This is a genomic window from Peptostreptococcus russellii (assembly GCF_003012055.1).
Lineage (GTDB): Bacteria > Bacillota > Clostridia > Peptostreptococcales > Peptostreptococcaceae > Peptostreptococcus > Peptostreptococcus russellii.
Map to the genome: position 1 here is coordinate 1 of NZ_JYGE01000004.1, position 57,671 is coordinate 57,671.

Consider the following 57,671-nt stretch of genomic DNA (forward strand, 5'->3'; position numbering starts at 1 on the left):
ACGAAAAAGAAAAACAACTTAAAAATCAACTATTAAAAAAAGATACAGATGTAGAACCTTCTATTAATTTAACTTCACATGAATCAAATAATAATTTTTATAATTTTAAAAAAGTTCTCAAATATGAAGAAAAAAAACCGAATTTTAATATTCACAAATGTCATAAAGTAAAAATTATAGTTGCAGGTACTTCATTTAGACAAAAAGAAATTAAACGTCTTTTAAGAAACTTTGACTACTATGAAAAATATGATGGTTTATCTACACGTGATATTAAAGAGAATTATTACGAGGGAGATAAAATTTATGAAATACCTTTATCAGCAATACACTACGGAAATTGTGAGCTTATACCTGAGCCAAGTAACAAATATGATAAAAATGCTATTAAAGTTATTATTGATAAAATACACGTTGGCTATATACCTTGTAAAGACTGCACCTTTATTAATGGCATATTAAATGATATTAAGGACATAGATATTGAAGTATATGGTGGTAAATATAAAGAAATTTATTTTGATGAAGAAGATTATAAAGAAAAAGTTAAAATAAATGAAAAAAACTTAGGAATATTACTTTATATTTCTTATTTAGATAGAGGTTAGGACATAAAAATATAACTACTACAGCTAAAGTTTATGCACATTTATATGAAGATCGATCTATTGAAGCCGTAGATGTATTAAATGAACTTACTGGACATGATAAGAATGATTAAATAAAAAAAGTGCTACCAACTAGGTTTTAAACCTAGTTGGACACTTTGAAAACACTATTACTTGGCACTTAATGCAGCCATTGTAATGTAGTTATATGGCTGGTTAAAGTGAGGAAGGAAGAATATATCCAACAGTGCCAATCTTTCTATTGTCACCTTTTCCTGTATAGCTAATGAGAACATATGTATACCCATTGACATATCATATTCTGATGCCATCTGAGCACCTAATACTTCTCTAGTCTTCTTGTCATATACTATTCTTATCTTAACGTCTGGGTTAGTAGTTTCTATAAATCCAGGCTTTTGAGTATCTTCAAAATCAGTGTATTCAACATCTAAACCTAACTTTTCAGCCTTAGCTACTGTAATACCTGTTGATACCATCTTTAGGTCATATATATTGATACCGTTAGATCCCTGTACACCTATAGATTCTAATTCAGTTCCACCAGCATTATGAGCTGCTACAATACCACTTCTTACAGCATTAGTTGCTAAAGCAATGTAGTTTGTATTGTCTATTGAGTTATCGTATACTGTTGCACAGTCACCAATAGCATATACATCCTTAACACTAGTTTCTTGCTTCTTGTTTACTAGATATGATCCATTTCTGAATAATTCTAACTTATCTTTACCTAAAGCATTGTTTGGTCTAAATCCTATAGAAAGGATAACCATATCTGCTTCTATTTCCTTCTTATCTGTTACTACTGAGCTTACCTTACCATTTGTACCCTTGATTTCCTTTACAGCCTGTCCAAACTCTAAGTTTATACCATGGTCTGCTAGATTATTCTTCATTAATTCAGTAAATGGCTTATCATAGTAAGCTGGTAGGCAAGTATCTGCTATATCTACCATAGTAACGTTTTTATGATGTCTTTCAAATGCTTCTGCAAGCTCAACACCTATATATCCAGCACCAACAACTACAACATTCTTGATTTCAGGATGCTGAAGCTTTTCTATTACTTCTTGAGCGTTTTGGAATAACTTAACCTGCTGAACATTTTCTAAATCCTTACCTGGTATATTTGGTACTATTGGAAGTGATCCTGTACCTAATATTAATTTATCATAAGTATCTTCTATTTCTGTTCCATCCTTTAATCTAACAAATACCTTCTTATTATCAAAGTCTATATCATGAACTTCAGCTTCCATATGAACCTTAGCTCCTTGCTTTTCAAATTCTTCCTTTGAAGCATAGAAAAGACCATCTGGCTTAGATATTTGATTACCTATCCATAGAGCCATCCCACATCCTAGGAATGATATATTACTATTCTTGTCATATACCACTACCTCATCATTTGGATAGTTTGCTAATAATGTTCTTGTTGCTGCTGTTCCACCATGATTTGCACCTATTACTATTATTTTACTCATTATTCTTCCTCCAGTTAAATATAAATTTATTAATTGTTTGTTAATTATTTTTTGTGTAATATTAAGAAAAGACCATTTTTTTATTACGTCTTATTTAATATTACCTTTTTTTATTACGTCTTATTTAATATTACCTTATAGTTTAATATTTACCCAAGAAATTGTTTTCTTAACATTTTTTTAATATTTTTTTAACATTTTTTTATTATTATTTTTATGCTCATTTAAGTCTAAGCTTAAATGATTGATATTCCAAGCATTTGAAAGCTTTATATCTTCTGAAATCTTTTTATTATTTTTCAAACTTTTTTTTGATTATTTCAATTAAAAAGCATTTATTAATATATTTTTTACTAGTTTTTAGATTAGATAATTATTTATCTTACTATTTTTTTGAAGTAAAAGTATAGAATTTAATCCTTATAAATTATTTGTTTTCAAATATAAAAACAAACCCCCCAACAGTTTAAACTGTTGGGGGGCTCATTGGTTGTTTTTCAATTTATTTAAAAGGCATTTCTAAAAGCATTTTTATTTTACAAAATCATTCTTTCTTAATACATCTATTGATTTATCAACATTTGCAACAGATACCATTACAACAGGACCAGTACATCCCATTCCACTCTCTGCATATATTGATTCTTTCCATAGTGACTTTACAGCATCTTCAAGATCTAGTATATCTACTCCTGTGATAGCTTCAGTAACAACTTCCTTTTCTGGAGCTTTTACTTCTTCAACAGCTTCCTTTGGTGCTTTCTTAGCCTTTAATTCTTCTATTTCTTTGTCTAGACCACACTTAATAGCCTTTTTGTATTCATCTCTAGCAACTACATTTACTTCACCCTTTACTATATCATATGCATACTTTAGGGCATTAGCAACTACTGGAGAACCACTTGCTCTTGATAAGATAAGAACTCTTCTATCATAGTCTTCACCTATTCCTGGTCCATATCCGTATCCTTGAGCTTCAAAATCTCCACCAGTATTAAATGAAGAGAATACCTTCATAAGTAAGTTACCAGTAAGAGTATCTGTTACCATTACATCTGGAACTCCTATTAATAGATCATTACCTCTCATAACAGCACCGCCATCAGCTCTCATAGATTCAGCAAAATCAAAGTCATATCCATTTTCCTTTAAATTTATAAGAATCTTTTCAACCTGTCTGGCACCGTCAAGATTTAATATACCTACTGTAGGTTTTTTCTTTCCACAAGCTTTTGCAGTCGCTATACCATAAATTGCATTTCTTGTCATAGCTTCTACTCTATCAGTTGCAGATGTACCAGTAGTTGTTGCCAAAAACATCTCGCGACCTCTTCCTGGAGCTACTACTCTACCTACTGTTGATACACCTATTGGGAAATTATAATGCATAGTAACACAAGCATCTATTTCTTTTGCATCTAATAATTCTTCCATTTTTTTATACATTTCATCTTCAGTTTCAACTTCATAAGACTTAAAGTCCTCGTCTCCCTTACCGATTAGAACTATTTCAAACATACCATTACTGGCAAGTCTAGCACCTTGAATTAAGTTTTCACTTCCATGCTCACTTCCAAGTGTAGTTAAACCTACCTTAATTTTCTTTCCAAAGTTGCCAGATTCTATAGCATCAGCAACTTCTAACAATGCATCAGATATTAATTTGTTAGACATATCTACACCCCCTATTCTTCTATCATATCTAGGGCAATATTTCTCATTGATTCTGCAATTATCTTTCTTATTTCATCCTTAGATATTGAAGATGTTTCTTCTTCTACGCCTGGGTTTCTTTCAACTACAAAAGATATACCGTCAAATAAGTTTGTCATTCTTCCTAAGAATAAACTACCCTTACCAACTATCATAGCTCTATTTCTATCACCTGTAGTTAAGTCGTCCATCATAAATCCTACATAAGGAACCCCTGAAGGTATATGTCCCTGAGTTGGAGCCCAACCTGGTAGACCATGTTCAGCTATAAAGCTCTTTAACTGTTTCTTTTCTATTTCGCCTCTAGTAGCTGCTAGAGCCCCTATCATTTTATAGTTTGCCTCTGGAACGTTACCTGCACCAGCTGGCTTTGTGATGTCTGGGTTTTGCATTTCTACTGAGTATACATCTATATCAGGAATCTTTAGACCCGCTTTATCTAATCCTTGAGTAATAAGAGATGTCATAACAGCCTGAGGAGCTGATCCAGTACCTACTGTATGCTTACCAACTAAGTCAGTTCTAATAATTGGATGAACACCATCGTTTTCTGAAACTAATACAGCAAATCCTCCTATAACATCTTCTAATACTGGAAGACCCTTCTTAAGATGATCTTTTGCATTCATTCCAAGCTTTGCAGATGCACCACCAGCAACTACCATAACATTCTTATGAACTCCTGATTTTACTAGAGCTGCTGCATTTATTAATGCATGAGCTGGAGCAGCACAAAATCCTCTTGTGTCTGATCCACTTGCATTAGTTAGACCAACCATTTCAGCTATAGCCTTGGCAAAGTTTCCTCCACCTCTTTGATTCATATCTCCACAAGCCTCTTCAGAGCATTCTATTACATAGTCTATTTCTTCTCTATGAACGCCTGAACTTCTAAGTAATTCTAAAGCAGATACAACACCAGATGCCTTAACAACCAAGTTTTCAAGCATAGTATGGGCACTTAAATTTACATCTACATCATGAGCTCTTTTTACATAACCTACTAACTTATGTTCAAAGTATAATCCTTCTGCTACGTGGTTATCCAAAAGTTCCTGTGCATCAGATATATCTTCACCCTTTAAATGGTTAAAGAAGCCTTCTAATTCTTTGTAGTTTTCTTCCATTACTGGTCTAATTCCATTTACAAATTCTTCTGATAATTTTACAAGCTCAAATGCATCACAAATCTGCATTAAAGCTAGAAATTCATCTTCTGGAACTATTTGGCCGAATTTACCATGTCTTTCACCTTCGTGCTCTATATTACACCAAGGAAGCTTCTTGTCAGATAAGAACTCTGGTCTTACATTTCCTATATACACTTGGTTTGGAAGATAGTTTACTACCTCTTCATAACTTCTTATCTTGCTATCAATTTCTTTTAAAAACTCAGAATCTGGGTTAATTTCCTGTTCAACAGTACAAGTAGTACCGTTTTTGATTATCATGTCAGGAGTATGTACTAAAACATATCCTGCTCCTCTGAATACTGGGAATGACATAATGTTACCTCCAAATTTAATAATATATTCATATATTAATATTGGTACACCTAGAAAAGCTAAGTGTACCAATACTATTAACAGCTATAATCTTTTATTAATCTTCAAAAACAGTCTGTCCATCAACTTCTGTAGTCAATGCTTCAAGTGCTTTTTCAACTAATTTTCTTCTTAGAGCCTTTTCTTCTTCATGTTCTAAAGCAGGATTTCCAAGAGGATGAGGTATAGCTATTGTTGGAACTATTCTATTAGCACCAACTGTTAGTGAAATAGGAACAACTGTACACATATGTACTACAGGTAGTCCAGCTCTTTCTATTTCCTTTACCATCGTTGCACCGCAACGAGTACAAGTACCTCACGTAGAAGTTAATATAACTGCATCCACACCATCAGCTATTAACTTCTGTGCATATTCTGCTGCAAATGCCTTAGAAGATGCAACTGCAGTACCATTACCAACAGTTGTGTAGAACTTGTTGTATAACTTTCCTATTACGCCTTCTTTTTCAAGGTCTCTTAATACGTCCACAGGAAGAACTCTATCAGAGTCTTCATTTGCATAAGATGGGTCATATCCACCATGTGCAGTTTCCCAACCTTCTTCAGTTAAGTCTTCTACACCTGTAATATCATATTCACCATACTTAGTAGCATTTGATGATTCTATTCTATCAGGGTTACCCTTTGGAACTATACCACCTGATGTGCAAAGTGCTATTGTACACTTAGAAAGATCTTTAACCGCTGGGTTTGGATCTACTCTATCGAAACTTGGCATTGGATATTCTGTTTTGAATTCTTCGCCATTTATTTTCTTTATTAGCATATCAACGGCTCTCTTAGATCCTCTATCTTCAGCAAAGTAGTTTACTCTTACACCCTTTTCGATGTATCCATCTTCTTCTGGAGAACCTATTTCTTCGCCCTTAGCAAGCTTTGCACCTAATTTTGCAATCTTTGGTAGAGCCTTTCTCATACCTGCTGCAGAATTTGAAGTTTCTACTATGTATATCTCTTTCTTATACATGTCTGCACCAGGATTTTCTATATACATACCTGTTAAGCAAGGTATGTTTAATTCATTCTTTACAACACTAGTGATAGTACCACAAGCAACTCCGTATCTACCTGCATTAAATGCTGGTCCAGCTATAAATAACTGTGGATCAAATCCCTTGATCATCTCTAATACTTCTTCACTTGCTTCATCTATATTTTCATTGAAGTAGCTATCTCCACAAACAACTGAAGCTACTATTTCAAAATCTTCGCCCAATTTTTTCTGTAATTGATTACTTACTGGAGGAAGTTCTTCCATAACCTTTGGTTCAACATCTGCCTTTTCTTCTCCACCTATTCCTGCAAAGAATTGGTTGATATAATGAACTACTCTAATCTTTGACATTATTTTACCTCCCATTTAGAATTCTATAAATACTTGCAGAATTCGTCTCTAATTTCTGACATTTCTTCAGCTATTTCATCGCAATCTAGAACCATTTCCATCATGCCTATTTGTTCTTCATAAACATCTTCATTGAATTGTTCCTTCATAGCGTCTTCTACAACGTGGAATACGCTTAATCCTAGCTCAACACCTGCTAGTGGTCCAGCAAAAGTTGGATCTCCTGCTGTTACTGTTTCAGCTGCAAGACCTGCAGCTTCGGCTTCAGCGGCACCTAGTAAAACCACAACATTTTCGTTACCGAATTTTTCGGCAGCGTCTTTTACTCTGTTCTGATTTTCTAAGTCCATAGCCCCAGCAGCTGTTCAGACGAAGCATTCTGTAGATGAAAATACTACTTCTGCGCCGTCAACAGTTTTAACACATTCTTCGATAGCAGGACCTGGTATACCGTCTCTGTCACCGATTATTATAACTTTTTTATTCTGTAAAGTTGTCATAACGATTACTCCTTTGTAATTTAATTTATTTTTTTATTTTTTATGGATAATATATCCATATCTTAATTTTTTGCTTTACTTAAATGGTATAAATTCTTCTTACTATATGTAAGAATGAATTATTGAGATTAATTAATATGTCATCTAAATTAGAATGTCTTTGCAGATAGATAACCAAATCCTGTTTCATTAGTTGCTCCAGTTATAGTCTGAATTTCACACTCAATAGAACCATCTTCTCTTAATGAATGTTCATTACCACCAGCAATGATGTTTACATATTCTACATGTCCTATTACTCTATCCATCTTAGGTAATACTACATATTCATTAGCATTTCCGCCTGTAACAACTGCATCTGCCTTAGCGTCTGCATCTGCTAGTGACTGAGAAGCACCATCTCTACCTGCGTATTCATCTGTTACTATAACAGTTTTTATTCCTTGGTTTTCTATCTTCTTGCAGTTCATTATTAAGTCAGTATCTGGATTACCAAATCCTTCCTGAGATACAATAGCTGCATCTAATCCTAAGAACTTACAAAGCTTTGAAGACCAGTTAGAAGATCTTTCTTTATCAGCCAAATAAACATTTTCATTAGTTATTATTACACCCATGAAGTTTATTGACTTACCATGTTGAGCATATAACTCTTCTATTACACCATTATTTAAATGTACATATGAAGGGTTCTTATCACAAGCAGAAACACAGTTTCCTGATACTATTGCACCGTCCATTATTTCTGTTGGGTATAAAATAGTAGGAACTATCTGCTTAGCGTCTACACCATATACATAAGTATCATGTAGAAGTCCCTGAGTCTGTAACATATAAACATATCCAACCTTTGGAAGTTCTGGATATTGAGCGATTTGCTCTAATAATGGCTTAGTTTCATAAGTATTTACTTCTTCAGCCTCTAAGTCTCTTGCTAATTCTCCAAGATATTGAGCAGCCTTAAATCCTAAGAATCTAACAGCCTTTTCATGTTCATGTTGCTTAACACCCTCAGCAGGTTCAGCTATTACCACTAGGTTTACTGTCTTAGAAAATGGAGTATACTTAGCTCCTAGTCCAGTCATATCTATAATACCTTCCTGGAAACCAACTATCTTACCAGTTGTTACAACTGCCATTCCCTTAAGTACGTGAGTTCTACCTTCACCAACAGTTTCTACCTTTGAAAGTATTCCTGGGAATATTCCACCCTTACCTTCAACCTTTACTCTTGGCTCGATTACATCCTTAACTGGTGTTATTCTTACACTTTCACCAGGTCTAGCGATATCTAGATCAACAGATGCAAGATGTTCATCATCCCATATTGCGTTGATCAATTCTTCCTTGTTTACAAATAAAACACCTTTTTCTATCTTCGTAACATCTGAAAACTGGATGTCTTTAATGAAGATTTTGCCTATTTCAAGACGCATAGGTTACCTCCTATAAAAAATAATTTAATATAATAAACTTGATTAATATAAAATAAACAATTTATCTACTATTATTCTTGACTCAGCTCAAGGATTGATATCCAATCCTTGTCTGATGTCAATTATTTAATAATCATTAAATAAGCAGATGCAATACCTATTTAACTAAGTGGATAAACTATTTAATTTTAGTAAAACTTCTTTATCATGGCTTCAATGTTTGCTATATTAGCATCATCTTTTGTTATTTCTTCAACCTTTTCGCCATCTTTATATATAGTCATTGTAGGTAGTCCAAGTACCTTCTGCTTGATTGCAAGTCTTCTAGCCTTTGTTATATCCATTGAACAGAATTTAATCTTATCACCATACTGTTCAGCTAATTTATGCACATCTGGCATTAATGCTTTGCAAGGTTCACAACCCTCGCTCCAGAAGTCAACGAATATATATCCTTCGCCCTGTAATACTTCTTCTTCAAAGTTTGCCTTTGTTAATTCGATCATTTCAACAACCTCCTATTTTTATTTTAATTTATGTAAAGTTCCTTCAAATTGATGGAATCTTTCACTCTGATTATTTTTCTTACAATAATTGACCTTTTCCAAATTCAATTAGTTGAATTTTTCTGCTATATATCTTTCTGCCATTACTGCTGCAACTGCTCCATCGCTAGTAGCTGTAACTACCTGTCTTACTGGCTTTTCTCTACAATCACCTGCAACAAATACACCTGGTATATTAGTTTCTGTGCTTTCCTTTGCCATAAAGTATCCGGCATCATCACATTCTATTACATCTCTATAAAGATGAGTTTCTGGAACATATCCTATAAATACGAAACATCCAAAAGTACCGTCTTCTTCATCAGCAAAATGCTCTGTTATTTCACCTGTGATCTTGTTCTTAAATACTATAGACTCAAGTATTCCATCACCCTTTACTTCTTCAACTACTGTATCTAGTAAAAAGTCTATCTTTGGATTTTCTTTTGCTCTGTCAAGTGCAGTAGGTGCACATCTAAATCCTTGTCTTCTATGTACTATAGTAACCTTTCTTGCAAACTTAGTTAGATACTGCGCTTCTTCTATTGCACTATCTCCACCACCTATAACGAATACTTCAAAGTCTTCAAAGAAGTCTGCGTCACAAGTTGCACAGTAAGAAACTCCCTTACCAATTAGTGAATCTTCACCTGGGCAATTCATCTTTCTTGGGTTAGCTCCAGTTGCAATAATTACTGATCTTGTCTTATATTCCTTGTCAGCTGTCTTTAAAATTTTTATATCACCATCAAAGTCAAAAGATGTAACATCTCCTCTTTCGATTTCACATCCAAAAGCCTTAGCTTGTTCTACCATTCTTGCTGTAAGTGATGGACCTGTTGCATTTTCAACTGATCCTGGATAGTTATCAACCTGATGAGTGATTACTATCTGACCACCATTTTTTTGTTTTTCTAGGATAAGAGTTTTAAGTTTTCCTCTAGCACCATATAAACCTGCTGATAGGCCTGCTGGACCCCCACCAATAATTATTAAATCATAAATATTTTCCATTTCTACCTCCACACATTTTAATGTTAATTGATTAACTTAAGTCATTCCAAAAAGATAAGTAATAATCGGCTAAATCTATTTTTCTTATCTTGAATATATTTTTCTAATTAAGTATTCTATAAATAGTTTTACTCATTAGATCATAGTCAATTACTCTAAAATCATCTTTTACACTTTCTGTCCATAAAGGAGTGATTTTATTTTTTTTAAACTTATTTGCAGTTTCAATTGCGTCTTCAATTAAACTTAACGAATTAAAATCCAGTTCCTTGCCTGCTTTTAGAATCAAAGTTCTATATATTGTTTCATTAGGTTTAACACTTCCATACAATGGATGAGTAAGCAATTCATAGCCTTCGTGTATTAAATTTCTCGAATATTCTAAAACACCTATATAATCTTTATTATCTAAAAATTTAAGCTCTATCTTGTTTGATGTTAGAAATTCTTCCGATTCAAGAAATTTTTCATTATTAGTAATTAAAAGCATCTAAATCACCTTTCATATATCAATTTTTGCGAGATAATAGTTCCTCTCCTTGGAATAAATGTTTTCCTGACCCATCACGTATAACTTTAAATAGATCAACTTGTAGAGGAAATTCTATATTATGCATTTATAAACTGTTAGACATCCAACTAAATTTGAATATAAAAAAGGGAAATAAAGTTGTCCTTTATTCCCCTGTCATATTATTCACCTTCAGAGATACGTCCAATTCTACTTCCTTTACCTGAGAAATTCATAACATTCTTGACGGAAATGTTACTTGTCCCTTCGGTGGCAATTGCTCTCTCATAGAATCTTCATCCGCATATTTAATTATTAGTTGTCTAACTTTTATACAATTAGCAAGTACATCTGTAAGATAATTGTACAACATCTTCTATCAAAAAATCAAGACTTATTTTTTAAAAGTTTTTTTAACTTTTATAGCATCAAATCCACTATTATTGAATTTGATATTTCACGTCCAGATTGTGTAAGTTTTATCGTATTGTCCTTACACTTTTCAATATATCCCTTTTTCTGATAATTTTCAATACTTTTTATTATACATTTTTCTAACTCTTGATTATTGATTTTATCTATAAGTGATAAATTTATTCCAGAATTCATTCTCAATCCCAACATTATTTTTTCATTGAAATGTTCTTTGAAGTCCAACACCTCCTTAGATTCTATTGGGAAAACGTTGCTATTGGTAGCTTTAGAGTAGTCATTTAGTGTCTTTACATTTGTATATCTTTCATTATTTATATATCCTGAAGCTCCAACTCCAACTCCAAAATACTCATCGCAATTCCAGTATTTTATGTTGTGTTTACACTCGTATCCAACATTACAAAAATTCGATATCTCATATTGATAAAATCCATACTTCTTTAATTTTTCAACAGTATACCTATACATATCTAAATATTTTTCTTCATCTATATCTTTTAACTCTCCTTTTTCATACATCTCAAAAAAATCTGTACCCTCTTCTATTATCAATGAGTATGCAGATATATGTTCTGGCTTTATTTCTGCTACATAATCTATGGTTTCCTTCCAATCTTCTAAGCTTTGAGTATCAAATGCAAATATTACATCTATATTTATATTATCAAAACCTACTTCTCTAGCATTATAGAAACTCTCTTCAAATTGCTTAAGGTTATGAATTCTTCCCATAAATAATAAATGCTTGTCTTGAACCGCCTGAAGACCTATACTAAGCCTATTTACACCAGCATCTTTCATTATCTTTAGCTTTTCAATTGATAATGTTCCAGGATTTGCTTCTATGCTGTATTCTTCAAGCTTTTTTAGATCAACATTATCTTCTATCATCTTAAATAATCTTTTTAACTGGGTCTTATTCAAAATAGTTGGAGTCCCACCTCCAATAAATATTGTACTTATTTCTTCCTGATTTAGCTTGTACATTTTTAATTCTTTTTCCAAAGAATCTAAATATTTATCTTTTTCATTCCCATCTGCTACGTATGAAGTAAAATCGCAGTATTTACACTTTTGTACACAGAAAGGTATATGTATATATAGACCTTTACTTTCCATAATTTACCTCCTAATTTTATATCTCTATACCTTTTTATACCGTATTTAAGTAAAAATCAAGCATTAATGAAATATTTTTTAAAAAATATATAGAGCTATTGACAGAAATAACTATCAATAGCTCTATTAGTATACTTGATTATTCACTTTTATTTATAAAAACTGTCTAAATAATTATAATATCTTTAGATATTATAAAATAAATATATCTTCAAAACAATAAATTATTCTTTATTATTCTGATTTCTTATTATATATTACAGTATCCTACTACCTTATAGTTAGATGGTATGCCATAGTCATTATCTAAGTTGTCAAATCCCCACTTAGAATCAAACATAGTTATGTCTAAAATAACACCAAAGTATAACATTATTATACCAGCATCTATTTTATTTAAATAACTACCACTATAGTTTTCATTGTCTATCGCTAATATTACACGACCTCCATCAACTATAAATCTCCATGGTTGCTTATTAAGAGCTGAAGGAGCCATTCTTGCATATGAGAATGCATCTAATAGAGCTCTTTCTTCTAGTATTTCAGATGTAGCAGAATTTCCCCACTTATCTATATATACCATTTCTTCTAAAGAGATTCTCTCAGAGTTTGATCCCATTTTTTTAACAGACATTTCTGCCTGAGAATAGTTATCTCCTGTTTTTGCTATTCCTTCAACCTTCTTAGTTGAACTAGCATATCCTAGAGCTATAAGAGCTACTACTTCCATATCAGTGTCAAGATTTAAAACTGTCTTTACCATATCTCTATCTGAATATGATATCCAACAGCTATCTAATCCTAAATCTCTAGCCTTTAATATTGCTCTTTCGCCTACATACCCTGCGTTTTCAAGATGTTGTGGCTTATCTTCAGAAAGTAGTACTAGGTAGTTAGGAGCTTCTATCATCACTCCCTGATAACCAGCTATTCCGTATAATCTCTTGTAAGTATCATCTCCAGCAAAGAATTTTGCTTCAATTGCTATAGATGGCACTAACTTCTTACAATCAGCTATAAAAGCTTGAAGCTCTGATATCTTAGCTGCATCAACTGCTGTTTCTTTAAAATGTCTTACTGATCTTCCATTCACAATTAATGACTTATAGTCCATAAATTTACCTCCAAATTTTCGTAATTCTATGCTTTTCTGGCCAAACTCAAAAGCTTGTCCTTCTCATTGTCACCCGGATTGTGTATCACATGCTCAAGTAGCCCACTAAGTATTTTTCCTACTTGGGCTCCACTTGCAATATCATTTTTTATAATATCTCTTCCGTTTAACTTCAATTGAGAAATAGAAAAACATTCTCCTGATTCTATTATATCATTAAATAGACTAAAACAGATAGAAGGATTTGCATTTTTTTCAATAAACTTTGAATATATTGCATACTTTACAAGATATATATTCTTTAAATCACGCAAAATGTACTTTAATAATAGTTTTTTATGACTATAATCCTTGCTATTCTCAGTTAATAATTCATATTTTTCGTCCTTTAGTATAGAATGTATTGCTATAGTATACTCTATTTCTTTTTTTGAATACCTTAAACTTCTCATTATTTTACTTAATTCTTCTTTAGATCTATCTTCAAATATAAGAGCTCTTTTTAAGGCTTGTTTATATTTTTTTTCTTCATTATCACTATCTAGATACTTACAAGTTTTTTCTTTATTGATAAAACTTTCTACATTATATGCATTTTCAATATTATTCATCTCTAAGGACTTTCCTCCAAATAAATAATCCGAAAGATTTATCATATTAAAATTTTCTAGCTTTAAAGGATTGTATTCTATAATTTCTTCTAATTCTCTATTAATTCTTTCAACAGAAATATTTTCTATATTTTTGGAGTTTTTCAAGATAGAATTAAAAGTTTTCTCTTCAATTTCAAATCCCAATTTTGCAGAAAATCTGATTGCCCTAACCATTCTTAGAGCATCTTCATTGAATCTTTGATCAGGGTCACCAACACAACGAATAAGCTTTTTTTCTATATCTTTAATACCATCGAAACTGTCTATTAGCCCTGATTTTTGATTATATGCCATAGCATTTATAGTAAAATCTCTTCTGGAGAGATCGTCTATTATATTCTTACTAAACTTCACTTCTTCTGGATGTCTCATATCCAGATACTGACCATCAATTCTATATGTAGTAGCTTCATATGCTACATTATTTTCAATTATAGTTACAGTACCATGCTCTACTCCAGTTGGAATGGTTTTTTTAAAGATTTTCATCATATCTTTTGGCCTTGCATTTGTAGTAATATCCCAATCGTTCGGTTTTCTTTTCATTATAGAATCTCTCACACAACCACCCACTATAAAAGCTTCAAATCCATGATTTTCTAGTGCTTCTATTATAAGGCTTGCTCCAGAATCAATTTCCAGAGCAAGTTCTTTTTTATCTATATAGTTCAATTAAACACCTTCTTTAGTCATCCAACTTAAGAACTGACATGAATGCTTTCTGTGGTACTTCAACATTACCAATCTGACGCATTCTCTTCTTACCTTCCTTCTGCTTTTCAAGAAGCTTTCTCTTTCTTGAAATATCTCCACCATAACATTTTGCAAGAACGTCTTTTCTATAAGCTGCAACAGTTTCTCTTGCAATTATCTTGTTTCCAACAGCAGCCTGAATAGGTACTGGGAACTGATGTCTAGGTATTTCTTCTTTCAATTTTTCACACATTGCCTTACCTCTTACATAAGCTCTGCTTTCATGTATTATAAAGCTAAGTGCATCGACCTGCTCTTTATTTATTAGTATATCCATTTTTACTAAATCAGATACTGTATAACCCTTTATTTCGTAGTCTATAGAGCCATAACCTCTTGTTCTAGACTTTAGAGCATCAAAGAAATCATATATTACTTCATTTAGAGGAAGCTCATAGTGTAGCATTACTCTAGTATCATCCATATATTCCATATTCTTCATATTTCCACGTCTTTCCTGACATAGCTCCATTACAACACCAACATAGTCCTTTGGAACAATAATATCACTGTTGACTATAGGCTCTTCTATTGTAAGTATCTCAGTTGGATCAGGTAGATTGGCTGGATTTTGTATCATTACTTTTTCACCATCTAATTTTGTTACCTTGTATATAACTGATGGTGCTGTTGTAATTATATTTAAATCAAACTCTCTTTCAAGTCTTTCCTGAATAATTTCCATATGAAGAAGACCTAAGAATCCACATCTAAAACCAAAACCTAGGGCAGCAGAAGATTCAGATTCAAACTCTAGAGCAGCATCATTTATCTGAAGCTTTTCTAGTGCATCTCTAACATTTTCATACTTTTCCCCTTCTCCTGGATATATACCACAATAAACCATTGGTGTGGCTTTTTTATAGCCTGGAAGAGCTGAATCTGTTCTATTCTCAGCATCTGTAATAGTATCTCCCACTCTACAACTTCTAATGTCTTTTATACTTGCTGCAATATATCCAACATCGCCTGCTGTAAGATCGTCAAGAACTGTTGGATTCGGCGCCATAACACCCACTTCAGTTACTTCAAACTGCTTCTTACTGTTCATCATTTCTATTATCATACCCTTTTTAACAGTACCTTCAAATACTCTAACATAAGCTACAACACCCTTATAGGCATCATAGTAAGAGTCAAATATCAAAGCCTTTAATGGTCCACTAGAATCCCCTGTTGGTGCTGGTACATTCTTTACAATATCTTCTAATACAGCTTCAATATTTATTCCATTTTTAGCTGAAATCATAGGCGCTTCAGCACTATCTATTCCTATAAGATCTTCTATTTCATTTTTTACAAAGTCTGGTCTTGCACTAGGCAAGTCGATTTTGTTTATTACTGGTAAAATTTCTAAATCTTGTTCAAGGGCTAGATATACATTTGCCAGTGTCTGTGCCTCTACTCCCTGAGCAGCATCTACAACTAGTAAAGCTCCCTCACAGGCAGCCAAACTTCTAGATACCTCATAGTTAAAGTCAACATGACCTGGTGTATCTATTAGATTTAAATTGTACACCTCACCATCTTTTGCCTTATAATGTAATCTTACATTTTGCAACTTTATCGTGATGCCTCTTTCTCTCTCCAGATCCATATTATCTAATAGCTGTGATTTCATATCTCTATCAGCTACTAATCCAGTATTCTGAATCAATCTATCAGCAAGAGTCGATTTACCATGATCTATATGAGCAATAATACTAAAATTCCTAGTTTTACTTTGTCTATTTCCCATTTTAACTACTCCTTTTCAAATTTACATAAGTATTCAATATATATTCTACTTTAAAACTCCGTCAACGTAAATAATAGAAATACAATTATTAATTTTTTTATTAAAAATTGTTTTTTTCCTTGATTTTTACTTTTAGTTCTGTTAAAATTATGTATGTTGATTATGAATTTAGATTTACGACAGGGAGGTGAATTACGTGGCAAATATTAAATCTGCAAAGAAAAGAATCGGTGTTATTGAAAAGAAGACTGCTTTAAATAGAGTTAGAAAATCTCAGATAAAGACTGCTATAAGAAGATTTGATGAGGCCGTAGCTTCTGGAAATAAGGATGAAGCTTTAGCTAACTTCAGAGCAGCTCAGAAGAGAATCTATCAGGTTGCATCTAAGGGAACTATGCATAAGAATGCTGCTGATAGAAAGGTATCTAAGCTTGCTAATAAGCTTAACTCTATGAACGCTTAATTATGCGGGACAATTTGATATCGACGGGTATCATTTATAATTGTGACTACGCAATATATAGATTATATCTTGTGTGTCAAACGTTTGAAAATACTAGATAAAAGATGAGCTTTCCAGTGGGAAGGCTTATCTTTTTTAGTTTTCAAAAGTATAAAACTCAATCTAAACATACTATCTAAAACCTAATTCTTTTATTTAATTTTCAATAATTTACTATTCTCTAATAACTTTCCCTGAAAATATAAAAGTATATACTTCAATATTTTTATATTTAAGCATCCAAATAAACCATCATTAGTTACAAGATCCTTCACCATTCTTATAAAAAATCTATAAACTTTTCACTTTTATTTATAAATATACACTTTTATATTAAATCTAAAACCATAATTTATTCTAAATTAATAAGAAATTACGGTAATTTACAAGACAGATATAAAATTTCATAAGCTGAACATAATAATTGTCTAATTAATTTATTTTTATCTACAAATAAAACTACCTAACTTAAACATAAATTATCTTTTATGAAAAATTGGGTAGTTTTTTGTAAAATATTCATTTTTTATCACTTATCTGCAATATTTTGCTATCAATATTTCCGCTGCCAAATGGTCTTCCATCAATCCTTGCTTTATTTTGTAATCAGAATCTGATATATAGTTCAAGATACTTACAATTCCGTTTTCATCATAATTTTTTGCCTGTCTCACAACCTTATTAAAGGTGTAAGGATGCATTTTTAAAGTATCTTTAATCACTGCCTGAGGCATTTTATCCTCTTGTAGATACTTTACCTGTATTATGTGGTTGAACTGCCTAGAGAGCATCGCAAATACGCCGAGAATTGACTCTCCGCTATCTATCATATCATTTAATATCTTAAAGGATCTTTTCGCATTTTTATTTCCTATCATATCAATAAGTTGGAATATATCATTTTCAACTCTAGAATTCATTAAGTTTCTAATAATATCTTTTGTTATCGCTTCATCATTATCAACATAAGAACATAGCTTTATAATTTCCTGTTCAACATCTCCAAGGGTCATTTCAGATGTTCTATCCCTATAGCCAGTTGCCTCTATAAAGTAGGTGATATCTGAGTTACTTATACTTACATTTCTATTTGAAAATTGAAGCTTGCACCAATTTAAAAGCGACATATCATCTAGCTTTTTCATTTCACAAACTACACCACGTTTATTGATTGACTTATATATGGCTTTTCTTTTATCTACTTCTCCATGTGTTATAAAAACAAGTACTGTTGTATCAGATATATTTTCCAAAATCTTCACCAATTCTTTTTCATCAGAATCATTAAAGTTTTTCTTTTTACCTTTTAAAAGTTCAAAATCCTTTACAATTATATATCTTTTTTCATCCATAAATGGAAGTGTTTCTACAGAAGATCTAAATTCTTCAAGATTTGTTTCCTTACCATCTAGGACACTAAGATTAAAATCCATCATAGCTTCATCTACTAATGTTTTAAATTTTTCCTGTATTTCCTCTATAAGGAAGCTTTCCTTCCCATATATCAAATAAATCTGCTCAATATTTCTATTTTCAAGATTTGACAGCAATTTTTTTCTTTCCATAATATTCCTCCATATTTAGAGTTTCCCTATTATTATATCATAGATTAACTGTCTTTTTATAAAAAATACAATGAAAAGCTTCTCATAGGTAAAAAGTTTAAAGATTAGGAATTAACTATCTTTTTTTTATATAATAATACATTTATATTACTTGATTTTTTATTTTTCTATAATTCTCTTTTTCCTTTATCTTAATTTTGCTTCTTAGAAGATTTTTATACTTTATAACTACTTTTACTTTTTTAAGATTTTTATCGTTTATATTGCTTTTCTTTTTAGAAGACTTTTATAGTTTACAATTACTTTGATCTTTGCAAGATTTTTATTGCTTTATTTTTGGAAACTATTTTTTAGTTTATAGTTACTTTAATTTTTAAAAACCTTTTTATCCTTTACAATTATTTTTATATTTTATTTTTCCTTATCATATAAATTTCTAAAAGAATCGAAAACAAAAATATAAATACATAATACAAGCATATCTGCTTCAATGTTATATTTTTAAATATAATATTATTTACGCCGAAGTTAGCAATTTTTTTCAATAGAAATAGAACTGCTTCTATTATTGATGAATTTAAAAAAGCAAGCATCAATCCCAATGGACTAAATATAAAGTAAAATAATACCGATAAAAAATCTAAAAATATTATTATTCCAATAAATGGTATTACTGCAATATTTCCAATTATAGATACTGTAGAAACTTCTTTGAACAAATAAGCTACTATGGGCAGAGTTAGTATATTTGAAGATATTGTTACTGAAAGAATATTTAAGTATACATATTTCTTTATATACTTATTAAATATAAAAATTGATAAAACTGCTAAAAAGCTTAATTCAAATGATGGGTTATATATAATATATGGATTTTCTATTATCATTAAGCTCGCAATAATACTTATTAGATTAATAACATCTACTCTTTCATCAATCAAAAATGCCATCATAGATAGTATGCTTAATTCTATTGCCCTATATATAGAAGCTCCTCCTCCTAGCAATAAACTATATAGAAAAAGTATCCCAGCTATTATTAAAATAGTTTTAATATTTCTTATGCTTCCAAATAAAAATATAAGCATAGAAAGTATAATTGATATATGAAGTCCTGAAATCGCCATTATATGGCTACTGCCTGAATCAGAAAATATATCTCTTATATCCTTACTTAAATTATCTTTTACACCTATTGTTATGGCATTTAAAAAGTCTGCATTTTCTTTATAGAGGTAATTATTTGTTTGTAAAAATCCTTCTTTAAATGCTCCCAAAACACTATATAGCCTATCTTTTCCTATAATCTCTATTTTTTCTACTTTTATGTTGTGACTTATCCCCTTGCTTTTTAAGTGAAGACCATAATTGAAGTCTCCTATATAAAAATTATCTAGATCATTTAATTTCCCAAATACCCTTACTTTGTCACCAATCATAATATTTCTATCTTTAGATGACATATCACTCGCCAAATAACTTCCCATATAGTACTGTTTGCATTTCTTTGATCTTGTTATGTTACTTACCCTCCCCTCAATTACACAAGGCTTAGAATTGATTTGAGGACTTTTTTCTGTATTGATCTTATATACACTCCATATCAAGGAAAATAATAAAACTACTATTCCTGCTCTTCTAAATTTCATCTTATTTCACCATACAATCTTAATAAATAATCCTTTCAACTGTTAGACATAATAAATTAATTCTTTACTATAATATAGTCAAAAAATAAAATAAGTGCAGATTATCTGCACTTATTTTTATATTTAAACATATTCATTTATATGGTTTATACAAAGATCATTTTTTATATTAGAGAAAATATCTCTAATAGCAATTATATTGTTTAGCTTTTCTTCCCTAATATGGTCTATTTCATCTATACTATGATAAGAAAAACATATACTAGTAAGTTCATTTATTGTAAAAACATCTAAATCATCTGTTTTATCCTTTAATTCAGAGATTTTTTCTGCCTTTAACTTCCTATCTTTCGCATATAATTTAAATACGCCATCATTTTCTTCTATTTGTCCATCTTTTATAGCTATCAGTATTTCCTCGCCATCTTCAAGTTCTGAATCAAGCATTGTAATGTCTAATTCATCTATTAATTTCGAAAAATTAATTATTCTAGCCATCATAAATGGTTTTATTTCAAATGATGACTCTCTAGGATTATCAAGCATAAATCTCAATGGATCATCCATTGCTGAGTTAATTATTACATTCTTACACTGTGTATTGTGATTAAATATAAACTTAAGCATAGATTTATAAGAAATTATATCCTTATAATAACACTCTCTCACTATAAAGTCTTCTCCTTCAATTGAATAAACTATATATCCAACAGGAACCTTCTCTCTATAATTTATATATATATATCCTGCCTCTGCAATCATTTCTTTTATATACTCTTCAAAGTACTTCTCATCTCTTATTGCATATCCATTATATCTAGACACCGCATAACTATAAACTTCTTTTAAATCGCTTGGACTTTCTGCCCTTTTAAATTCTCCATCTGTCTTAAATTTTTTTAGATCATATATGCTCAACTTTTGCAGCAACATATCATAACAATTTTCATAACCATATTTTGTATATAGTCTAAAATCAATTGGCATAAGTATTGATACTGATTGATTTAAGTTGTACATATGTCTAAGTGAGCTATTCATAAGCTCATTCATCTTACCAATTCCCCTAGCTTCTGGAAGAGTTGATACTCCCACTACATATGAAGCTTCATATTCTCTAAAATTTAAATTTATCTTGTGTTGATTGAGATGAAGAGAGGATATTACACTAGCTTCATCTTCCAGAACGATTGTATTTTGGGGATTAAACTTATACTTAAAGTAAAAATCTACATACTCATCACTATCATTAAAACAGTATTTCCAAATATCTTTTACTTGATTAGTTTCATTTTTATTACACAATCTAATATTCATAGTATCAACCTCTTTTTCTGATTTTATACTTCTCTTACTGTGTATTTTTCGACAAATCTCTCTGGATAGTAAGAAAGTTTGGCCTTTCTTAAACCTTCTACTCCCATATCTTCTTCTCTATTAACCCATTCTACATCTGGGAATTCATCTACTAAGAACATTTTATTTATATATGGATAAAGACCTCTTATATCAGCATTTGCCTTTTCTATATGTATAAGAGCCATATTATCATTTATTTTCTCACCCATACTAAAAGCTTCCAACTTGCCATCTATAAATACACCATAAATCTTTAATTTGTCGCTTATAACATCATAATTATCAAAAAGCTTTTTCATTCCAATAAATTCTTCGTCTATGCTCTCTTCATATTCATCATCACCACTCTTTGTTTTGTTCCAACTTCTTAGAAGTTCAAAACACTCGGGAAAATCTTTCTTTGTCAATAAACGTCTTTCTACTCTTCCTTCATATTCTTTGGCAAAATGATTAAGATGATTTCTCTTTCCACTTAATTTTCTACCTCTAACAGTTCTCATCTTCTCAGCATCATATACATAGTCAAATATATCTCTTTCTGCTGTATATTCAAATCTTCCAGGGTGTAACTCCTTTAACATTTCTACGACATCTTTATCTATACCTCTAAAATAGATCTTGTGCTTGTCTGTATCAAACCAGTTAAGTGCATAATCTATTGCTTCTGGTATTTTTTCCTTTGGTGCTAATGGAAGTATAGAGAATACTTCACCGTTATGTTCACCAACTAATACAGCAAAGCCATCACCTATATGATAACACGTTTTATACGAATGCTGCCACATAAAAAGTGTATTAAAACAATATTCACACGCTTCATAATCAACTATGTCAAAATACTTGTCTAATACCTCTTTTGCTTCTATATTTATTTCCTTAAATTCCATAAAAAACAACTCCTTATATCTACTCTAATACTATATTTATAATATCTATTCTAAATACTATATTTACATTTTATATCTTTAAATAATACTCTACACTCTTAAACTAATATTTTACATGAATCCATTAACCTTTCATAAATATATCAAATTATGTCTTCAAAAAACTAATAACTATCAATTCAAAATACCTGTGTGTAATTTTATAAAGTTTTTATAAATCACCTGAATCAAAAACTTTTAATTTTATATTTTTATCAATAGAAAAAAATTTCTATTGACTATCTTAGTTTATACCCTATAAGGTTAAGTGTAAACCCCAAAATTACTGATTGACTCTTTTTTTTGCGTTTTTTTCGATATAATTATTGAAATCGCGTATGAAATCGTTTCTTTTTTTAATAGTCCTATTTTCTTTTATCCATTTTTTCTTGAATTTCATTCTAAATATAGTAGTAAATCGACTATTACTTTTTTAAAAATACTATTTTAAATATTTATTTATATATAAATCCCAGCTCTACAAAGTAAAAAAGTTTTATAAATTATTATATTAGCCTATATATATATAGGCTAATATAATAATTTAAAGAAGGGATACTATCTAAATGAAAATAAACTCTATTAAAAGATTTCTAAAAAATATACTTTGTCTTCTATCTTGTTTTATTTTGATTTCATGTTCAAGTCCAAAAGAAGAGTTGGAGATAGATCTTATTGATGTAGGTCAGGGAGATTCTATTTTAGTAAAAACATCCGACAATAAAAGTCTTTTGATAGACTCAGGAGATGAAGATTTTGCTAGAAATGTAATAAGAGATTTGAAAATCAATAAAATCAAAAAGTTAGACTATATACTTCTCACTCATTCGGATAGTGACCATTCAGGTGGAGCATCAAAACTATTGGATGAAATAAATGCAGAAACAATATTACTTTCCAGAGAAGAAAAGTCAAATCCAATCATTGAAAATATCTTAAAAAAATCGATTGATTATAATATTAAAATAAAGTATTTGAAAGCTGATGATTCTTTTAATCTTGGTGAATTTACAAGTATCTATATACTCTCACCATCAAGTATATCTTCAGATCCAAATCAAAACTCTCTTGTATTTCTTATGAAATATGACAACTATTCATTTTTATTTACAGGAGATGCTGATTCTAGCATTGAGAAAAATATTTTGAGTAAATATAATCTAGAACACTGTAATTTTTTAAAGGTAGCCCACCACGGAAGCAAAACCTCATCATCTGAAGAATTTATATCTACTATTAGTCCTGATATCTCAGTCATATCTTGTGGATATAAAAATAAATATGGCCATCCAAATGAAGAGACTATTGCAAGCTTAGAAAAGTATAACTCTAAAATTTACAGAACTGATCTCGATGGTGATATAAAATTTTATTTTAATAAAGAAGGTATTTTTCTATCAAAATAGAGCAGCTTTATAACTGCTCTATTGAAAATCTATTTTTATAAGTGATATTTTTATTTTGCTTTTTAAATTTTCTGTATCTGCTTAGATATTATATCTCTTACAATATAAGAAGCTATAGTAAGCCCTGCCACAGGTGGAACAAAAGATGTACTACCATTGACTCTTTTCATCACACCGTCTTCTAATAGCTCTGCAGTCTCTTTTGGTTTCTCTTTTGAAAATACTACTTTTAGTTTTTTAATTCCTCTTTTCTTTAGCTCTCTACGCATAACTTTTGCAAGAGGACACATTTCTGTTTTATACAAATCCGTTATTTCTATCATTGTTGGATCTAGCTTATTCCCCATTCCCATAGAACTTATAATATTTAAATTCTTATTATATGAGCTTTCTATAAGATGTATCTTTGATTTAACCATGTCTATGGCATCTACAACATAATCATAATTTCCATTCAATAACTCCTCTGAGTTAGATTCATCAAATAAAGCTTGATGTTTTATAAGATTTATATCTGGATTAATATCTTTTATTCTTTTCTCCAATACATCCACCTTATATTGGCCTATAGTTGAGTAAAGTGCGGGTATTTGTCTGTTTATGTTAGTTTCGTCTACTGTATCAAAGTCAACTATTGTTAAATTTCCTATTCCAGCCCTTACAAGCCCCTCCACAACATAACTACCTACACCACCCAGTCCAAAGACTATAACATTTGCATCCCTTAATCTATCTATACCTTCTTGCCCTATAACTATCTTTGTTCTCTCTTTAAATTTTTCTGACATCTATTTACCACCTTATTTATATATTATATTTTTTATATTTTAATCGTATATAATATTATAATTGTGCTACAAGCTTATTGTCAATCTTATCAAACTTTTCTTAGTTTAGCATTAAATCAACTATTATTTAACAAGGCATACTCTTTACAAGATATACTCTCTTTGGCAAAACACACTCTTTCTTATCTTTTTAGATTTATCTTTATATTTTTGACGTAAAATCCTCTACACTATATTTACTATATGAAATCAACATAACAATACATCTTATACTTAATATCTGAAAGAAATTCAAGTTTACTTTTAAGCTTATTTTTTATGATTTTTCTACTTTTTTATGTTTTTTTATACAAATATGACAATAATTATTTTTAAATTCGAAAATAATATTATCTTTTTAAATTAATTTAATATTCAAAAATAAATATCTCATTTTAAATTGAAAATAAAGAATATATTATGTATAATTAAGTTATGATATTATCAAAAATATTTAAAAATTAAAGGAAAACTGGAGGGAATTAATTTGAGAAAAAAAGGTAATAACTTTAATCCTGATGAAAATTTTGATGATTATAATAATTCATCAGATGATTTTGAACAAACATATGACTCTAATGGCAATAAAAAGAAGATAATCATTACAGTTATTGCTGTCATCGCAGTAATCGCTATCATTTTTGTAGGCTTCTTTTTAAAGAACAAATACGAAATCTCTTCTATGGAAAAAAAGGCAGAGAACTTTATAGAAATAGAAGATTATGATGAAGCTCTAAAGTTATACTCTGAACTATATTCTAAAACAGGAAATATAGAGTATAAATCTCTAAAAAATCAGCTTGAAATAAAAAAAGAAATCTCTGATACAATAAAGGAAGCTGATGATCAGGAAAAAAGAGGAGAACTAATAAAAGCATTAACCTTGTACAAAATGATTCCTAGAGAAGATGAAAAATCTTATAAAATAGCCTCAACTGAGATTGAATCTATACAAAAAGATATAATTAGTAAAGCTAATTCTTTTATAGAATCTGGAAATAACTCTGAAGCTTCTTCTTTATTATCAGAGTATATATCAATTATGCCTGATGATAAGAAGGGTGTTGAACTCTATAAAAAATCTTCTGGTAAAACAGACTCCCAAGTAAAAGAAATCATTGTAAATAAAGAAGTTCCAGTAGCTGTAGAAAGTACAAATAACTCTAACTCTGGAAACAGTGTTGCGGATGCTATCAAGGGTACATACCAGTACATAACTTCTGGAGAAGCAAATGTAAGATCTTCACCAAGTAAGGGTTCATCAGTTACAGGCACAGTCTCAAGAGGTGATGAAGTCTATATATATGATACATACGTTGAATCAGCTAGCAGAATCTGGTGTAGAACTGATTTAGGCTGGATATCATACAATACTATGAACAATACGATAAGATAGTTATATAAAACTATATCTTACTTATTAACTTAAAAAGGCTATCTCTTAGAGATAGCCTTTTTAATATTTCAATATAAAACACTGCTTTTTATATTTTTTAATTCTCTTACTTCTTTTTTGACTTTAGGTATTTGTCCTCTGCAATTAAAGATACTCCTAAAGCACCTGCATACCTACCATATTCAGAGGTATGAACAGGAAGTTTAATTTTTTTAGACAAAGAATCTGCAAAAAATTCACTGTGACTAAGACCACCAGTTAAAACAACATATTCAGAGTTTGCAAACTTGCTAAATAATTGAGCTACTTTACCTGCAACAGAATCTACTACGCCTGCTGCGATATCTGATCTTTTTCTTCCTTCACCGATATAGTTTATTATTTCTGATTCAGCAAATACAGTACACAATGAGCTTATTGGAAGAATTTCTCCTTCTTGAGCAAGCTTAAATAAATCATTTATATCAACACCTAATCTATTAGCCATAACTTCAATAAACTTACCTGTACCAGCGGAGCACTTATCATTCATCAGAAAATCTGAAACGAAAGAATCTTCTATCTTGATGATTTTCGTATCCTGACCTCCGATATCTATGATAGTACAGTTTCCTCCCACCATTTCATGGCCGCCTCTTCCATGGCAAGTAATCTCTGTGACTACATAGTCTGCAAAGTCAACAGCAACCCTTCCATATCCAGTGGCTCCCACTACTACTTCATCGCTATTTACATCAATATCATTTTCTTTTAATTTATCAACTATTGCCGATGCAGTTTCTTTACTGCTCCAGCCAGTAGGTATAACAAACTCATACCTTTTATCTTCTTTTCTAGCCACGACTTTTGATGCAGTAGAGCCTATGTCTATTCCTACATAAATCATACTTCACATCCTCACTAACAATACACATCTCTATTAGGATTTATGTCCCTTTCAAGAGATTCTATTGCTATTATCTCTATATCATTTTCCTTAACCACTCTTTTTACATCTTCAAGTTCATCTTCCTCAACTATCAGTGATATACCGCAGCACTTACTAAGTGACCTTGGAGTTGGAGATATGGTTGACTTTAAAGAATTCTCCTTTAAAAGAGAGTTTAATTTCAAACCATTTTCGTGGTTATTAAATAATACATAAAAAATTTTTTCCATTAAAACACTCCTCAAACTATCTGTCTAACATTTCTATAAATGCACCAACTCTAGTTCTTAACTGCTGTACATCAGAATCAGTGTAGTCAGTTTCTATACCCAGTACTGGTATCCCAGCCTTCTTTAATTCTCTTTCTACTAGGAATCCTTCTGTGTCATATAGATTACAGAATTTAAGATTTACATCTATTACACCATCTACATCATATTCCTTACATAGTCTTATTATATCGTCTATTCTAGCATTGTTTGGAGTAAAGCAAGCACAGTTTATTCCCATATATCTCTCAGCTAGTGCATCAATTTGTCCTTCTAAAGTAGTTTGAGTCTCGTCTACTGGTCTTTCAAAGTATCTAGTACCTGTACACATTTCTTCACATACTACTGCACCACCAGAAGTTTCAACTATATTATGTATCTTCCAGTTTGGTATTGCAAGTGGAGTACCTGCAAGAAGTATTCTCTTTGTTCCAGATTCGAATACACTTACACCTTCTTCTACTCTCTTGTCTAGTTCATCACAAATCTTATTAGTCATCTCAGTGAATCTTGTTGGGTCATCATAAAATGCTATCTGAGATATTAATAAACTATCTTTTCCTGAAATAGGAATATTTTTATTCTTTCTAGCAGAGTAAAGTCTTTCAAGAGCACGTCTCTTGTCATTTATCATCTTTATAGAAGCTGCTAGATTTTCTTCAGTTACCTTGTTTCCTGTAAATTCTTCAACCTTTTCCTTGAACTCTACTATTTCTTCAGACCAAGCCTTATAGTCTTTTCTTCTCTTCATCTGAGGTAGGTCCATAATGTGCATAGGAACTTCTTCACCTAATATTTCCCAAGCTTTTTTCTTACCATCACAAGTAGTTTCTCCTACATACATATCTGCTATTTTAAAGAAAGGACATGTTCCATCAAGTCTTGCTCCTACAGATGCCTTTATAAGTGGACAGGTATTAGTTGGAAGAACCTTTTCTCCTCCTGGAACCCAAAACTGTGATCCACCACATAGACCTGTGGCAATACCACCTGCTGCAAATATTACTTCATCTGGAACGTAAACACAGAATGTACCAAACACCTTTGTTCCATTTTCTTTTTGAGCCTTAACTAATTCAGCTGGTCTAACTCCATGTATTTCAGACACAACAAAATCAAAATATCCCATATTTTCTGGTCTATTTTTTTGAGATAGATATACATCTGTAAATGCCATCGGTAGAACTTCACATAATTGATCATGAGTTTCTACATCCATCCCCAATTCTTTCCACATTTCTCTGTAATCAGCCATTAATATTTCCTCCCCTAATTATTATTTATTAAAATTTTTAATTAAAAATCTAACCTAAACTTAAAAAATAAATTCAATCAGACCTCAGTCTCAATATTATCACAATAAGAAGTAAACTTAAATATACTTGAACCTTCATTCATTTTTTTAATAGTTTAACATTCTGATATCGATTTCCTCTATAGCTTTTAAGTTGTTTTTAGTTCTTTAAATTCTTATATATTAGAAGTATCTATATTAGGCTTTTATACTATAAAATATTAATAATTCTCTTTTAAATATTACCTTAATAATTTTTCACAATAAAATATTTCATTTTTAAAAGCTGCTCTCTATATACTTTATTGCATCAATTATCTCAGCTACATCATATTCATTATTAAAGTAGCCAAGTGTGAATCTAATACTTCCATTTGGGAAACTTCCTTCTACCATATGCGTGCATGGAGAACACTGTATTCCTACTCTAGTCATTATTTTCCTGCTGGCATCTATGTTGAATGCTACCATAGCATCATCCTGATTTTTCATGGATAGTGAACAAAAAGAACCGTGTCCTGAAACAATTGTTCCATCAATATCTTTAAGACCCGCTCTTAATTTTTTCCCTAAACTATGTTTCTTACCTATTATATTCCTAAGCCCTACGCTTTCTATATAATCAATAGCTGCTCCCATAGCCATTATCATAGGAGTTGACATAGTTCCAGCCTCTAACTTATCTGGCAGACTTTCAGGCATATTGGGACTATTTGATTGACTTCCTGTTCCACCATAAATCAATGCATCTATATTCTTTGCCATATCTTCTTTTATTACTGATGCTGCTATTCCCTCAGGTCCCATAAGACCGATATGCCCACTCAAAATAAAAGCATCTGCCTTTAATTTCTCTATGTTTATTTCTCTTTCACATATACTTTGAACGCCATCTATTACATAATAAATATTCTTTTCTTCACAGATTCTTCCAATTTCTTCTGCCTCCTCTAGATAATGTCCCGTAATATTATCTGTTAAAGTAATAAATACTAACTTGGTTTTCTCTGTTATTAAATTTTTTAACTCACTAATATCATATTTTTTATTTTCTTCTTCTAAATTTTCACTTTCATAGAGCGGCTTATCATTCAAGCTAGAATGTTTTTCAATGTCTATACTTTCTTTTTTACTATCTGATCTCAGTCCAAAGCTTGAGCTTTTTTCTCCATTCTTTTCAGACCAAATTTTAACAGATACATCCTTATTTTTTAGATATTCAACCGTTCTCCAAGAAGAATTGTGCATACGCTCATCTACTATTATCTCATCTCCCTTGGATAAGTAGCCTCTTAAATTCATATTGATAGCTTCTGTTGCTGAAGGTGAAAATATGGTTACATAATCTTTTGGAGCGTGTAAAAATTTTGCAATCTTATCTCTTACATCTATTACCTTAGAAGATAGGTTATATGCCTTCATATATGTTCCCCTGTTAATGCTAAAGGACTCATTGTCTATAAACTCAGACACTCTTGTGCTTACACCTGGTGCCTTTGGATAGCAAGTAGATGCATTATCTACATATATCTCTGCTCCCAATACTTTTCTTATAGAATATGGGTCAACTACTGTATGGTATTCACCGTTTTCTCCACAAACATCTACACCTTCTATTTTTTTTATGCTCTCTATAAATTCTCTATCAAAATCTCTTCCTAGCATATCTTTTGCTAATTTATTTTCATCTAACTTCTTTATTTTTGCTTTCAAATCACTATTTAAAAAATCCTCTACTATTTCCGATCTATTTTTAAACATTAAAGGGTGTATACATTCAATACAAACATTATCACATCTTCTCTTATTCCAAGATAAATGTTGCAATATATCTATATCCCCAAATACACAGGCTCTGGCACCTAATTTTTTAGATTTTTCTAAAGCAGCTTCAAACTCCTTTTCATAATTATCTATATCCGTGTCCGTAAATATTACTTCGCATCTCAAAATATCTGCTACTTTTTTATAATATTCCTTGTCGAGACCGTGTGTCCATGAAGTCTTCATATCTTCTCTCGTTGAAACTATTATTGCAACTAAACGTCCCCCTCTTTCCAAAGTTTGTTTGATTGCCATAAGAGAATCTTTTCCACCACTAAAAGACGCTACAAATTCCACAATATACCCCCCTAATTATTATTTTTTACAATAAAAAACTACTATTTTAAGTATAACACAAAAAATAGTAGTAAATATACAATATTGGCGGGAGTGTGTGAGAATCGAACTCACCCAAGAAGCTACTAACCCCTCATACTAGTTTTGAAGACTAGAGAGCACACCAGCACTCATTCACCCCCGAATACCTTATAATAGTACCACAAAAAAACCTTCAATGCAATAGTTTTCATAAAAAGAATTATTTGATTTTATATATTCTCTATCTGCCAATCAATTTTTTCTTTTCCTATTGATTCTAAAATTTCATTTATTTTTAAAAAATGGCCACAATCAAAAAATCCTCTATATGCTGAAAGTGGACTTGGATGAGGAGCTTCTAATATATAGTGTCTGCTCCTATCTATTAACTTTTTTTTACTCCTTGCATTTGCACCCCACAAAACAAATATAACAGCCTCTTCTCTATCACTCAATTTTTTTATTATATTATCTGTGAAAATTTCCCAGCCCATCCCCTTATGAGAATTTGCCTGATGAGCTCTCACTGTCAAGGCTGTATTTAAAAGAAGAACACCTTGTCTAGCCCACTTTACCAAATATCCATTGTTAGGTATATATAGGCCCATCTCCTCATTTAACTCTTTATAAATATTTAAAAGTGATGGAGGAGTCTTTATTCCCTTTTTTACTGAAAAGGCTAAACCGTGGGCCTGCCCATTATTATGATATGGATCTTGTCCTAGTATTATTACTTTTGTGTCCTTGTAGGATGTATACTTTAGAGCATTAAAAATTTCATACATATCAGGAAAAATCTCTTTAGTTGAATATTCTTCCTTTAAAAATTCTCTTAATTTTTTATAATAATCTTTTTCAAACTCATCTTTTAATACATCATCCCAATCATTACCTATGTTTACCATCTCAAACTCCTTAATCAACTTTATTTGCTATATATCAATTAGCCTATAATCTTTCATTAGAAATACAATTGTAAGCAGCTATACTTTCACTAGCAAGTTACTTATTTAAATTGTCTAGATACTCAAAGTAAGTAATTATATTAACTTCTTAAAAATGCTATTGTGTTGATACATCTAATTCTTTTTTGGACTTATCATCTGTCACTATCTTTATATTTATCTTATGAGGCAAGCATACAATACTTTGCCCAGGCTTATTTATAAATCCAGTATCTACACATACTCCATCAGGGCAATCTGCCTCTAGCATCTCAACACCATTATCGTGTATGTATACTACGTTTTTTTCATTACCATTTTTAATCGTAATTTTTTCATTTGCATCTATAGGATATTCCTTGTAAAGCTTGTTATTTACATATATTTCTATCCTATCACTCTGACCTGAATTTATAGCCTTATTCGCAAAAAATGCTATAACTATTGCAAGTAATATTACTGCTATTAAAATAAAATCTTTCTTCTTCATTATGTCTCTCCATTTATGATATAATAGTTTGTGTGATTATTTCACATAAATGATTATAACACATTTCTCGGAGGAAAATATGAAAAAAAACACTAAAATTATAGCATCGATAATAACTCTTATTGTCATAACGGCTATATTTGCATTTAATCAATTTGATAAAAAAGGGACTTATTCTACTACTAACTATTATTTAGATACTGTAAACGAAATTTCCTTGATTAATATCAGAAAAAGCAAGGCTGATAAAGTTTTACCTGGAGTAGATAAAGTAATACTGGATATAAATAATTCAATGAGTGCACACCTACCTTCAAGTGAAATTTCAGCAATAAATAATAATGCTGGAATAAAAGCTGTTAAAGTTGGAAATGATACTTTTGAAGTCATAAAAAAATCCATTGCCTATTCAAAGATTACAAATGGTAAGTTTGATATTACTATAGGGCCCCTTACTTCAATGTGGAATATAGGAAATGAAGATGCAAGAGTTCCAGAAAAAACAGAAATTGAAAATGTATTAAAACTTATTAATTCAGAGGATATTTTATTAGATGAAGCTAATAAAACAGTTTATTTAAAGAAAAAAGCCATGAAATTAGACTTGGGTGGTATAGCTAAGGGATATTGTGCTGATAAAGTTGCCGAATATCTAAAAGAAAACGGAGTCAAGGATGCAATCGTAAATCTTGGTGGAAATATATATGTTATGGGTAAAAATGAATCTAAAAAAGATTTTGTAGTTGGAATTCAAAATCCACGTTTAAAATCTAGTGATTCTATGGCTAGTGTAAGTTTATCTGATAAATCTATTGTTACATCTGGAATCTATGAAAGATATCTAGAGAAAAACGGCAAAATTTATCATCATATGTTAGATCCTGATACAGGATATCCATTTGATAATGAGCTTAGCAGTGTAACTATTTTTTCAGATAAATCTGTAGACGGAGATGCACTTTCTACATCTATATATGGACTTGGTCTTAAAGATGGAATGAAAAAAGTAAAATCTATGAATGAAATTGACGCTATTTTTATTACAAAAGATAATAAGGTATATATTACAGATGGAATAAAAAAAGATTTTAAAATTTTAGATAAAAAGTATACTTTAGTAAACTAAGTTAAAGATAAAATATTTGATGTTTCTTTTCCATAAAGCTTTAAATAATAGACTGTATAGATATTATATGGAAATACAAATTCTCTATTTATGGAAAATTTCAAAATATAATTAATATATTATAGCTTTACTATAAATTTTTTATATTTAAATAGAAAAAGAACTGTAAAATTTACAGTTCTTTTTTAATATCTGTCTTTTTATTATTTACCGATTACGCTTCCAAGTATACCATTTATATACTTATAAGCATTCTCATCACAATATTTTTTAGCCAAATTGACAGCCTGATCACACGCAACCCCATTTGGAACTATAAATGAATACTTTATCTCAGCAACTGCAACTCTTAATATTGCCACGTCTACTGCTGGTAAAGTTTCTATACTCCAGTTTCTAGCATATTTATTGATATATTCATCTATCTCTGTTATATGTTCTTCTATCGCACTTGACATATCCATAAGATAGGCACTATCAAACAAGGAATCTCTATATGTTTCCAAAGTATCAAGCTCTTTTCCGCCATTGACATTATGTATTTCCATTGCATCTTCTTCTACTGAATCTAAAAAGTTATTAAGATCTTCATATATGTTTGTCCATTCTTCTCCCATAAGAGCCTTCTGGTACATATATTTCATAAAAACTTCTCTTGATACGATTCTTCTTATTAGTAAATCTTTAGTTGGATTATTTTTCATTATCTTTTTTTTCTCTTTCTTTCTTTACTTCTACACTAGCAACATGAACATTAACCTGAGCAACCTTTAGTCCTGCCATAGTTTCTACTGCATTGATTATATTTTCTTGTACCTTGTAACATATTTCGGGTATTACTTCTCCATACATTACAGATAGATTAACATCTATTACGGCCTTATCACTATCTATCTTGACCTCTATACCGTGATTTCCTAATAATTTATCCGTAAAAGATGTAGTTTTGTCTATTCCTTCAATTTCCATAGCCGCAAATCCAGCTATTGTCTGAATAACGTCATTTGATATCTTTATCTGACCTAAATTCTCCATTGTACACCTCCATAAAATACTTATAATATTATAACATATTTTTAAGCTATTCGCCATTGTACTACTTCTAAAAGTATAATGTTTTTATGATTTTTTTATAGTATAATAAATTTTTTCTATATTTAGCATAATAAAGTAGAAGTTTATCTTAAAATTATATACTTTAATATAAATTTAATACTTTAATATAAATTTAATACTATATTCTAATAAGTACTAGTCCTTATTTTTCTTTTATTAATCCACTTCTGTATGCTGCCAATAGAGTCTTTAAATCCTCTACTTTTTCAGATAGTTGTTGACCATCATTTGTATTGGCAATCATTCTTCTCTTAGACTTATGCTCCACCAAAACAGTTGAAGATATAATATCTCTTTCATTTTCAACAGCATCTTCTTTAGATGTAAATGGTTCATGAGCTACTAATTGCAGAGTTCTAGAGTTATATATAAGAGTATATCCTGCCATACCTGTCTTGCACTGGTATGCCTTTGAGAAGCCTCCATCTATCACAAATACTTTTCCATTTGCCTTTACTGGGCTTTCTCCTCTTTTAAACTTCACTGGTACATGACCATTTATAATATGGTCTTCCTCAAAATCCATATCAAATTCTTCAAAAATATCTTTTAAAACATCCATATTTTCTCTCAAAATATAGTATGGATTTTTATTTTCTTCATGAGTTTCTTTTTCTTCTATAAAATATCTTTCAAAAGTTGTCATTTCATCTTTGCCAAATAAAGATGAGCACTTTCCTGTCCAAAGATACCAGAATAAATCTAGACCATATAATCTTTTTTCTTCATTGCTTTCATAATAGCCTTCTCTTACAAGCTTCTCCATCCTATCTAAGAGTGCTTTTCCTTTATACTTTGTCCCCTTTAATTTCATTTCCATAAAGCTTCCATCTTCGTTTAGAGGAACTCCACCATGTATCAAAAGGTTTCCATTGTACTTTAGATATATACTTCCCTTTATAAACAAGAAATTTACGTGTTTTTGTAATTTGTCACTCATTCTAAAAGATCTTACTAACTTGTCCACAATATCACTTTCTTCTTCTGTAAGTGTATATGGCGACTCTGGATCTATCGTAGGGAAATTGTTGTCCTTCAAAGTATATTCCTTGCCATCTAGTTTTATAGTTCCCTTATCATAGTCAATTTTGTCTAGAAGTAACCTATGCTCCATTTCATACTCAGGTCTTCTGCTAATTATATCTCCTTCTAGCTTAAACTGTATTATACTTATAGCTTTATGCATTTTTGCTACAAGCGGGACTTCTTGAGTGTTAAACTCAGCATTTTCTGTCTTTGGCATAAACTCCTTGCATGGATCATCCTTATATGTAGACATCGAAAATGTTGCTAGTGGTAATAAATTTATTCCATATACATCCTCTATCACATCAAGATTTGCGTATCTAGATGATATTCTAAGAGCATTAGCTATACAAGTCTTTTCACCTGCAGCTGCCCCCATCCAAAGTATGTCATGATTTCCCCACTGTATATCAACACAATGGTGATCCATCAATCTATCTACTATAATGTCTGGTCTAGGTCCTCTATCATAGATATCACCTACTATATGCAACCTATCAACCACCAATCTTTGTATAGTAGTACATATTGCTACTATAAAATCCTCTGATTGACCAAGTTCTATAATAGACTCTACTATGGATCTATAATATTCTTCTTTATGCTCACTCTTTCTGTGTTCATGAAGTAATTCTTCTATTACATAACCATATTCTTCTGGTAAAAGCTTTCTGACTTTAGATCTAGTATACTTACTTGAGCAATACTTACAAAGCTCTACTAATCTATATATACTAATTCTATAGAAATCCTCTATATTTTGATCTGTTTTTTTAATTAAATCTAGCTTGCTATGAGGATAATATACCAAAGTAGCCAGTGTTTTTTTCTCTGACTCCCTCATAGTATCTGTAAAAAGTTCTTCAATTTTTCTTCTAACTGCACCTGAACCATTTTTTAATACATGGATAAAAGCCTCATACTCTCCATGTAAATCGGATAGAAAATGTTCAGTTCCCTTTGGAAGATTTAGTATTGCTTCCAAATTAATTATTTCAGTACTAGCCTTTGATATTGTAGGATACTGATTTGCTAAAAGTTTTAAATACTTCATCTTAGATTTAAGCTCCTGATATGAGTATTTTTCTTTCATAATATAATACCTCCAAAAAAACTATTTTGCCTTTTCTTCTACGTATTTCTTTATTTCCTCAACTACCTTGCCTTCATGGAATTTAATTCCTTGATTTATAGCATTTTTAAATGACTTTGCATTAGAACTTCCATGTGCTTTAATCACACCACCGTCTACCCCCAAGAATGGAGCTCCACCATATGATGTGTAATCAAGTAAATCTTTTATTTCTTTAAGCTCACTCTTCATAAGAAGTGCTCCTAACTTTGACTTTGTAGATGACATCATTACTTCTTTTAATTTTTTAAATAGTGATAATACTGAACCCTCCATAGTCTTTAAAACTATATTTCCAACAAAACCATCACAGATTACTATATCACACACGCCATTTAAGATATCTCTTGTTTCCATGTTTCCAATAAAATTAATGCCATTTTCTTCTTTTAATAATTCATAACTTTTCTTTACAAGATCATTTCCCTTGCCTTCTTCAGAGCCTATATTTGCAAGTGCAACCCTTGGATTTTTTTCATTCAAAACTTTTTTTGCATATATATCTGTCATAAAAGCAAAATCCATCAAATTTTGAGTGTCACAATCTACATTTGCACCAGTATCAGCTAGCATAGTAGCACCCCCATTAATTGTAGGTAGAGTTGCACATATGCAAGGTCTAGATATTCCCTTTATTCTCTTTATTATAAAAACCCCACCACTCAAAAGAGCTCCGGTGCTTCCTGCAGAAATCACTAAATCAGCCTTTTTATCTTTAACCATATTTAGTGCCACTACCATAGAGCTATCCTTTTTCTTTCTTATCGCCTGAACTGGTTTTTCTTCATTTTCTATGATTTCTGTTGTATGAACTACTGATATTTTGTTTTTATCATAGTTATGTTTCTTTAGTTCACTGTTGATTATTTCTTCATCACCAGTGATAATTATCTCTACACCGTATTCATTTACGGCCATGCAAGCACCTTCGACAGTAGCTTGTGGAGCGTTATCTCCGCCCATTCCATCTATTACAATCTTCATATAAATCCTCCATAAGATATATACTCTTATATCTATATAATAGTCCGCTTTATATTTCTAAAAATAACATTTATATTTAGATAACTTTATTAACAATTACATTTAATAAACACTTTATGATAGAAATATAATTTAAAAGACTATTTAAATAAGCATACATTCCTAATATTATTATATCACAAAAAAGCATAAAAAATGTGAATGAGACAATAATCTCATTCACATTATTAACAAATTTACATTTTTCTAAAATCTAATTAGTCAACAGAAACAACTTCTTTTCCATTGTAGCTTCCACAAGTCTGACATACTCTATGTGGTAACTTTGGTTCGTGGCACTGAGAGCACTCTACGAAACCAGTTGGAACCATCTTTGAGTTAGCTGCTCTTCTCATATTCTTTTTAGATTTAGATGTTCTACGCTTTGGTACTGCCATGAAGACACCTCCTTACTCTATTTTAACAATTCTTTTAGTTTAGCAAATCTAGGATCAACATCATCGACATCTATGGAGTCTTCACACTTACAGTTTTCAGTATTTAAATCTACCCCACAGCCCGAACATATTCCTTTACAATATTCGCTACAAAGAAGACGTTGAGGCATATTAAAGCTCAATGTGGAATTAATAATACTCATCAAATCAACATCTGATGAATCTATTTTAAACACATCAATATCTTCAAATTCACTCTCGTCGTAATCTTCTTTCATTAGATAAGCATCAATATTATATTTCACTGGAACTTCAATATCCGCAAGACATCTACCACAACTGGTTTTAAAAGCAAATTCTACTTCAGCTTCCAATAAACAATTGCGCCCTGCTTTTGAAACTTCTCCAGCTAGATGAATTGGTGATATTAAATTATACTCTACTCCTGAAAATTCAATGCTTGATACATCTTCGCTTAAATCGAAGTCTATACTTTTAATTTCCTTCCCATATAGAGAATCAATATTTAGCTTCATACTATTATCACCTCTAAAACATTACTTGTCTATTATACATATTCAAAATTTATTTGTCAAGCATTTTTGCCTTATACTTATATATTTTGTATATTTTGTATATTTTTTATTTTATTCACTTAATTAGTGATTAAATATTAATATTTACCCTATTTTTTGCTTAAATATATTATTTGAAATTTTATTATTTTGCAAGTCTTAGTGTATCTCTTGCTATCATTAATTCTTCATTAGTTGGTATTAATAATACCTTAACCTTAGAATCATCAGTAGATATTACTCTATCTTTTCCTCTTACATCATTCTTTTCAGCATCTAGGCTTACTCCTAGGTATTCCATATCCTTACAGATATCAGCTCTCATACCTATACCATTTTCACCTAATCCTGCTGTAAATACTATTGCATCTACACCATTCATTTCAGCTGCATAAGCACCTATGTACTTTTTAACTCTCTGAACATACGCGTCTAAAGCATTTATAGCAAGCTTGTTACCTTCCTTAGCTGCATCTTCTATATCTCTAAAGTCAGAAGATATACCAGTCATTCCATAAACACCTGACTGCTTGTTCATTAGCTTATCAACACCATCTGCATCTAAACCTTCCTTATTCATTATGAAAGGTATTATAGCTGGATCTATATCACCACATCTTGTTCCCATTATTAGACCTTCAAGTGGAGTAAGTCCCATACTTGTATCTAAACACTTACCATGGTCTACAGCAGCTATAGAAGCTCCGTTACCTAAGTGGCAAGTAATTATCTTTAAATCTTCTGGAGCCTTTCCTAGCATTTCTGCAGCTCTCTGAGTTACATACATATGGCTTGTTCCGTGGAAACCATATCTTCTTATTCCATACTTTGTATATAATTCGTGTGGAAGACCGTATAAAAATGTTTTTTCTGGCATAGTCTGGTGGAATGCAGTATCAAATACTCCAACCTGTACTACACCTGGTAGTATTGTTTGACAAGCTTCTACACCCATTAAGTTTGCTGGGTTGTGAAGAGGAGCTAAAGCTGAACAATCTTCTATAGCCTTTATAACTTCATCAGTTAATACTGCTGAAGAAGCGAACTTTTCTCCACCGTGTACAATTCTATGACCAACAGCGTCTATTTCCTTCATATCCTTTACAGCTCCGACCTTTGCGTCTGCTACTGCATTTAGTACATGCTTTATAGCATCCTTATGATCATTCATAGCCTCTTCTACTATGTGCTTTCCTTCTAGACCTGGCTTTTCATGCTTAAGAATAGAACCTTCGATTCCAATTCTTTCCACTAATCCCTTGCATAGCACTTCTTCATTATTCATATCTATTAACTGATACTTTAATGATGAACTTCCACAGTTTAATACTAAAACCTTCATTATATCGTTTACCTCCATAAATTTATTATTAATAATCCAATGATAATATAACACTTTTTAATATAAATGTACATATTTTTAATAGAAATAATCTATCTAGTTTTTAAAATATCAATAATATTATACATTTATATGTATATGTGATATAAAAAGCTATTATGACAATAAAAAAGTGAGTTTATTATGGAATAAAAATACACGACTATTTCTTAATAGTTAATGAATAATAAACCAAAATAACTCAAATAATTTCAATATAACTTTTATTAATTTTCCTATAACTTACACATAAATTAAAGATTGATTTTTATTAAAAATATTAATTTATTATTTACAAAAATGAACACTGAGCAATAAAGTCAGGCTCACCTTTTGATAAAAGCTCCCTATTATTTTTATAATAGTTTTGATAATAGATATTAGAAGAAAGTATATCAAAATCAAACATTTTTTTAAAAATAGGATTTTCGCTATATTCCTTAATTTTCCTAGTTTTTGCTGGAGAATTAATCAAAATAGAATTGGATTTATTTTTAATCTCTTTTAAAATTTCTGTACCCTTTTTATTGAATGCAAGCACTCTTATATATGGAATTGATTTTATTTCTTTAATCTCATCCATATCTTCTTTCTTTATTCCTAATAAAATATTAAAAATACTCCTTCTTATTTTAGAAGAGCTATAATTTTTACTAGTAAGATTTGAGATTAGTTCCTCAAATCCCGAAGACAAAATTGCTTGTTTTCTTATAGAGTACTCCAAGCCATTTTGCACTTCAAAATATTTATCTAAACAATTTTCTTCCCTCAGTATACTATAACAGATTTCCCCATAGAAATCTGCACCATCAACAGGAATCAAATTTTTTTTTATATTATCTATTATTTTATTGCAAGAAAATACTGGAAGATACTTTTCTACACTATCAATCATATCAGTAATTATATGATTGTAATTATCATTAATATCTTCATCTATACTTAAATATTTTGTTAAAGATTTCTTCTTATTTATTAATTCTAAGTAGTCTTTATAATAAATAATAGAACTTCTAATAGAGCTAGCTGAGCTAAAATCCCCTTTTGCCACAGTGCTTCTGTGATCAACAGCAACTCTTTTTATAGTCACTGCCTCCATAGATGAATCTAATCTTATTAGCTCCTTAAGATATTCTATCCCTAATATATTATTTGACAACTTTAAGAAATCGTTTTTATCAGCAATCTCCAAAGCTAAGTTTTTTTTAATTGCTTTTTCTCTAGCTATAGGAAATGCAAGTTTCTCAGCTAAAAATATTGATAAATCCTTTTCATAATTCCCTTTAACACCAGATAGTATCTTTGCTACTTCTTTTAATCTTTTAGTAGATCCCTCTTCTGAACCAAAGCATATTGAGTCCAGACACTTTAGTGAATCCAGACTCAATATTGCTCCTCTTGCATACAATTCAGCCGTTTGGGTAGAAAAGTATGCTGGAATTTCTATTACTAAATCGGCTCCATTTCTTATAGCCATTTCTGCTCTAGAGAATTTATCAACTATAGCAGGTCCACCTCTTTGAACAAAGTTTCCACTCATGGCTACCACGATATGAGAAATGCCTTCATCTTCTTTATATTTATCTATTTGGTACTTATGACCATTATGAAAGGGATTGTATTCGGCAATAATTCCTCCTATTTTCATATCGGCCTCTATTTAAAGCTGTGTCTTATTGTTTCTAACTTCTGCCAACATAGCAGCAAGAGTTGCTTCGACACTCTCTAATTGATCTATAGAATAACCTCTAGCACCTTCTCTAATACTTCTAGAATATTCTTGAGCCTCTCTTATCAACTTTTCAGCTTTTGCCTTTGCATCTTTGGTAATTTTACTATCTCCAACCAATTCCTGAGCTCTTATTGTAGCTTCTCTCATCATATTTTCTATTTCAGAATCAACTTGCTTATTTTTTATTATAATTTCATCGTTACAAGCCTTTATCTGTTGTTCTCTCTCTCTCTTTGCATCCTCTAATATAAAGTTTGCATCATTTCTAGCTGACTCAAGGATTGTATCTTGTTCTTTTATAATCTTAATAGCAGTGTCTAGCTCATATGGAAGAGCTTCTTTTAATTCATCAATAAGGTCAAGCATATCATCTCTGTCTACGCCTACCTTCTTAGATAGTGGAAAACCACTAGCTTCATTTAATATATTTTCCATATCACTTAATATTTCCATAATTTTAATATCTTCGCTCATAATGACCTCCATCAAAAATAACTTTCATAAGCCATAAAATAAACTTTATAATCTTACATAGTACAAATACCTAAGATATAAACTATATTTTCACTATACTAGTATAGCTTAATAACTCCTATTAAAGGGTACTTCTTTTCTTTTTTAACTCCTCTAAAACACATTTTGGAACTAAATTGTCTATATTTGCATCAAAGTTAAGAACTTCCTTAATCAGTGAAGAACTTATAAAAGAATATTTTGTATTAGTTGGTAAAATTACAGTTTCTATACTTTCCTCCAACTCTTTGTTCATATGGGCCATTTGTAACTCATAAGAAACATCTGCAGAGGATCTTACACCCCTAACTAATACTTTTATATCATTTTTTTTACAATAATCTATCAACAGTCCTTCAAAAAAAATAACCTCGACATTATCTATATGTTCAGTAGACTTTTTAATTAAATTCAATCTCTCTTCAATAGTAAAAAGAGTTTTCTTATTTGGATTTATTAAAATACCAATCTGTAACTCTCCAAATAACTTCGAAGCTCTCTCTATTATATCTACATGCCCATTTGTAATAGGATCAAATGTTCCTGCAAAGATTGCTTTTATAGGTTTATTATTCATCTTCTCCCTCCAAAGCATAAAATGACAATGTTGTAATTCCATACTTTTTCTCTCTATAATTAGATAGATTCCCTACATTATTTATTTTAATCTTACTATCATGCTCTACAATGATAATTCCATCTTCAGACAACAATTTATATTCCTCTATCATACTTAAAACATCTTCAAATAAGGATTCATAGTATGGTGGATCTACAAATATAATATCGAACTTCTTTTTCTGAGATGAAAGTTTTTTAATAGCTGATTTATAATCGTCTTTTATTATAAAACTCCTATCACTAAACTTTGTCTTATCTATATTACTTTTTAAAACTTTTATACTTTCACTGCTTTTGTCACAAAAATATGCTTCTTTAGCACCTCTTGATAGACTCTCTATTCCCAAGGCACCACTACCTGAGAAAAGGTCTAATACAACGCTATCATAAACATGCATAGATATAATATTAAACATTGACTCCTTGACCCTATCAGTAGTGGGTCTTATATCGTCATTTATTGGTGCGTTTAATTTAAGTCCTCTTGCACTGCCAGATATTACTCTCATTGTCGACCCCCTTTTTTTACATTACTATTTATATTTTATCATACAATAGGTATTTTAACTAGAGTTAAGTTCTCATATAACTTCTATTTTTTTAAGTATTTCCTATAAAAAATAAATAAACTAAAGAGAAATATTTCCGCCTATATTTCTAAACATATGCTCTACCTTTTGCCTTATACCTTGATTATCTAAAGCTTTTAGTGATGGATCCTTAGAGTATATATCTCTTGCCTCCTTTTGAGCCATCCTTAATATCTTCATATGTTTGAACAAATTTGCCACTCTTAGCTCAGGAAGTCCGTGCTGTCTAGTTCCAAAGAAATCTCCTGGCCCTCTTATCTCTAAATCTTTTTCTGATATCTTAAATCCATCATTACTTTCTTCCATAATATTCATTCTTTTTTTACAGACATCTGACTTTGAATCATAAATCAAGGTACAATAGGATTTGTCACTACCTCTTCCCACACGTCCTCTTAACTGATGTAACTGTGATAGACCAAACCTTTCTGCATTTTCAATTATCATATAAGTTGCATTGGGAACATTTACACCTACTTCTATCACAGTAGTTGCAACTAGTATGTCCAATTTATGACTCTTAAAATCCTCCATTACTTTATCTTTTTCCTTGCTTTTCATCCTACCATGTAGAAGGCCAACTCTTAAATCCTTGAAAAAATAATGCTGTAGTTCTTCATATACCTCAGTTGCAGACTTAAGATCTAACTGTTCACTTTCTTCTACCAATGGACAAACCACATATGCCTGTCTTCCCTTTTCTATCTCACTTCTTAGATTTGAAAGATAAAACCTTTCTCTCTTATTTTTTTCAATAGCTATAGTCTCTACTGCTTTTCTTCCTGGTGGCAATTCATCTATAATAGATATATCAAGGTCTCCATAAAGTATCAATGCCAATGTTCTTGGAATTGGAGTCGCTGTCATTACCATTACATCTGGATTACTAGATTTAGAAGATAGTTTTGATCTTTGTCTAACTCCAAACCTATGTTGTTCATCAGTTATAACAAGACCTAACTTCTCAAACTCTATCTTATCTTCTAGGAGTGCGTGTGTTCCTATTATAATATCTATTTGTCCATCTTTTAATTCTTCTAGTATTCTATTTGACTCTTTTTTACTGCTACTTCCAGTTAAGACTTCAACCTTTATATCCGTATTTTTAAAGAAATCACTAAAACTTTCAAAGTGTTGCTTAGCCAATATCTCTGTAGGAGCCATATAGGCACCTTGATATCCATTGAGTGCACAGTTGGCAAGCGCTAATTGTGCTACTACTGTCTTACCACTTCCTACATCTCCTTGAACTAATCTATTCATCACTTTATTTGAGCCCATATCTTCTAAAATATCATTATATGCTCTTTTTTGTGCCTTAGTTAAACTAAATGGTAGAGATTTTTCTATTTTTTCTAATTCATCATTTTTTTTAAAAACTATACCCTCAGATACGCTACTTCCACCTTTTATTGAAAATAAGCCTAGCTGCATAAATAAAAATTCTTCAAATATCAATCTAAACATTGCTATTTTTATACTATCTCTTGTAAGAGGAAAATGCATACTCTTGATTGCAAAATTTACATCACACATACCATACTTATCAAGAAGATACTTCGGAATATACTCTTTAACTTTGATGTCTGATGTCTCAAATATATTTCTTATCACTCCCATTATATCTTTATTGCTAACTCCATAGCTAAGTGGATATACAGGAACTATAATACCTATATTTTTATCAAGCTTATCATATTCAATTTCACAATTATGCATTTCTACATTCCCAAGATTATCTAGCTTTACAGTTCCAAATACCTTGACTATATCCCCTACTCTAAATGTATTTCTTAGATATGACTTATTAAAAAATACTAATTTTGCTGCAGCAGTTTCATCGCTCACAAAAAACTCAGTTATTTCAATTTTTTTAAGCCTGACACTTGAAATCCTATTTATTTTTACTTTTACAGTTATTTTTTCTGAATCTTCAAGTTGAAAAATTTTTTTCTCCCTGCTTCTATCTTCAAACTGCCTAGGAAAATAATACAAAGCATCATTTATTGTATAAATACCAAGCTTTGCCATTTTATCAGCTTTTTTAGGACCTACCCCTTTAATATATTGTATATTTTCATTCAATACACTGTACATTTTTTTCACCCACATTTATAAATTTATCAGAAAAGGAGAAGATTAAATTTCACCTTCTCCCCTTTATATCAATTATTAAATATTAATTATCCACATCAATAATAACAGGCAACTAAGTGCCCTATAAAACAATCTTTATCTATAATCTATTCAACAGATACTAAGTAGTAGTATAGAGGCTGTCCACCATAATATAATTCTACATCAACATCTTCAAATTTTTCCTGAATTAACTCTGCAAATTCTCTTGCACTATCTTCTTCCACGCTCTCACCATAGTATAAAGTTACTATATCTGAGTCGTCATCTATCATATCAGCTATAACATTTTTAGTAACGTCTTCTACACTCTTACCAGATGATATAAGCTTCTTTCCTGTGATGCCTATTACATCTCCTTCTTTGACTTCTATTCCATCCATAATAGTATCTCTTACAGCGTATGTAATTTCACCTGACTTTATATTTTCTAAAGTTTCTGTAAAATTATCCATATTTTGATCTGCTTCTGAATCTGGATCAAATCCTATCAAACATCCTATCCCCTGAGGAATATTTTTTGTAGGAACTACATATATATTCTTTTCAGAAATTTCTTTTGCTTGATTTGCAGCCATAATTACATTTCCATTGTTTGGAAGGATAAATATATTCTCTGCATTAATCATATCTATTGCATTCATAAAATCTTCTGTAGATGGATTCATTGTCTGTCCACCTTCTATTACTATATCTACTCCTAGTTCTTCAAATATTTCTGCTAGACCTCTTCCCATAGTAGTTGTGATAAATCCATATTTCTTCTTATCTTCATTTAGTACGAAACCTTCACTTTTATTTACTAATTCAGTATCAGTTTTCTTTTCTTTTTTCTCAATTTCTTCCTGCTCATCATCAGGTATTATCTGATTTTCGTGCTGAAGTCTCATATTTTCTATTTTGATAGTCAATAACTGACCATATTTAAGTGCTTCTTGAAGTGCATCTCCTGGGTTGTTTGTATGTACGTGAACCTTTACTACTCCATCATATCCTACAACTACTAAGCTATCTCCATACTTAAGCATTAAGTCTCTCATAGTATCTGAGTCGATTTTATCTGACTCCAATATAAATTCTGTACAGTATCCAAACTCTATATCTACACATCTAGCACTTTCGCTTGCAGTCCCAACTCTTTGAACTTCTTTTACTTTTGCTTTTTCTTCCTTGTGTCCTTCTAATTTAATTGGCTGTCCCTTGATAGCCTCAAGCATACCTTCATACAGGCATACTAATCCCTTACCACCAGAGTCTACAACTCCAGCATCTCTTAAGTTTACTAATAAGTCAGGAGTTCTTTCTAAAGATGCATTTGATTCCTTAACTACTAACTCGAAAAATTCTATTATATCCTTGTGCTTCTTTGCATTTTTAACTGCAAAATCACCTGATTCTCTTACAACTGTCAAAACAGTACCTTCAATTGGCTTTATAACGGCCTTATAAGCTGTATCTGATCCTGCCTTTAATGCTTTCGAAAAAGCAATTACATCCAATTCTTTTTTTCCTTCTACTGATTGTGCAATACCTCTTATTATCTGGGACAGTATAACACCTGAGTTTCCTCTAGCCCCCATCAAAGAGCCCTTTGACAGAGCCTTACCTATCTCTTCAATATTATCCTTCTCTAGCTTATCAAGCTCTCTAATTGCAGATGCTATTGTAAGAGACATATTAGTTCCTGTGTCTCCATCAGGAACAGGGAATACATTTAATCTGTCTATCAAATCCTTGTTGTTTTGAAGATGATTAGCACCAGATATAAACATCTCTCTAAATATTTTACCGTCTATAGTTTGTTTCATTCCTTCTCCTCCTGATTATTTGACTCTTATTCCTTGAACACTTACAATAACTTGGTTAACCTTTATACCAGAATAAGTTTCAACTGTGTATTTAATTCTTTCAATAATATTGTTTGCTACAGTAGTTATATTAGTACCGTACTGTAGTATAACAAAGATTTCTATATCTACTTCTTTATCATTCAATTCTACAATATTTACACCCTTAGTTGCATTTTCTCCCTTTAAAAGTTCTACAATACCCTTTGACTTAGATGAGAACCCAACTAAACCGTAGCTTTCAGTAGCTGCTTTATAAGTTAACTGAGCAAGTACATGCTTGTTTATTTCTATCTGTCCTAAATTATTGCTGATTACTGAGCTCATAAACTACCTCCTAATTCATATATAAAATTTAATATCTAAAAGAGATTATCCTTAATCCTTTTAGAACGAATTTTCCACTATTAAATCCTGTACTTTATATTATACAAAAAAATCCGCATTAATGCAATTTTTTACTTGATTTTTTGATTTTACTATGATATGATTAATTATGTTTTTAGGCTTAATATTTTAGTATTAAGGAGGTGTACATAGTGTCAAGAATATGTAGCGTGTGCGGTAAAGGTAAGGTATCTGGAAATAAGGTATCACACTCAAATAAGCATAATAGAAGAACTTGGTCAGCAAACTTAAGAAACGTAAGAGTTGTTGAAGAAGGAACTGCAAAGAGAGTTTCTGTTTGTACAAGATGTTTACGTTCAGGAAAAGTTGAAAGAGCATAGTAATTATTAAATAGGCTGTGGGATTTATTCCACAGCCCTTTTTATGCTTTATTTTCTGAAAGTAATAACCGCCTTAAACAAATCTCCATCCAGATACAAGTCCAAGCTTCCGCCCTGAGCCTCTACATATCCCTTTGCTATAGATAGACCCAGTCCAGATCCTTCAGTGTTTCTAGACTTATCTCCACGTTTAAATCTTTCTAAAATATCATCTACCTCATAATCTATTTCAGTTGCTGAGATATTTTTAAATACTATTTCTACCTGTTTGTTCTCTATATTATTTATTTCGATGTATGCCCTAGTGTTTTCCATTGCATACTTAGAAATATTCACCAATAAATTTTCAAATATCCTATAAGTTTTTTCTCCGTCTAAGTTTAATATAACTTTTTCTTCCGGGAAATCTGTTTTTATGGTGATATTTTTATTTTTCATTCTATCGCCTAGCTCAAATATACTCTGTTTCATCAACTCAACTACATCAATATCATTCATATCTAAACTGATATTTCCCGTTTGTGCCTTAGAAATCTCAAACATATCATCTATTAAAACCTTTAATCTTTCTGATTTTTTATATATAGTGTCTATATACTTTTGTGATTCTTCACTAGTTTCTACTGTTTTCAAGAGATCAGTATAGGTAAGAATTGATGTAAGTGGAGTCTTTAAATCATGGGAAACATTTGATATAAGCTCACTTTTCATCTTCTGACTCTTAATCTCTTCATCAACAGACTTCTTATATGCCTTTTGTATACTTACTAATTGTCTTTTTACCTCTTCGTATACACCTACATTTTTTCCTGTTATATCTTTTTCAAGATTTCCATTTGCTATCTCCTTAGTTAAGTCCAAAAGATTTACATAGTCCTTAGAACCTTGCCTAATTTCACAAGCAACTACTTTAGCAAATATTATAAATACTATTAGGTATACAATCAAAATTACTATCCAAATAGATGGGTCTAGGACAAACACAGACACAACGGATAGAAATCCTAGAGCAACTATAATTATCCCAATTAAAAATAATCTATTGTACCTTTTTTCAAAATCAGTATTTATAAGACTTCGAAAAACTCTTGCTATCTCGCTAAACAAACTAGTAAATAATCTCACAATTAAACTCTTTTGAGACATATACTTTAGTATACCCATTTTAAAAGCCATTTTAACCAAAGATGTACAAATAAATGCCATCAAAAACACTAAAAACCAATATCCTATATTCATTAAATTGACTACTTGCTTTGCTATACCGAGCTTTACACCATTTGCTATAATCAATTTTAATAAATTACCAGTTATCGTTTCTCTTACAATCTTTATCGGAACACTATCGCTTAGTAATGATGAGTATAAAAATACAAATATTGTGAAAATAATTTCAAAAGGAAGCTTATTAAATCTATTTAAGCCTCTAAACCACTTTAGCTTTTCCGTTGGTATTAAAAGTGTAATTACAGCAATAATAAATATCAACACCCTGGCTATAGTTTCTATCATTTTATATGAATTTCTTTCACTTTTATTTATATAGTTACTTACTGAGTCATAACTCGTATAGAAGTTGGCATTAATACTTCTCGGAACTGCATATACAAACTTCATATTTTTAATAGATTCTATTTTGTAGTTAGAAAAATCACTTGAAGGATCTCCATTTATAAAAGACATTTCTCCAATATTTTTATTAGACTCCAAATCTAGAAAATAATTATTCATAGAGTCTTTATTTATTCCATAACACGCCAGCATCTTACCATGCCCTTTGTTATCATATTCAATAACAACATAGTTCATAAAAACTTTTTTAAGTGATTCTATATCAAAATTTTTAAAGTCATAATTGGCTAAGTTATAGCCAGTCTCGGTATTTTCACAATAGTATTTTATATTTCCATAAGAATTTAATAGGAAATCATTTAAGTCATCAAAGCTATTATTAAAAGCATTTTTTATACTATAGCTATCCATTTCACTGGAATAATAATCAACGTTTACATTGTCTACCATAGATTTTATTGTTTCTTCTGATAGAAATAAATCCGATGGTTTTATTAATTTATTTTTTTCTGCCTGATAACTTTTATAATATAGGTAATAATTAGTATTATACAAATCCGATGCATACTCTTCTGATTCAAATGGATTTGATTTATTCTTTTGTACTTTTACTTCGACATAATGATATCTATAAATCATAGTAAATGAAAGTATCAACATCACTACTAGCACAATGAATGTAAATATATTTCTTTTTTTATTTTTAGATTTTATCGACTTTATATCCAACGCCCCACACCACCTTTAGATACTTCGGGTTTTTGGAGTCAAGTTCTATTTTTTCTCTTATATTTCTTATATGAACCATCACTGTATCTGTATTAATAGCACTTTCATTCCATACCTTTTCATAGATTTCTTCTGAAGAAAATACCCTTCCTGGATTTTTCATCAATAGATTTAGTATTTTAAACTCTATCGGAGTTAACTTTACTGGATTGCCATCTATAGATACTAGTTTTGTATTTTCATTTAACTCCAATCCACCTATTACGTAAAGTCCTTCAGTCATTTCATCTTCTTCATTGCTGTCAATTAGATTAAGATATTTCGTATATCTTCTAAGTTGTGAGTTTACCCTAGCTAATAGCTCTAGTGGCTTAAATGGTTTATTTACAAAGTCATCTGCACCTATATTAAGACCCATTATCTTATCCACCTCTTCAGATTTTGCTGAAAGTATAATTACTGGGAAATCATGCTTTTCTCTTAACTTCATTATCATAGTAACGCCATCCATAACTGGCATCATAATATCTACTATTGCAAGATGTATCTCATTTTTTTCTATAATCTTTAGACCTTCTAATCCATTATATGCCTTGTATACCTCATAGCCTTGATTTAATAAGTATATCTCAATGGCATCTGCTATTTCTTTTTCATCCTCTACAACCAATATACTATAAGAATTCATATATGCCTCCCTTCTAAGTTCATAAACACATTTAAATTATAATATTAAAGAATATACATAGTAATCCAAAGATCCACCACATATATTCTTTATTATCTTCTATCTATAATCAGCTACTTTATTTTGACTACCAAAACGCAGCCGTCTCGAACATCTATATGGCAAATATTATCCAACATTACATTCGATATACCTCTAGGGACAGAGTACTCCATATCAAATTCATCTAATGGATACTCTAGATTTCTTAGAGTAACCCCCTTAGCATCCCCCCTAAAAGGTATTACTGATACTAAGTCACCAGGCTTTCCTTCAAGTGTAAGCTCATCATTTTCAAGAATATATACTTCTTCTTTTTCACTTATTATTCTAGGGTAAGCCCCTCTTTTTAATATATAGTGCAAAAGTCCTATATTGCTGATCTCATGATCTATTCTACCACCTAATGCTGCAAATATATCTATGCACATATTTCCACGTTCAATCGCTAAAAGAATGCCTAACTCTGAGTCAGTTTCATTTTTTTTCGATGGGTATTTTGTAAATTCTACTTCTTTACTCTCATAGTAACTTAAAGTCTCTTTGTCTATAGAGTCCAAATCACCAACTATATTGTTGGGTACAATTCCCATTTTATATAGATGATTTGCCCCACCGTCTACGGCTATTATAGTGCTATAATGCTTTGACTCTATTATTTTTTTTAATATATCATAATCTTCAACTTCTCCATTTAAAATCAAACAGGCTCTGTTTGAAGACATAAACTCTCCGTACAATTATATCAACTACTTTCCTTGAGCAGCTTCTCTTAAATCTCTCACTGCCTTATTTATATCATCGTGTCCAAATATAGCTGATCCAGCAACTAAAACATCTGCTCCTGCATCTACTATCTCTTTAATATTTGAAGATTTAACTCCACCATCTATTTCTATTAAAACATCTGGATTTTTTTCTTCTATAAGTGCCTTTAACTCTTTTGTTTTTTCTATAATTTCAGGTATAAACTTCTGTCCACCAAAACCAGGATTTACTGACATAAGAAGAACCATATCAATATCTTTAATTACATGCTTTATAGTAGATATCGGTGTAGCAGGATTAAGAACTACTCCTGCCTTCATTCCATGTGATTTTATATTTTGAATCGTTCTATGAAGATGTGTACATGTTTCTTGATGAACAGTTATAACATCACACCCAACATCTGCTAGAGCTTCTATATAGTCATCTGGATCAGTTATCATAAGGTGAGCATCAAATACCATATCTATATCTTTTCTTATGCTCTTTATAATTGCAGGTCCAAAAGTAATATTTGGCACAAAATGTCCATCCATTACGTCTAAGTGTAAGTACTCACAACCTGCTGCTTCTACCTTTTTACAGTCTTCTAATAAATTGGCAAAGTTTGCCGATAATATCGATGGTGCTAATTTCATAATAATTCCTCCTAATAAAACCTATTTTGGCTTATAACTTTCTTTTAAATTTTCCTTTTAAATTATTTATTTCATCCAAGATATGAAGATAGCTTTCGTACCTTCTCTTAGAAATATTTCCTTCTTCAACAGCTTCTTTTACTCCACATCCAGGCTCATTTTTATGAATACACTTAGATCCAAATCTGCAATCTGCATACTGTCCAAACTCAACAAAATACTCTTGCAACTCTTCTATTTCGATGTTATTTAATTCAAGTGAACTAAACCCTGGTGTATCGGCAATAATAGCATTTTTTCCTATCTTATAAAGTTCTGCATGTCTAGTAGTATGCTTACCTCTGCCTAGCTTTTTTGATATTTCAGCTGTTTCAAGCTTAAAACTAGGATCTATTGCATTTAATATACTTGACTTTCCTACACCAGACTGACCAGCAAATACAGATATAGAGTCTTCCAACTCTTCTATTATCTTATCTATATTTTCGCCTGTAACAGTACTTACAGTAATCACTTTATATCCTATTTTTTCAAATTCTTCTTTTATTGATCTTGTTATTTCACCATCTTTATCTAGGTCAATTTTTGATAGTACTATTACAATCTCTAAATTTTCCTTTTCTGAAAAAATGATAAATTTATCTAATAAGGACATATTTGGACTAGGTTCTTTAATTGAAAATGTAATAATAACTTTTTCAACATTTGCAATCGGTGGTCTAACTAGCTCGGACACTCTTTTATGAATATCTTCTATAACACCCTTCTTTTCATCCTCATCTACTACACTTATAGATACTCTATCTCCTACTAAAGGTGTTATATTCTTTTTTCTAAATAGCCCTCTAGCCTTACATTCGTATAACTGATCTCCTACTTCTACATAGTAAAAACCACTTATGCCTTTTATTATTATCCCTTTCAGCATTATTCCTCCATTTTCTACTAATAATCGTATTTGCATATTTACATATACGCTATTCACATCTATACTACATAATAACATATTAAAGAATTCAATAAAAGATTTAATCTGATACAAATCAAATTTATTTAAATAATACTCTAGACTTAATCTCTAGTATTTTTATATAACAAATCCACCATTTATTCCTATTATTTGACCAGTTATAAAGTCAGCCTTTTCTGATGCCAAAAATAATACCATAGCTGCAACATCTTCTGGATAACCTAACTTCATCAAAGGTGTATCTTCCTTTAGTGCATTTACATCATCTTCTGAAAAAGAACTCATCATATCTGTCATAATAACACCAGGTGCCACAGCATTTACGCTGACTCCTGATGGTCCAACTTCCTTGGCTAGAGCCTTTGTAAATCCTATAACACCTGCCTTTGATGCTGAGTATGCTACCTCACAGCTTCCACCTGTAACACCCCACATAGATGCCAAATTTATTATTTTTCCACTATGATTTGATAACATTACCTTCAAAGCCTCTTTAGAACAAAGAAAAACAGATTTTAAATTTGTGTTTATAAGATCATCCCACTCTTCCTCGCTCATATCTGTTATCAAACCTTCTATACTTACTCCTGCATTATTAACCAGTAAATCTAAATTTCCATATCTCTGTATGCAATAATCAATTAATCCCTTTACCTCATCTCCATTTGAAACATTAGCAGGGTATGTGTCTACCTCACATCCTTCTTCTTCAAGCATTTCTTTTAGTTCTAGGGCACATTTTTCAGACTTATTATAGTTTATTATCACTTTATAATTATTTTTTGCAAGATCTATACATATTTGTCTTCCTATACCTCTAGAACCACCTGTTACTATTGCTATTTTTTTCAATTTATTTACATCCTTTCGCAATCAAAAAGAGTTATCTTTAAAGATAACTCTTTTTAGTTTTTTATTTAGTTTGTGCTTCCAGAATCTCCACCAGTACTTCCACCAGTGTTTCCACCGTCTGTGTTCCCGTCAGTATTTCCACCTGTGTTTCCACCGTCTGTGTTCCCACCAGTATTTCCACCTGTGTTTCCACCGTCTGTGTTTCCGCCAGTATTTCCACCTGCGTTTCCACCGTCTGTGTTTCCGCCGGTATTTCCACCTGTGTTTCCACCGTCTGTGTTTCCGCCAGTATTTCCATCTGTGTTTCCACCAGTATTAGAATTATCTGTATCAGGTATATCAGTGCTTGGAGCATCTTCAACTATGCTTGGACTTTCTTTCTTTGGTCTTTTTCCCTTACTTACTACCAAAGATACTTTTTGTCCTTCATCATTGGATCCACCAATTAAACTTTGACTTAGCACTGTGCCTTCTTCTGCACTATTATATTCATATTTTATATTTCCTAACAAAAGCCCATTGTCGTTAAGTAATTTTTCGGCCTGAGTTAGTTTTAGACCTACTACATTAGGGACTGGTACCTTTGAATTACCCTTACTTACAACAACACCAACTGAGTCTCCCTTTTTAAGCTTTGCACCTGGGCTAGGAGTTTGTGTTATTATTTTGCCCTCACTTACTTGACTACTATACTCTTGTGATTTGACAACTATATTGAGCCCAGTTCCATTGACCGCATTTTGTGCTTGCTCTATAGTCATATTAACTACACTTGGAACTGTAATATCTTCTCCACTTTTACCAGAAAAAGGACTAAATCCAAAATATTTGGCTGCTATAACGCCATAACCTATCAATATCATTATAAGTATAGCTGCTATTATTTTTAATCTCTTTCTTGATTTTGGCGATTCTTTTTTGCTTGCTTTTTTTCTTTCTTTCCTTAACTCTCTTCTTGACTTAGTTGTTTCTTCTTCATCATCATAGTAATCTTCGTCATCATAATAATCTTCATCATCATCGTCATAATAATCTTCATCATCATAATAACCTTCATCAGCATATGAATCTTCTGGACCACCATACATAGCTGGTCTTCTTCCATTAAATAAACTTGGGTCTCTCCTATTCATATCTGTTGTAGCAAAGTTATCATAATCTTTGACATATGGTAAGTCTATATTTTTTTCTACAAACTCTATATCTTCTATTAATTCTTCAGCTGTTTGGTATCTATTTACAGGTTCTTTTTCTGTTAACTTACCTATAATAGTCCTAACACTCTTTGGAATCCTCACTATCTCTTCTTCAGAAAAAGTAACTTCCTCATTAATATGCTTTAAGGCTATTGAAATTGGACTGTCTCCAACAAATGGAACTCTTCCAACTACCATTTCATACATCACTATTCCAAGAGAATAAAGGTCCGCATTACTAGTTAAATGCTTGCCTTTTGCTTGTTCAGGTGAAATATAATGAACAGAGCCTATTACACTCCCCATATTTGTCATAGTAGAGCTAGTTACAGCCTTTGCTATACCAAAGTCAGCAACTTTAACAAGCCTACCATCTTTTGATATCAAAATATTATGTGGCTTTATATCTCTATGAATAATACCACTTCTATGTGCAGCTCCCAAGGCTTGAGCAATCTGCTTAGCTATATCTAAAGCTGTATACTCTTCCAAAGAACCTTCATTTTGTATTATTTCTTTAAGATTTTGACCGTCTACATACTCCATTACTATATAGTGAACCTTGCCATCTTCACCAACATCATAAACATTTACTATATTTGGATGAGATAGACTTGCTACGGCCTCTGCCTCTCTTTTAAACTTCACTAAAAACTCTTGATCGTCTACGTATTCTGGTCTTAATACCTTTACTGCTACTATTCTATTTAACAACTTATCCCTAGCTTGATATACAAAGGCCATTCCACCATCGCCTATTTTTCTAAGGATTTCATATCTATTTCCTAATACTGTCGCTCCCATAATAACACCACCTTACGCCATAACTATTATTACAGTAACATTGTCTTTACCTGAAGAACTATTAGATAAATCTATTAGATCATCGGCTAGAGTGTTGGCATCTTCATCTTTTTCAAATACCTTTTCAATGTCTCTTCTATCCACAGCTCCAGTTAAGCCATCAGTGGCTAATAATAGTCTTTCACCTTCTTCTAACTCTCTGGTAAATATATCCACAACTACTACTGGCTCTGTTCCTACAGCTCTAGTTATCTTATTTCTGTCAGGATGTACTCTTGCTTCTTCTTCTGTAATAATATTGGCCTTTACATATTCTTCTACTATAGAGTGATCTGAAGTTATCTTTTCTAGCTTACCTTCTTTGTTCACCAAATAGCATCTACTATCCCCTACATTTGCTATATATGCTGTTCCCTGATAAAGCACAGCAAGTGTAAGAGTTGTGCCCATTCCTTCATAGGATATGTCTTCCTTAGATTTTTCATATATCATTGAATTCACAGTATTGTATGATTGCTTTATTATATCATCAATATATTCAATCTTTATAGTATCATTTTGTATTAGCTTATCATTAAATAGCTCTATAATATTTTCAACAGCTAGCTGACTAGCTACCTCACCTTTATTATGGCCACCCATTCCATCAGCTATAGCAAAAATACCTACTTCACTATCCTCTCCAACTTCCACAATTTCTCCCTTGCAATAGTCTTCATTATTTTTTCTGACCATTCCTATGTGAGAAGTACATACAAAATCCATAATCTTCCTCCTTCAACTGTTACTTGAACTTTCTTCTTAACTGACCACAGGCACCGCTTATATCTGAGCCCATAGAATTTCTTATAGTAACAGGTATATTCTTTTTATCTAGATAATTTTTAAACCTATTAATATACTCCATATCCGGCTTTTCAAAGTCTCTTTCTTCTATTGGATTGATTGGAATCAAATTGACATGACAAAGCATACCTCTCAATAGTTCTACCAATCTCTTTGCTTCTTTTTCCGAATCATTAGTATCTTTTATTAATGAATATTCAAATGTAACTCTTCTATTTGTCTTTGAAATATAATAATTACATGCATCTATAATTTCTTCTATTGAATATTTATTAGCAACTGGCATTATTTTCTGTCTCTCATCATCAAATGGAGAGTGTAGAGAAATGGCAATATTAATCGGCAACTCAAGATCTGCTAAGTCC

At 31.0% G+C, this 57,671-nt stretch carries 53 protein-coding genes, 1 tRNA gene and 1 riboswitch (1 of these 55 running past the window's edge); of the genes, 6 read left to right on the plus strand and 48 right to left on the minus strand.

What is annotated here, in order from left to right; translation table 11 throughout:
* The coding region (locus UF10_RS09235) for an HIRAN domain-containing protein (RefSeq protein WP_207654576.1) at positions 1-608 on the plus strand (608 nt) is incomplete at its 5' end.
* 170 nt (positions 609-778) lie between these two features.
* Here the strand turns inward: UF10_RS09235 and nox are convergent.
* From nox to lepA, 13 genes are all read right to left on the minus strand, one after another.
* Positions 779-2,116: a H2O-forming NADH oxidase gene (gene nox, locus UF10_RS05130; RefSeq protein ID WP_106776761.1), complete on the minus strand. Its 1,338-nt coding sequence runs from the start codon at positions 2,114-2,116 to the stop codon at positions 779-781.
* A gap of 531 nt (positions 2,117-2,647) precedes the next feature.
* Positions 2,648-3,790, minus strand: a complete 1,143-nt coding sequence (gene grdD / locus UF10_RS05135; RefSeq protein WP_106776762.1) for a glycine/sarcosine/betaine reductase complex component C subunit alpha — start codon at positions 3,788-3,790, stop codon at positions 2,648-2,650.
* An 11-nt stretch (positions 3,791-3,801) separates the two neighbouring features.
* The gene (gene grdC / locus UF10_RS05140; RefSeq protein ID WP_106776763.1) at positions 3,802-5,334 is read right to left on the minus strand and encodes a glycine/sarcosine/betaine reductase complex component C subunit beta; all 1,533 of its coding nucleotides are present in this window, start codon (positions 5,332-5,334) and stop codon (positions 3,802-3,804) included.
* Between the two features lie 97 nt (positions 5,335-5,431).
* Positions 5,432-6,742: a glycine reductase complex selenoprotein B gene (gene grdB, locus UF10_RS05145; protein ID WP_106776764.1), complete on the minus strand. Its 1,311-nt coding sequence runs from the start codon at positions 6,740-6,742 to the stop codon at positions 5,432-5,434.
* Between the two features lie 23 nt (positions 6,743-6,765).
* A complete protein-coding gene (grdA, locus tag UF10_RS05150) occupies positions 6,766-7,242 on the minus strand; it encodes a glycine/sarcosine/betaine reductase complex selenoprotein A (RefSeq protein ID WP_106776765.1) in 477 nt (158 codons plus the stop codon).
* A 149-nt stretch (positions 7,243-7,391) separates the two neighbouring features.
* Positions 7,392-8,678, minus strand: coding sequence for a glycine/sarcosine/betaine reductase component B subunit (locus UF10_RS05155; RefSeq protein ID WP_106776766.1), 1,287 nt, complete (start codon positions 8,676-8,678; stop codon positions 7,392-7,394).
* A 188-nt stretch (positions 8,679-8,866) separates the two neighbouring features.
* Positions 8,867-9,184: a thioredoxin TrxA gene (trxA, locus tag UF10_RS05160; protein WP_106776767.1), complete on the minus strand. Its 318-nt coding sequence runs from the start codon at positions 9,182-9,184 to the stop codon at positions 8,867-8,869.
* A 108-nt stretch (positions 9,185-9,292) separates the two neighbouring features.
* The gene (gene trxB, locus UF10_RS05165; protein WP_106776768.1) at positions 9,293-10,237 is read right to left on the minus strand and encodes a thioredoxin-disulfide reductase; all 945 of its coding nucleotides are present in this window, start codon (positions 10,235-10,237) and stop codon (positions 9,293-9,295) included.
* A 103-nt stretch (positions 10,238-10,340) separates the two neighbouring features.
* The gene (locus UF10_RS05170) at positions 10,341-10,727 is read right to left on the minus strand and encodes a GrdX family protein (RefSeq protein WP_106776769.1); all 387 of its coding nucleotides are present in this window, start codon (positions 10,725-10,727) and stop codon (positions 10,341-10,343) included.
* A 222-nt stretch (positions 10,728-10,949) separates the two neighbouring features.
* Positions 10,950-11,048: riboswitch (glycine riboswitch) on the minus strand.
* Positions 11,049-11,168: 120 nt separating this feature from the next.
* Positions 11,169-12,302: a radical SAM family heme chaperone HemW gene (gene hemW / locus UF10_RS05175; RefSeq protein WP_106776770.1), complete on the minus strand. Its 1,134-nt coding sequence runs from the start codon at positions 12,300-12,302 to the stop codon at positions 11,169-11,171.
* 250 nt (positions 12,303-12,552) lie between these two features.
* Entirely contained in the window at positions 12,553-13,419 is an 867-nt protein-coding gene (locus UF10_RS05180) for a nitroreductase family protein (RefSeq protein ID WP_106776771.1), read from the minus strand.
* Between the two features lie 26 nt (positions 13,420-13,445).
* Positions 13,446-14,744 (minus strand): CCA tRNA nucleotidyltransferase, encoded by a 1,299-nt coding sequence (locus tag UF10_RS05185; protein WP_242969060.1) that lies wholly within the window; start codon positions 14,742-14,744, stop codon positions 13,446-13,448.
* Between the two features lie 13 nt (positions 14,745-14,757).
* On the minus strand, positions 14,758-16,563 hold the full coding sequence (gene lepA / locus UF10_RS05190; RefSeq protein ID WP_106776772.1) for a translation elongation factor 4: 1,806 nt from the start codon (positions 16,561-16,563) through the stop codon (positions 14,758-14,760).
* A 196-nt stretch (positions 16,564-16,759) separates the two neighbouring features.
* On the opposite strand from lepA, the gene rpsT reads away from it, so the two are divergent.
* Complete coding sequence (gene rpsT / locus UF10_RS05195; RefSeq protein WP_106776773.1) at positions 16,760-17,026, plus strand: 30S ribosomal protein S20; 267 nt, start codon at positions 16,760-16,762, stop codon at positions 17,024-17,026.
* A 572-nt stretch (positions 17,027-17,598) separates the two neighbouring features.
* Here rpsT and holA read toward each other — a convergent pair.
* The 4 genes from holA to UF10_RS05215 form a co-directional block, all read right to left on the minus strand.
* Positions 17,599-18,630 carry a DNA polymerase III subunit delta gene (gene holA, locus UF10_RS05200; protein WP_106776774.1) on the minus strand — a complete coding sequence of 344 codons (1,032 nt, stop codon included), beginning with the start codon at positions 18,628-18,630 and terminating at the stop codon, positions 17,599-17,601.
* Positions 18,631-19,034: 404 nt separating this feature from the next.
* Positions 19,035-20,279, minus strand: a complete 1,245-nt coding sequence (locus UF10_RS05205; protein ID WP_106776775.1) for a ComEC/Rec2 family competence protein — start codon at positions 20,277-20,279, stop codon at positions 19,035-19,037.
* A 123-nt stretch (positions 20,280-20,402) separates the two neighbouring features.
* A complete protein-coding gene (locus UF10_RS05210) occupies positions 20,403-21,596 on the minus strand; it encodes a GNAT family N-acetyltransferase (RefSeq protein ID WP_106776776.1) in 1,194 nt (397 codons plus the stop codon).
* 23 nt (positions 21,597-21,619) lie between these two features.
* Entirely contained in the window at positions 21,620-22,525 is a 906-nt protein-coding gene (locus UF10_RS05215) for a DUF2156 domain-containing protein (RefSeq protein ID WP_106776777.1), read from the minus strand.
* 605 nt (positions 22,526-23,130) lie between these two features.
* Between UF10_RS05215 and UF10_RS05220 the strand changes: the two genes are divergently transcribed.
* Positions 23,131-23,970 (plus strand): ComEC/Rec2 family competence protein, encoded by an 840-nt coding sequence (locus UF10_RS05220; protein WP_106776778.1) that lies wholly within the window; start codon positions 23,131-23,133, stop codon positions 23,968-23,970.
* A 62-nt stretch (positions 23,971-24,032) separates the two neighbouring features.
* Here UF10_RS05220 and UF10_RS05225 read toward each other — a convergent pair whose 3' ends face one another.
* Positions 24,033-24,758 (minus strand): tRNA threonylcarbamoyladenosine dehydratase, encoded by a 726-nt coding sequence (locus UF10_RS05225; protein ID WP_106776779.1) that lies wholly within the window; start codon positions 24,756-24,758, stop codon positions 24,033-24,035.
* Between the two features lie 526 nt (positions 24,759-25,284).
* Between UF10_RS05225 and UF10_RS05230 the strand changes: the two genes are divergently transcribed.
* Entirely contained in the window at positions 25,285-26,193 is a 909-nt protein-coding gene (locus tag UF10_RS05230) for an SH3 domain-containing protein (protein WP_106776780.1), read from the plus strand.
* 106 nt (positions 26,194-26,299) lie between these two features.
* Here UF10_RS05230 and UF10_RS05235 read toward each other — a convergent pair whose 3' ends face one another.
* From UF10_RS05235 to UF10_RS05265, 7 genes are all read right to left on the minus strand, one after another.
* Positions 26,300-27,079 (minus strand): acyl-CoA dehydratase activase, encoded by a 780-nt coding sequence (locus tag UF10_RS05235; RefSeq protein ID WP_106776781.1) that lies wholly within the window; start codon positions 27,077-27,079, stop codon positions 26,300-26,302.
* 14 nt (positions 27,080-27,093) lie between these two features.
* Entirely contained in the window at positions 27,094-27,351 is a 258-nt protein-coding gene (locus UF10_RS05240; protein WP_106776782.1) for a DUF3343 domain-containing protein, read from the minus strand.
* A 16-nt stretch (positions 27,352-27,367) separates the two neighbouring features.
* Positions 27,368-28,645, minus strand: a complete 1,278-nt coding sequence (locus UF10_RS05245; RefSeq protein WP_106776783.1) for a double-cubane-cluster-containing anaerobic reductase — start codon at positions 28,643-28,645, stop codon at positions 27,368-27,370.
* Between the two features lie 318 nt (positions 28,646-28,963).
* Positions 28,964-30,805, minus strand: coding sequence for an aminotransferase class V-fold PLP-dependent enzyme (locus UF10_RS05250; RefSeq protein WP_106776784.1), 1,842 nt, complete (start codon positions 30,803-30,805; stop codon positions 28,964-28,966).
* Positions 30,806-30,890: 85 nt separating this feature from the next.
* Positions 30,891-30,987 (minus strand) — tRNA-Sec (locus UF10_RS05255).
* A 69-nt stretch (positions 30,988-31,056) separates the two neighbouring features.
* Positions 31,057-31,731: a uracil-DNA glycosylase gene (locus UF10_RS05260; RefSeq protein ID WP_106776785.1), complete on the minus strand. Its 675-nt coding sequence runs from the start codon at positions 31,729-31,731 to the stop codon at positions 31,057-31,059.
* A 157-nt stretch (positions 31,732-31,888) separates the two neighbouring features.
* A complete protein-coding gene (locus tag UF10_RS05265; RefSeq protein ID WP_106776786.1) occupies positions 31,889-32,260 on the minus strand; it encodes a NusG domain II-containing protein in 372 nt (123 codons plus the stop codon).
* 79 nt (positions 32,261-32,339) lie between these two features.
* On the opposite strand from UF10_RS05265, the gene UF10_RS05270 reads away from it, so the two are divergent.
* Entirely contained in the window at positions 32,340-33,386 is a 1,047-nt protein-coding gene (locus UF10_RS05270) for an FAD:protein FMN transferase (protein ID WP_106776787.1), read from the plus strand.
* Between the two features lie 203 nt (positions 33,387-33,589).
* Here UF10_RS05270 and nusB read toward each other — a convergent pair whose 3' ends face one another.
* From nusB to UF10_RS05340, 14 genes are all read right to left on the minus strand, one after another.
* The gene (gene nusB, locus UF10_RS05275) at positions 33,590-34,090 is read right to left on the minus strand and encodes a transcription antitermination factor NusB (protein WP_106776788.1); all 501 of its coding nucleotides are present in this window, start codon (positions 34,088-34,090) and stop codon (positions 33,590-33,592) included.
* Complete coding sequence (locus UF10_RS05280; protein ID WP_106776789.1) at positions 34,080-34,421, minus strand: Asp23/Gls24 family envelope stress response protein; 342 nt, start codon at positions 34,419-34,421, stop codon at positions 34,080-34,082. The genes nusB and UF10_RS05280 overlap by 11 nt, the downstream gene beginning before the upstream one ends.
* Before the next feature lie 223 nt (positions 34,422-34,644).
* Positions 34,645-36,621 (minus strand): fructose-1,6-bisphosphatase, encoded by a 1,977-nt coding sequence (locus UF10_RS05285; protein ID WP_106776790.1) that lies wholly within the window; start codon positions 36,619-36,621, stop codon positions 34,645-34,647.
* Positions 36,622-36,642: 21 nt separating this feature from the next.
* The gene (gene plsX / locus UF10_RS05290) at positions 36,643-37,644 is read right to left on the minus strand and encodes a phosphate acyltransferase PlsX (RefSeq protein ID WP_106776791.1); all 1,002 of its coding nucleotides are present in this window, start codon (positions 37,642-37,644) and stop codon (positions 36,643-36,645) included.
* Positions 37,645-37,901: 257 nt separating this feature from the next.
* A complete protein-coding gene (rpmF, locus tag UF10_RS05295) occupies positions 37,902-38,081 on the minus strand; it encodes a 50S ribosomal protein L32 (protein WP_106776792.1) in 180 nt (59 codons plus the stop codon).
* Between the two features lie 17 nt (positions 38,082-38,098).
* Positions 38,099-38,617, minus strand: a complete 519-nt coding sequence (locus UF10_RS05300) for a YceD family protein (RefSeq protein WP_106776793.1) — start codon at positions 38,615-38,617, stop codon at positions 38,099-38,101.
* Between the two features lie 184 nt (positions 38,618-38,801).
* On the minus strand, positions 38,802-39,998 hold the full coding sequence (locus UF10_RS05305; RefSeq protein WP_106776794.1) for an acetate/propionate family kinase: 1,197 nt from the start codon (positions 39,996-39,998) through the stop codon (positions 38,802-38,804).
* A gap of 331 nt (positions 39,999-40,329) precedes the next feature.
* Entirely contained in the window at positions 40,330-41,685 is a 1,356-nt protein-coding gene (locus tag UF10_RS05310) for a tRNA(Met) cytidine acetate ligase (protein WP_106776795.1), read from the minus strand.
* 12 nt (positions 41,686-41,697) lie between these two features.
* Positions 41,698-42,243, minus strand: a complete 546-nt coding sequence (locus UF10_RS05315; protein WP_106776796.1) for a permease — start codon at positions 42,241-42,243, stop codon at positions 41,698-41,700.
* Positions 42,244-42,364: 121 nt separating this feature from the next.
* A complete protein-coding gene (coaD, locus tag UF10_RS05320) occupies positions 42,365-42,859 on the minus strand; it encodes a pantetheine-phosphate adenylyltransferase (protein WP_106776797.1) in 495 nt (164 codons plus the stop codon).
* Positions 42,852-43,412: a 16S rRNA (guanine(966)-N(2))-methyltransferase RsmD gene (gene rsmD, locus UF10_RS05325; protein ID WP_106776798.1), complete on the minus strand. Its 561-nt coding sequence runs from the start codon at positions 43,410-43,412 to the stop codon at positions 42,852-42,854. The genes coaD and rsmD overlap by 8 nt, the downstream gene beginning before the upstream one ends.
* A 120-nt stretch (positions 43,413-43,532) precedes the next feature.
* Positions 43,533-45,590, minus strand: coding sequence for an ATP-dependent DNA helicase RecG (recG, locus tag UF10_RS05330; RefSeq protein WP_106776799.1), 2,058 nt, complete (start codon positions 45,588-45,590; stop codon positions 43,533-43,535).
* A gap of 146 nt (positions 45,591-45,736) precedes the next feature.
* On the minus strand, positions 45,737-47,437 hold the full coding sequence (locus tag UF10_RS05335) for a DAK2 domain-containing protein (protein ID WP_106776800.1): 1,701 nt from the start codon (positions 47,435-47,437) through the stop codon (positions 45,737-45,739).
* Between the two features lie 15 nt (positions 47,438-47,452).
* On the minus strand, positions 47,453-47,803 hold the full coding sequence (locus UF10_RS05340; RefSeq protein WP_106776801.1) for an Asp23/Gls24 family envelope stress response protein: 351 nt from the start codon (positions 47,801-47,803) through the stop codon (positions 47,453-47,455).
* A 212-nt stretch (positions 47,804-48,015) separates the two neighbouring features.
* Between UF10_RS05340 and rpmB the strand changes: the two genes are divergently transcribed.
* Positions 48,016-48,204, plus strand: a complete 189-nt coding sequence (rpmB, locus tag UF10_RS05345; protein WP_106776802.1) for a 50S ribosomal protein L28 — start codon at positions 48,016-48,018, stop codon at positions 48,202-48,204.
* Positions 48,205-48,252: 48 nt separating this feature from the next.
* Here the strand turns inward: rpmB and UF10_RS05350 are convergent, their stop codons facing one another.
* The 9 genes from UF10_RS05350 to rlmN all read right to left on the minus strand — a co-directional run.
* Complete coding sequence (locus tag UF10_RS05350; protein ID WP_106776803.1) at positions 48,253-50,505, minus strand: sensor histidine kinase; 2,253 nt, start codon at positions 50,503-50,505, stop codon at positions 48,253-48,255.
* Complete coding sequence (locus tag UF10_RS05355) at positions 50,480-51,193, minus strand: response regulator transcription factor (RefSeq protein ID WP_106776804.1); 714 nt, start codon at positions 51,191-51,193, stop codon at positions 50,480-50,482. Before UF10_RS05355 ends, UF10_RS05350 begins: the two co-directional genes overlap by 26 nt.
* Positions 51,194-51,306: 113 nt before the next feature.
* Entirely contained in the window at positions 51,307-51,957 is a 651-nt protein-coding gene (locus UF10_RS05360; protein ID WP_106776805.1) for a thiamine diphosphokinase, read from the minus strand.
* A 24-nt stretch (positions 51,958-51,981) separates the two neighbouring features.
* Positions 51,982-52,641: a ribulose-phosphate 3-epimerase gene (rpe, locus tag UF10_RS05365; protein ID WP_106776806.1), complete on the minus strand. Its 660-nt coding sequence runs from the start codon at positions 52,639-52,641 to the stop codon at positions 51,982-51,984.
* 28 nt (positions 52,642-52,669) lie between these two features.
* The gene (gene rsgA, locus UF10_RS05370) at positions 52,670-53,566 is read right to left on the minus strand and encodes a ribosome small subunit-dependent GTPase A (protein ID WP_106776807.1); all 897 of its coding nucleotides are present in this window, start codon (positions 53,564-53,566) and stop codon (positions 52,670-52,672) included.
* Between the two features lie 159 nt (positions 53,567-53,725).
* Entirely contained in the window at positions 53,726-54,460 is a 735-nt protein-coding gene (gene ymfI, locus UF10_RS05375) for an elongation factor P 5-aminopentanone reductase (RefSeq protein ID WP_106776808.1), read from the minus strand.
* A 65-nt stretch (positions 54,461-54,525) separates the two neighbouring features.
* Positions 54,526-56,460 (minus strand): Stk1 family PASTA domain-containing Ser/Thr kinase, encoded by a 1,935-nt coding sequence (pknB, locus tag UF10_RS05380; protein WP_106776809.1) that lies wholly within the window; start codon positions 56,458-56,460, stop codon positions 54,526-54,528.
* A gap of 12 nt (positions 56,461-56,472) precedes the next feature.
* Entirely contained in the window at positions 56,473-57,225 is a 753-nt protein-coding gene (locus tag UF10_RS05385; RefSeq protein ID WP_106776810.1) for a Stp1/IreP family PP2C-type Ser/Thr phosphatase, read from the minus strand.
* Between the two features lie 19 nt (positions 57,226-57,244).
* Positions 57,245-57,671, minus strand: the 3' portion of a protein-coding gene (gene rlmN, locus UF10_RS05390; protein WP_106776811.1) for a 23S rRNA (adenine(2503)-C(2))-methyltransferase RlmN. It continues 605 nt past the right edge of the window; the window shows 427 of its 1,032 coding nt (coding positions 606-1,032); the start codon falls outside the window, past its right edge; it ends in the stop codon at positions 57,245-57,247.

Excerpts from the sequence above, each read along its gene's own strand:
- UF10_RS05310 (WP_106776795.1), bottom strand. The coding sequence starts at position 41,685 with ATGAAAATAGGAGGAATTATTGCCGAATACAATCCCTTTCATAATGGT.
- rsmD (WP_106776798.1), bottom strand. The coding sequence starts at position 43,412 with ATGAGAGTAATATCTGGCAGTGCAAGAGGACTTAAATTAAACGCACCA.
- UF10_RS05340 (WP_106776801.1), bottom strand. The coding sequence starts at position 47,803 with ATGAGCTCAGTAATCAGCAATAATTTAGGACAGATAGAAATAAACAAG.
- UF10_RS05360 (WP_106776805.1), bottom strand. The coding sequence starts at position 51,957 with ATGTCTTCAAACAGAGCCTGTTTGATTTTAAATGGAGAAGTTGAAGAT.
- UF10_RS05315 (WP_106776796.1), bottom strand. The coding sequence starts at position 42,243 with ATGAGCGAAGATATTAAAATTATGGAAATATTAAGTGATATGGAAAAT.
- UF10_RS05220 (WP_106776778.1), top strand. The coding sequence starts at position 23,131 with ATGAAAATAAACTCTATTAAAAGATTTCTAAAAAATATACTTTGTCTT.
- UF10_RS05270 (WP_106776787.1), top strand. The coding sequence starts at position 32,340 with ATGAAAAAAAACACTAAAATTATAGCATCGATAATAACTCTTATTGTC.
- UF10_RS05355 (WP_106776804.1), bottom strand. The coding sequence starts at position 51,193 with ATGAATTCTTATAGTATATTGGTTGTAGAGGATGAAAAAGAAATAGCA.
- UF10_RS05305 (WP_106776794.1), bottom strand. The coding sequence starts at position 39,998 with ATGAAGGTTTTAGTATTAAACTGTGGAAGTTCATCATTAAAGTATCAG.
- rsgA (WP_106776807.1), bottom strand. The coding sequence starts at position 53,566 with ATGCTGAAAGGGATAATAATAAAAGGCATAAGTGGTTTTTACTATGTA.
- nusB (WP_106776788.1), bottom strand. The coding sequence starts at position 34,090 with ATGAAAAATAATCCAACTAAAGATTTACTAATAAGAAGAATCGTATCA.
- grdD (WP_106776762.1), bottom strand. The coding sequence starts at position 3,790 with ATGTCTAACAAATTAATATCTGATGCATTGTTAGAAGTTGCTGATGCT.
- trxA (WP_106776767.1), bottom strand. The coding sequence starts at position 9,184 with ATGATCGAATTAACAAAGGCAAACTTTGAAGAAGAAGTATTACAGGGC.
- UF10_RS05240 (WP_106776782.1), bottom strand. The coding sequence starts at position 27,351 with ATGGAAAAAATTTTTTATGTATTATTTAATAACCACGAAAATGGTTTG.
- rpmF (WP_106776792.1), bottom strand. The coding sequence starts at position 38,081 with ATGGCAGTACCAAAGCGTAGAACATCTAAATCTAAAAAGAATATGAGA.
- UF10_RS05335 (WP_106776800.1), bottom strand. The coding sequence starts at position 47,437 with ATGAAACAAACTATAGACGGTAAAATATTTAGAGAGATGTTTATATCT.
- lepA (WP_106776772.1), bottom strand. The coding sequence starts at position 16,563 with ATGGGAAATAGACAAAGTAAAACTAGGAATTTTAGTATTATTGCTCAT.
- hemW (WP_106776770.1), bottom strand. The coding sequence starts at position 12,302 with ATGGAAAGTAAAGGTCTATATATACATATACCTTTCTGTGTACAAAAG.
- UF10_RS05280 (WP_106776789.1), bottom strand. The coding sequence starts at position 34,421 with ATGGAGAATTTAGGTCAGATAAAGATATCAAATGACGTTATTCAGACA.
- plsX (WP_106776791.1), bottom strand. The coding sequence starts at position 37,644 with ATGAAGATTGTAATAGATGGAATGGGCGGAGATAACGCTCCACAAGCT.
- nox (WP_106776761.1), bottom strand. The coding sequence starts at position 2,116 with ATGAGTAAAATAATAGTAATAGGTGCAAATCATGGTGGAACAGCAGCA.
- UF10_RS05385 (WP_106776810.1), bottom strand. The coding sequence starts at position 57,225 with ATGGATTTTGTATGTACTTCTCACATAGGAATGGTCAGAAAAAATAAT.
- pknB (WP_106776809.1), bottom strand. The coding sequence starts at position 56,460 with ATGGGAGCGACAGTATTAGGAAATAGATATGAAATCCTTAGAAAAATA.
- UF10_RS05265 (WP_106776786.1), bottom strand. The coding sequence starts at position 32,260 with ATGAAGAAGAAAGATTTTATTTTAATAGCAGTAATATTACTTGCAATA.
- UF10_RS05155 (WP_106776766.1), bottom strand. The coding sequence starts at position 8,678 with ATGCGTCTTGAAATAGGCAAAATCTTCATTAAAGACATCCAGTTTTCA.
- UF10_RS05260 (WP_106776785.1), bottom strand. The coding sequence starts at position 31,731 with ATGGTAAACATAGGTAATGATTGGGATGATGTATTAAAAGATGAGTTT.
- holA (WP_106776774.1), bottom strand. The coding sequence starts at position 18,630 with ATGGAAAGAAAAAAATTGCTGTCAAATCTTGAAAATAGAAATATTGAG.
- recG (WP_106776799.1), bottom strand. The coding sequence starts at position 45,590 with ATGTACAGTGTATTGAATGAAAATATACAATATATTAAAGGGGTAGGT.
- UF10_RS05245 (WP_106776783.1), bottom strand. The coding sequence starts at position 28,645 with ATGGCTGATTACAGAGAAATGTGGAAAGAATTGGGGATGGATGTAGAA.
- UF10_RS05210 (WP_106776776.1), bottom strand. The coding sequence starts at position 21,596 with ATGAATATTAGATTGTGTAATAAAAATGAAACTAATCAAGTAAAAGAT.
- UF10_RS05285 (WP_106776790.1), bottom strand. The coding sequence starts at position 36,621 with ATGAAAGAAAAATACTCATATCAGGAGCTTAAATCTAAGATGAAGTAT.
- trxB (WP_106776768.1), bottom strand. The coding sequence starts at position 10,237 with ATGGAAAATATTTATGATTTAATAATTATTGGTGGGGGTCCAGCAGGC.
- UF10_RS05300 (WP_106776793.1), bottom strand. The coding sequence starts at position 38,617 with ATGAAGCTAAATATTGATTCTCTATATGGGAAGGAAATTAAAAGTATA.
- UF10_RS05205 (WP_106776775.1), bottom strand. The coding sequence starts at position 20,279 with ATGAAATTTAGAAGAGCAGGAATAGTAGTTTTATTATTTTCCTTGATA.
- UF10_RS05225 (WP_106776779.1), bottom strand. The coding sequence starts at position 24,758 with ATGTCAGAAAAATTTAAAGAGAGAACAAAGATAGTTATAGGGCAAGAA.
- UF10_RS05215 (WP_106776777.1), bottom strand. The coding sequence starts at position 22,525 with ATGGAATTTAAGGAAATAAATATAGAAGCAAAAGAGGTATTAGACAAG.
- UF10_RS05180 (WP_106776771.1), bottom strand. The coding sequence starts at position 13,419 with ATGGACTATAAGTCATTAATTGTGAATGGAAGATCAGTAAGACATTTT.
- grdC (WP_106776763.1), bottom strand. The coding sequence starts at position 5,334 with ATGTCATTCCCAGTATTCAGAGGAGCAGGATATGTTTTAGTACATACT.
- UF10_RS05235 (WP_106776781.1), bottom strand. The coding sequence starts at position 27,079 with ATGATTTATGTAGGAATAGACATAGGCTCTACTGCATCAAAAGTCGTG.
- coaD (WP_106776797.1), bottom strand. The coding sequence starts at position 42,859 with ATGAATAATAAACCTATAAAAGCAATCTTTGCAGGAACATTTGATCCT.
- UF10_RS05170 (WP_106776769.1), bottom strand. The coding sequence starts at position 10,727 with ATGCTTTTAATTACTAATAATGAAAAATTTCTTGAATCGGAAGAATTT.